The organism is Psychrobacter sp. ANT_WB68 (assembly GCF_008369115.1).
GTDB lineage: Bacteria > Pseudomonadota > Gammaproteobacteria > Pseudomonadales > Moraxellaceae > Psychrobacter.
Genome location: NZ_VOAZ01000003.1, coordinates 576,713 through 634,383, shown reverse-complemented (window position 1 = coordinate 634,383; position 57,671 = coordinate 576,713). Strand labels below are relative to the sequence as shown.

43 protein-coding genes and 1 pseudogene (1 of these 44 cut by a window edge) are annotated in these 57,671 nt (G+C 43.2%); 22 read left to right on the top strand and 22 right to left on the bottom strand.

Translation table 11 applies throughout. From position 1 onward, the window contains the following. Positions 1-160: 160 nt before the first annotated feature. The 4 genes from FQ084_RS11120 to FQ084_RS11105 form a co-directional block, all read right to left on the bottom strand. Positions 161-1,330, bottom strand: a complete 1,170-nt coding sequence (locus FQ084_RS11120; protein ID WP_149490686.1) for an FHA domain-containing protein — start codon at positions 1,328-1,330, stop codon at positions 161-163. A gap of 110 nt (positions 1,331-1,440) precedes the next feature. Continuing rightward, entirely contained in the window at positions 1,441-2,298 is an 858-nt protein-coding gene (locus FQ084_RS11115; protein ID WP_149490685.1) for an RsiV family protein, read from the bottom strand. A gap of 208 nt (positions 2,299-2,506) precedes the next feature. After that, positions 2,507-4,102: a peptide chain release factor 3 gene (locus FQ084_RS11110; RefSeq protein WP_149490684.1), complete on the bottom strand. Its 1,596-nt coding sequence runs from the start codon at positions 4,100-4,102 to the stop codon at positions 2,507-2,509. Between the two features lie 172 nt (positions 4,103-4,274). After that, positions 4,275-5,195, bottom strand: a complete 921-nt coding sequence (locus FQ084_RS11105; protein ID WP_149490683.1) for a hypothetical protein — start codon at positions 5,193-5,195, stop codon at positions 4,275-4,277. A 280-nt stretch (positions 5,196-5,475) separates the two neighbouring features. Here FQ084_RS11105 and FQ084_RS11100 point away from each other — a divergent pair, with 280 nt between their 5' ends. Further along, entirely contained in the window at positions 5,476-5,889 is a 414-nt protein-coding gene (locus FQ084_RS11100; protein ID WP_149490682.1) for an Ohr family peroxiredoxin, read from the top strand. Between the two features lie 257 nt (positions 5,890-6,146). Beyond that, the gene (gene polA, locus FQ084_RS11095) at positions 6,147-9,101 is read left to right on the top strand and encodes a DNA polymerase I (protein WP_149490681.1); all 2,955 of its coding nucleotides are present in this window, start codon (positions 6,147-6,149) and stop codon (positions 9,099-9,101) included. 276 nt (positions 9,102-9,377) lie between these two features. On the opposite strand, the gene FQ084_RS11090 is transcribed toward polA, so the two are convergent. After that, a complete protein-coding gene (locus FQ084_RS11090) occupies positions 9,378-10,667 on the bottom strand; it encodes a right-handed parallel beta-helix repeat-containing protein (RefSeq protein WP_188032949.1) in 1,290 nt (429 codons plus the stop codon). 136 nt (positions 10,668-10,803) lie between these two features. Between FQ084_RS11090 and FQ084_RS11085 the strand changes: the two genes are divergently transcribed. After that, positions 10,804-11,145, top strand: a complete 342-nt coding sequence (locus tag FQ084_RS11085) for a hypothetical protein (RefSeq protein ID WP_149490679.1) — start codon at positions 10,804-10,806, stop codon at positions 11,143-11,145. Positions 11,146-11,290: 145 nt separating this feature from the next. Here FQ084_RS11085 and hemH read toward each other — a convergent pair whose 3' ends face one another. After that, on the bottom strand, positions 11,291-12,310 hold the full coding sequence (hemH, locus tag FQ084_RS11080; RefSeq protein ID WP_149490678.1) for a ferrochelatase: 1,020 nt from the start codon (positions 12,308-12,310) through the stop codon (positions 11,291-11,293). A gap of 774 nt (positions 12,311-13,084) precedes the next feature. Between hemH and FQ084_RS11075 the strand changes: the two are divergent. The 3 genes and pseudogenes from FQ084_RS11075 to FQ084_RS11065 form a co-directional block, all read left to right on the top strand. Further along, positions 13,085-14,368, top strand: a pseudogene (locus tag FQ084_RS11075) (homoserine O-acetyltransferase); the annotation flags it as partial. A gap of 32 nt (positions 14,369-14,400) precedes the next feature. Beyond that, on the top strand, positions 14,401-15,021 hold the full coding sequence (metW, locus tag FQ084_RS11070) for a methionine biosynthesis protein MetW (RefSeq protein WP_149490676.1): 621 nt from the start codon (positions 14,401-14,403) through the stop codon (positions 15,019-15,021). A gap of 385 nt (positions 15,022-15,406) precedes the next feature. Beyond that, positions 15,407-15,988 (top strand): tetratricopeptide repeat protein, encoded by a 582-nt coding sequence (locus FQ084_RS11065; RefSeq protein ID WP_149490675.1) that lies wholly within the window; start codon positions 15,407-15,409, stop codon positions 15,986-15,988. A 96-nt stretch (positions 15,989-16,084) separates the two neighbouring features. On the opposite strand, the gene FQ084_RS11060 is transcribed toward FQ084_RS11065, so the two are convergent. Further along, positions 16,085-16,681 carry a peroxidase-related enzyme gene (locus tag FQ084_RS11060; RefSeq protein ID WP_149490674.1) on the bottom strand — a complete coding sequence of 199 codons (597 nt, stop codon included), beginning with the start codon at positions 16,679-16,681 and terminating at the stop codon, positions 16,085-16,087. Between the two features lie 414 nt (positions 16,682-17,095). Here FQ084_RS11060 and FQ084_RS11055 point away from each other — a divergent pair, with 414 nt between their 5' ends. Continuing rightward, positions 17,096-18,091 (top strand): rhodanese-related sulfurtransferase, encoded by a 996-nt coding sequence (locus tag FQ084_RS11055; RefSeq protein ID WP_316620729.1) that lies wholly within the window; start codon positions 17,096-17,098, stop codon positions 18,089-18,091. A gap of 109 nt (positions 18,092-18,200) precedes the next feature. Here the strand turns inward: FQ084_RS11055 and serA are convergent, their stop codons facing one another. After that, positions 18,201-19,427: a phosphoglycerate dehydrogenase gene (serA, locus tag FQ084_RS11050; protein ID WP_149490672.1), complete on the bottom strand. Its 1,227-nt coding sequence runs from the start codon at positions 19,425-19,427 to the stop codon at positions 18,201-18,203. 456 nt (positions 19,428-19,883) lie between these two features. Here serA and FQ084_RS11045 point away from each other — a divergent pair, with 456 nt between their 5' ends. Then, positions 19,884-21,344, top strand: a complete 1,461-nt coding sequence (locus FQ084_RS11045) for an FAD-binding oxidoreductase (protein WP_149490671.1) — start codon at positions 19,884-19,886, stop codon at positions 21,342-21,344. 141 nt (positions 21,345-21,485) lie between these two features. On the opposite strand, the gene FQ084_RS11040 is transcribed toward FQ084_RS11045, so the two are convergent. Beyond that, positions 21,486-22,118, bottom strand: coding sequence for a BLUF domain-containing protein (locus tag FQ084_RS11040; RefSeq protein WP_149490720.1), 633 nt, complete (start codon positions 22,116-22,118; stop codon positions 21,486-21,488). 665 nt (positions 22,119-22,783) lie between these two features. Here FQ084_RS11040 and FQ084_RS11035 point away from each other — a divergent pair. From FQ084_RS11035 to lspA, 4 genes are all read left to right on the top strand, one after another. Further along, entirely contained in the window at positions 22,784-24,421 is a 1,638-nt protein-coding gene (locus FQ084_RS11035) for a carbon-nitrogen hydrolase family protein (RefSeq protein ID WP_149490670.1), read from the top strand. Between the two features lie 139 nt (positions 24,422-24,560). Then, on the top strand, positions 24,561-25,124 hold the full coding sequence (locus FQ084_RS11030) for a protein disulfide oxidoreductase (protein ID WP_149490669.1): 564 nt from the start codon (positions 24,561-24,563) through the stop codon (positions 25,122-25,124). Between the two features lie 415 nt (positions 25,125-25,539). Next, positions 25,540-28,401: an isoleucine--tRNA ligase gene (ileS, locus tag FQ084_RS11025; RefSeq protein WP_149490668.1), complete on the top strand. Its 2,862-nt coding sequence runs from the start codon at positions 25,540-25,542 to the stop codon at positions 28,399-28,401. Next, complete coding sequence (gene lspA, locus FQ084_RS11020; RefSeq protein ID WP_149490667.1) at positions 28,394-29,032, top strand: signal peptidase II; 639 nt, start codon at positions 28,394-28,396, stop codon at positions 29,030-29,032. Before ileS ends, lspA begins: the two co-directional genes overlap by 8 nt. Before the next feature lie 143 nt (positions 29,033-29,175). Here the strand turns inward: lspA and FQ084_RS11015 are convergent, their stop codons facing one another. Continuing rightward, positions 29,176-29,667 (bottom strand): hemerythrin domain-containing protein, encoded by a 492-nt coding sequence (locus tag FQ084_RS11015; RefSeq protein WP_149490666.1) that lies wholly within the window; start codon positions 29,665-29,667, stop codon positions 29,176-29,178. Between the two features lie 214 nt (positions 29,668-29,881). Then, positions 29,882-30,541, bottom strand: a complete 660-nt coding sequence (locus tag FQ084_RS11010; protein WP_262880740.1) for a DUF1294 domain-containing protein — start codon at positions 30,539-30,541, stop codon at positions 29,882-29,884. 157 nt (positions 30,542-30,698) lie between these two features. Between FQ084_RS11010 and fkpB the strand changes: the two genes are divergently transcribed. Together fkpB and FQ084_RS11000 are read left to right on the top strand one after the other, a co-directional pair. Next, a complete protein-coding gene (fkpB, locus tag FQ084_RS11005; protein WP_149490664.1) occupies positions 30,699-31,196 on the top strand; it encodes an FKBP-type peptidyl-prolyl cis-trans isomerase in 498 nt (165 codons plus the stop codon). Positions 31,197-31,237: 41 nt separating this feature from the next. Beyond that, positions 31,238-32,278 carry an aldo/keto reductase gene (locus FQ084_RS11000; protein ID WP_149490663.1) on the top strand — a complete coding sequence of 347 codons (1,041 nt, stop codon included), beginning with the start codon at positions 31,238-31,240 and terminating at the stop codon, positions 32,276-32,278. A gap of 176 nt (positions 32,279-32,454) precedes the next feature. On the opposite strand, the gene FQ084_RS10995 is transcribed toward FQ084_RS11000, so the two are convergent. Further along, positions 32,455-33,255, bottom strand: a complete 801-nt coding sequence (locus FQ084_RS10995; protein WP_149490662.1) for a lysophospholipid acyltransferase family protein — start codon at positions 33,253-33,255, stop codon at positions 32,455-32,457. 479 nt (positions 33,256-33,734) lie between these two features. On the opposite strand from FQ084_RS10995, the gene hflX reads away from it, so the two are divergent. The 4 genes from hflX (at position 33,735) to FQ084_RS10975 (ending at position 38,057) form a co-directional block, all read left to right on the top strand. After that, positions 33,735-35,180 carry a ribosome rescue GTPase HflX gene (hflX, locus tag FQ084_RS10990; RefSeq protein ID WP_149490661.1) on the top strand — a complete coding sequence of 482 codons (1,446 nt, stop codon included), beginning with the start codon at positions 33,735-33,737 and terminating at the stop codon, positions 35,178-35,180. A gap of 366 nt (positions 35,181-35,546) precedes the next feature. After that, positions 35,547-35,999 carry a CidA/LrgA family protein gene (locus tag FQ084_RS10985; RefSeq protein ID WP_149490660.1) on the top strand — a complete coding sequence of 151 codons (453 nt, stop codon included), beginning with the start codon at positions 35,547-35,549 and terminating at the stop codon, positions 35,997-35,999. 23 nt (positions 36,000-36,022) lie between these two features. Beyond that, a complete protein-coding gene (locus FQ084_RS10980; protein ID WP_149490659.1) occupies positions 36,023-36,712 on the top strand; it encodes an LrgB family protein in 690 nt (229 codons plus the stop codon). A 526-nt stretch (positions 36,713-37,238) separates the two neighbouring features. Then, positions 37,239-38,057 (top strand): lytic transglycosylase domain-containing protein, encoded by an 819-nt coding sequence (locus FQ084_RS10975; protein WP_149490658.1) that lies wholly within the window; start codon positions 37,239-37,241, stop codon positions 38,055-38,057. A gap of 118 nt (positions 38,058-38,175) precedes the next feature. On the opposite strand, the gene tsf is transcribed toward FQ084_RS10975, so the two are convergent. The 10 genes from tsf to FQ084_RS10925 form a co-directional block, all read right to left on the bottom strand. Further along, a complete protein-coding gene (gene tsf / locus FQ084_RS10970) occupies positions 38,176-39,057 on the bottom strand; it encodes a translation elongation factor Ts (RefSeq protein WP_149490657.1) in 882 nt (293 codons plus the stop codon). Positions 39,058-39,304: 247 nt separating this feature from the next. Next, entirely contained in the window at positions 39,305-40,105 is an 801-nt protein-coding gene (gene rpsB / locus FQ084_RS10965; protein WP_149490656.1) for a 30S ribosomal protein S2, read from the bottom strand. Positions 40,106-40,504: 399 nt separating this feature from the next. Further along, complete coding sequence (locus FQ084_RS10960) at positions 40,505-40,954, bottom strand: chemotaxis protein CheX (RefSeq protein WP_149490655.1); 450 nt, start codon at positions 40,952-40,954, stop codon at positions 40,505-40,507. A 41-nt stretch (positions 40,955-40,995) separates the two neighbouring features. Further along, positions 40,996-41,445: a chemotaxis protein CheX gene (locus FQ084_RS10955; RefSeq protein ID WP_149490654.1), complete on the bottom strand. Its 450-nt coding sequence runs from the start codon at positions 41,443-41,445 to the stop codon at positions 40,996-40,998. 46 nt (positions 41,446-41,491) lie between these two features. After that, the gene (locus FQ084_RS10950; RefSeq protein ID WP_079690884.1) at positions 41,492-41,854 is read right to left on the bottom strand and encodes a response regulator; all 363 of its coding nucleotides are present in this window, start codon (positions 41,852-41,854) and stop codon (positions 41,492-41,494) included. A gap of 20 nt (positions 41,855-41,874) precedes the next feature. Continuing rightward, a complete protein-coding gene (locus FQ084_RS10945) occupies positions 41,875-44,079 on the bottom strand; it encodes an ATP-binding protein (protein ID WP_149490653.1) in 2,205 nt (734 codons plus the stop codon). A 14-nt stretch (positions 44,080-44,093) separates the two neighbouring features. Further along, positions 44,094-44,960, bottom strand: coding sequence for a substrate-binding periplasmic protein (locus tag FQ084_RS10940; RefSeq protein ID WP_149490652.1), 867 nt, complete (start codon positions 44,958-44,960; stop codon positions 44,094-44,096). A gap of 378 nt (positions 44,961-45,338) precedes the next feature. Next, positions 45,339-46,598, bottom strand: a complete 1,260-nt coding sequence (locus tag FQ084_RS10935; RefSeq protein ID WP_149490651.1) for a multidrug effflux MFS transporter — start codon at positions 46,596-46,598, stop codon at positions 45,339-45,341. 265 nt (positions 46,599-46,863) lie between these two features. Then, positions 46,864-47,676: a crotonase/enoyl-CoA hydratase family protein gene (locus tag FQ084_RS10930; RefSeq protein WP_149490650.1), complete on the bottom strand. Its 813-nt coding sequence runs from the start codon at positions 47,674-47,676 to the stop codon at positions 46,864-46,866. Positions 47,677-47,856: 180 nt separating this feature from the next. Next, positions 47,857-51,369 (bottom strand): ATP-binding protein, encoded by a 3,513-nt coding sequence (locus tag FQ084_RS10925; RefSeq protein WP_149490649.1) that lies wholly within the window; start codon positions 51,367-51,369, stop codon positions 47,857-47,859. 674 nt (positions 51,370-52,043) lie between these two features. On the opposite strand from FQ084_RS10925, the gene cysM reads away from it, so the two are divergent. From cysM to FQ084_RS10905, 4 genes are all read left to right on the top strand, one after another. Continuing rightward, on the top strand, positions 52,044-53,030 hold the full coding sequence (gene cysM, locus FQ084_RS10920; protein WP_149490648.1) for a cysteine synthase CysM: 987 nt from the start codon (positions 52,044-52,046) through the stop codon (positions 53,028-53,030). A gap of 79 nt (positions 53,031-53,109) precedes the next feature. Then, positions 53,110-53,934, top strand: a complete 825-nt coding sequence (locus tag FQ084_RS10915) for a 3'-5' exonuclease (protein WP_149490647.1) — start codon at positions 53,110-53,112, stop codon at positions 53,932-53,934. A gap of 77 nt (positions 53,935-54,011) precedes the next feature. Continuing rightward, positions 54,012-55,553 (top strand): 23S rRNA (uracil(1939)-C(5))-methyltransferase RlmD, encoded by a 1,542-nt coding sequence (gene rlmD / locus FQ084_RS10910; RefSeq protein WP_149490646.1) that lies wholly within the window; start codon positions 54,012-54,014, stop codon positions 55,551-55,553. A 395-nt stretch (positions 55,554-55,948) separates the two neighbouring features. Next, on the top strand, positions 55,949-57,671 hold the 5' portion of the coding sequence (locus tag FQ084_RS10905; protein ID WP_149490645.1) for a RelA/SpoT family protein. Its footprint extends 836 nt past the window's final position; the window shows 1,723 of its 2,559 coding nt (coding positions 1-1,723); it begins with the start codon at positions 55,949-55,951; its stop codon lies off the right edge, out of view.

The window sequence follows — 57,671 nt, the reverse complement described above, 5'->3', positions numbered from 1 at the left end:
GAAACGATTGTTAATGTTAATCCTTAAACAAAAAATCTATGCATTAAATTGGCAAACTGCCAGTGATCATTAGAACACTTTTGCAAGTTATATAAATACAATCAGCAGGCAGCTGCCTTTTTCAAGGAAATCCATAAGTGATTTATAATGATAAGTCGGCTTATACACCGCCCATATTAAACAACCATAACGCCAAACCTATGATTAAAACAGCCACAAAAACCCATATAAACCAACCGCCGCTGGGCTTTTTCTCGATCTGTCCAGCATTAGCAGGGTTATTGATGGCTTGATCCATGGCATTATTACCCGTCGTACCAAGGTCGCGAGGCTGTCCCAAATTAGCAGTACCTGAAAACTGCCCAGTAGCAGCTTGCTTGGCACGTAACACATCAGGATCCGCTTCTTCTTGTAGGGCCGTTTTGGTGGTTTTGTCATGCTTTGCAGCATCTGCTTCTTGTTGTGCTTGACGAGCTGCACTCTGTGTTGGCTCATCTACAACAGGGGGGCTAATTGGCACCTCTTTAGCCGTTATCACTACCTGTTCAGTTGGCTCAGTGACAACCGGTGTGGCTTCATTCGCTATAGACTCACTATTATCAGTCGCTGACAAGACTTTATCGACTCCTGTTTCTTTCACTACTGGCTCTGTAACTACTGGCTCTTTAACCACCGTTTTTTCAATAGCTGGTTCTTCAATAATGGTTTCTTCGATAACAGCTTCTTCAATCACTGGCTCATTTATTTTTGCAGCACTAACGTCTGGTTCGGCGTCTACAATTTCAACAGGTTGTGCTTGCACCGAAGGAGTTTGGAGATTATTTGCAACAAGTAAAATCTCTTCAATCTTCGTTTCTTCAACAACAGCTTCTTTAACCACAGGTTCAGCAGCGACAGCTGGTGCTACCTCGTCAGTATCAGCACTTGAGCTTAGCACTGGCTCTCCTGCTATCACCGGAACGGCTTGCTCACTATTCATGGCAGCAACAGACGCACTTACCTGAAAACTAAAGCTTGCAAAACCTAGCGTATCATCGGCATTAAGAGCTTTAGTTTGATTGGCCTCAATGCGCTGCTCATTGATAAAGGTACCATTTGACGACTCTAAGTCCTTAACGTACAACTCACCGTTTAGTACGCTCAGCACCGCATGATTGCGCGAAACCTGTTTGCTGCCAAGCACCACATCATTATCGCTGCCGCGTCCAACAGATAGGCTGTCACTAACCGTCAATGTCAGATCACCCAAGGCTTCGGTTAGGGCCTTAAGCTGCCATGTTGCGCCATCTGTGGCTAATGGTCTATTTTCATTTCCTGTATGATTAGTCATACTATCACTCCTTATTTTTATTAAATATTCAATGGCTATCTTTATCAAATAGCGGTCTCTATTAATTACCTTTAAATAATAGACTTAATACCCGCTGACATTTACTGGCATCATTTTTTAGGAATAAAGTGGGGTTTTATAATACCGTCAAGCTTTTCGTAGGAGATGCTAAGCACTGGCATACCGTACGCATACGGACCAATAGCGTAATGCTGATAACGAATATCAAGCCCTTTATCGGTCAAAGTCACGTTATCACTTAGGGTAAACGGCCAGTTTTTCTCATAGCTCGCAACGTCCTCATCGACCGTTTTGACCCAGTCTTTATAGGCATTATAGGCCAAGGCTTTAAAGCGAGGTTTTTTATTGGGCTGAAGCATATCTGCTAATTGGATTTGTTTCTTGGTCTGTTGGTCAAATATCAGATATTCACTATAAGGCATGCCATGAGCGCCACCCGTAAACACATATGAGCTTATCTCAAACAGCTCAAAATCATTCACATGGCCCAAATATTCGGGCGTAACCATTAAGCTATAAACAAACACACTATCTGTTGGCAAATCAGAAAACTGCGAACTAACAAAACCATCGATAGCGGCTTTGACATCTTTTGGGCTACTTTTCTTGGTAATGGGTACTGATTCAGTCGGCTTACTATTAACGACAAAATGATTGACGCGCGCGTTGGTAATCGTATTTATCCAAGCATGGTTGGTATTAAGATATTTTACTTTAATCTCTGGACAATTATCACGCGCCACACATTTTTCTGCTATTTTTTTAGGCAACTCATAATCTATATACTCAGTATGGCTAATCAAGCTCCCAGCGTGCGCTGATACGCTTAACAACCCAAGCAGCAGTCCACCACCTAACGAGGTCATTAAACGCAGCCAAGCGCTCTGTAGGACAAAATTTCGAGGCAATCTTGACTTATTAGCATGAGGTTGGAGTGCAGCTTTCATAGAGCCTCTTTAATATACAGATAAGGTTTATTGATATTCTACTGTAATCATTGCGTAGTATTGTAGTTACACTGTTTGTGTTTTTGGATACTTAGTATTTCTGATGACTGGTGCTTTTGAGCAAGCCAGCCCTGCAAAAATTGTCCATAATAAAAAAGACACGATATCGTGTCTTTTAAAAGTAAGCATAAAAAGGGATAAGCTCGTTTTAATGCTCGCGTGTATTACTAAAGGTCACTTCTGGATAGCGGTCTTGCATCAGCTGCAAATTGACACGTGATGGTGCTAAATACGTTAAATACCCGCCACCATCTATCGATAACTGATCATGTGCTTTACGTTTAAATTTCGCTAACGCCACTTCATCATCACAGTGAATCCAACGTACGGTCGCAATAGATACCGGCTCAAAGATACATTGCACTTTGTACTCTTCTTTTAGACGATGCGCGACTACTTCAAACTGTAGGACACCGACCGCGCCCAAGATTAAATCGTTATTAATCTGCGGCATAAATACCTGCGTGGCGCCCTCTTCACTTAACTGCTGTAGACCTTTTTGCAATGCTTTCGATTTGAGCGGGTCTTTTAGAATGACACGGCGGAATAATTCAGGGGCAAAATGCGGAATACCGGTGAAATTTAACTCTTCCCCTTCGGTAAAACTATCACCGATAGAAATTGTCCCGTGGTTATGTAGACCGATAATATCGCCCGGGTAGGCTTCTTCTAACGCTTCACGGTCACCCGCGAGGAAAGTCAGCGCATCAGCAATACGCACGTCTTTACCCAAACGCACATGCTTCATCTTCATGCCTTTCTCATATTTACCTGAGCAAACACGTAAGAAAGCAATACGGTCACGGTGACGCGGGTCCATATTGGCCTGAATCTTAAACACAAAACCGCTAAATTGGGTTTCGGTTGCTGCCACTTCACGCTCATTGGTCGGATGGGATTTTGGTGGTGGCGCATATTTAATGAGAGTATCAAGTACCATGTTGACGCCAAAGTTACCCAGCGCCGTACCGAATAATACTGGCGTCATCTCGCCCGCCAAGAACGCTTCAACACTAAATTCTTCAAGCGCCATTTGTACCAGCTCAAGCGATTCCTCAAAAGAATCAAACATCAGCTTCCCCAAACGCTCACGAATATCAGGATAATCGTAGCCTTCGCGCGTCTCAGCGACCGTCATATCACCGCCGTGACCTTTTTCATACAAGTAGGTTTTGTTTTCCGTCAAGTGATAGACACCAACGAAATCTTGCCCCATACCGATAGGCCAAGTGACCGGGATACATTTAATTTTTAATACTGCTTCGATTTCACTAAGCAGCTCAAGTGGCTCACGAATTTGGCGGTCAAGCTTGTTTACAAAGGAGATGATGGGCGTATCACGCATCCGGCACACTTCCATCAATTTGATGGTACGCTCTTCGACACCTTTGGCGCCATCAACCATCATCAGCGCACTGTCTACAGCAGTTAGAGTACGATAAGTATCTTCACTAAAGTCGGCGTGACCCGGAGTATCTAGCAGATTGACCATATGATCTTTGTAAGGGAACTGCATGACCGAAGTGGTGATAGAAATACCGCGCTCTTGCTCCATACTCATCCAATCAGACGTCGCATGACGGTCAGTCTTCCTGCCTTTAACTTCACCTACCACCTGAATCGCTTGACCCCATAACAGTAGCTTTTCAGTCATAGTAGTCTTACCCGCATCGGGATGCGAGATAATGGCGAAGGTGCGGCGTTTGGCGACTTCTTTGCTTAATTTCTTTGGATCTACGCTCATAATTTCGGCTTCAACGGTTGTGTCATTTAGAAATCAATCTAAATAAATAGAATAAACAATGGGCGTATTGTAGCGGATTTAGCGTCTGGATGCAGAATTAGCGCATAAAAAAACACTCTCTGAAAGCTAAGTAGAGAGTGTTGATATTTTTTATCTTTAGATATTTTTAACTTTAATAGTAGCGCTTGATTTCCCTTTCTAAAAAGTCGGCTGCCACCTCATTGACTATCGTGCAATCGACCACGCCGCGAAGGCTGTTGGTATTTGGATTGCTACTGCCTTTGGCAACATAATCGGCTTCATAAATATCTTTACTATATTCAACACCGTTGTACTGATAAGCTGGTTGGTTCTTATATTCAAAAAACATCACTTGCGCCGCTTTTTGTTTATTGTCCACGCCGACACCAAACTCAGCGGTTCTATAGTCTCTATTATCGTCAAAACGCGCTTCTGCCGCATTAATCCATTTATCAAGCGACGTATATCCTGTCTTGTCTTTTTCATTAAATGCTAAAAATGCGCGCTCGCTGGTGACAACTGGAATATAACAAACCGATCCTGTTGGAAATGCTAGGTTGGCTGGGATTTTAGGATAATTATTTAAAGCGGTAATGATGCCGCGACTGTTGCTTACCGTGCTACCTGCACTATAACTATCCGCTTTCAAACCTGATAAATCCAAGGTTTTATAAGTGGTTTCGTAATTAAGCTTGTTAGTAGTATTCTTTTCAAAAATAGGGCGTTTGACCATGCGACCATTGACTTCAATATTTTTATGTTCCAGTCGCCCTTCGAATTTATCCGCCAATATCGTTTTATCTAAGGTATTCAAACTCTGATTGCTGTAACTATTCACAAGATTTTTTGTCTTAATGTCATAGTTGCCAGTACGGTAGGTCTCATCGATGCGCGCAATGGCAGTAGCACTGACTTGGCTGTCATAGCTATCAGCAAATCGAGTCAGCGTTATGTTATTGCTACCATTTGAGCCAAAAATAGCGTCTTCATCCTCACCGCAACCGACGAGAGCAAGAGTCATTAAAGAGACAATACCCGATATCACAATCCGTTTCTTTAGCGAGCCATTCATTAAGTAATGTCCTTATGGTTAAGATTTTTCTTACCTATTCCGACGATTTTAGTATGGGTGTGTTTATTATTAGTTTACATTAATAGAGTCGTTATTTATATAACGAAATCTCGCTACTATCGCGCACTTACTTAAGCGATTTTGGTAAGTTACCATATCCAAACTTGCCGTATACGTTTACTGCTGTCTATTATGCTAACCTAATGGTTTGCTATGTAAAATTGCATAGTAAATCTTGTAAATTGATTATAAAAACCAACAACACAACAAAGGATATGTTATGAAAACATTGTATGCTACCAAAGCAACCGTCACTGGTGGTCGTACCGGTAATGCCAGCCTCCAAGACAGCGATTTAACGATTAATATGGTCGCCCCAGGTTCCGGCAAAGAAGGCAATAACCCAGAGCAGCTATTTGCCATGGGCTATGCGGCTTGCTTTGATGGTGCGCTTGCCGCAGTTAAAGGGGAAGAAAAAGCGAAGTTTGATTCTACCACTGAAGTATCGGTAGATTTACTTAAAGGTGACGGCTTAGACTTTCAATTGGCCGTTAAAATCCACGTGATTGCTGAAAATACAGAGCTATCAGCGGATGAGCTTCAAAAGCTAGTGGAAAAAGCCAATAAAGTCTGCCCTTATTCTAAAGCGACTCACGGTAATATCGATAGCGAAGTCACTTCAGAAGTAAAATAAATCCTCAATAGCTGAGGTATTAATATAAAAAGAACTCAGCAAGTCTGGGTTCTTTTTTTATGTTTGATTGACTCTTTTTTGCTTTAACTGCCTTTAGTCTAATCGTCCTTTGTTTAATAACTATTAAGTTCAAGAAAAAATCCATGCTTGTACACCTCATAACTTTTAAGACATTCGGCACGCGTCACTTTTATCGTTATAATGAGGATATATCTTGACCCACTACTTGCTGCCCAAAATTCGATAAGTGACTTATTATGACCGATAACGACCACAACTCCCACTCACCTATTAATCCCAATACGCTACCAAACTTTGCCTCCATGCCCAATGTGGCGACGATGGACACCAAGCATGTGGACAAAGACCAGCCGCCTTTTATTTTAGTCGATGGCTCTTACTATCTGTTTCGCACTTATCATGCCTTGCCAAAAACCATGCAGAACTCTCAAGGTTTGATTACCAACGCCATACGCGGCACACTTAATGCGCTCCTAAAGCTGATGCGTCGCTACCACCCAACCCATATGGCGGTTTGTTTTGATACCAAATCTCCGACCTTTCGTCATGCCATGTCAGAGGACTATAAAGCCAATCGTCCAAAAATGGATGTCGAGCTTGCCGAACAGATTCCGTATATCCACAGTTTGGTCGCCGCCCTCGGGCTTCCATTACTACGTATCGAAGGCGCCGAAGCCGATGATATTATCGGTACCCTTGCTTATCGTGCGGTCGCTGAAGGTCATCATGTGGTCATATCGACCGGTGATAAAGACATGATGCAGCTGATTAATGACTGTGTGATATTAGAAGACAGCTTCACCGGTAAAATTACCGATAGCGCAGGTGTGGTCGAAAAATTCGGTATCAATCCTGAGCAGATGATTGATTTCTTAACGCTGATGGGCGACTCCTCTGACGGTATCAAAGGCGTACCCGGTATTGGCAAAAAAACCGCCAAAGATTTGCTCAATGAATATGGCAATATCGACAATATGCTCAAAAACGTCGCCAATATCAAAGGACGTGCTGGCAAGAATTTGGTCGAATATGCCAATGACATTCCATTCAATGCGCAGCTAGCAACTATCGTCACCGATTTAGATATTGGTCAAGACTGGCAAGACTTAAAAATCAATACCGACCCTTGTGCCCATATTGATGAGCTACGGGCATTGTACACTGAGCTGGAATTTAGAAATGAGTTGGCATCGCTTGATCATCCCAATCATCCAGCCAATGGCGCGCAAAGTGTCGCAAATAGTCAGGCTGATGCTGAGTCACAAGCGCAAATCGCCAAATCGCTGCAATCAAACACCATTGCTCATGTTACCGACAGTAAAAGCCATGATAGAGCGTGGCACACTATTTTAGACGAGCCTGCTTTTGACAGCTTGTTTAAATTATTAGAAGCCGCACCGCATTTTGTCATTGATACCGAAACCACCAGTGTTCATTGGCGTCAGGCTGAATTGGTTGGTTTGTCTTTTGCGGTACGAGCACATGAGGCTTATTACGTGCCGCTCACACACGGTCTAGAAGGCGATGCGCTGATCGCAAAACAGCTCGATCGCGATACGGTATTGGCGCGCTTAAAACCCATCTTAGAAAATCCTAATATTGGCAAAATCGGTCAACATCTCAAGTATGACGCGCATATTCTCAGTCACTATGCTATCGATTTAGTAGGCGCTATTCATGCCAGTCCTAATAACTGGGCAATGGACACCATGCTTGCCAGCTATGTTATCAATGCAGCCATTACTCGTCATGGTATGGATGACTTGGCACGGCACTACCTACAAACACAAACTATCAGCTTTGAGGATGTCGCTGGTAAAGGCGCGAAACAAGTTAGCTTTGATCAAGTGGCCATTGATATTGCCAGTGACTATGCTTGTGAAGATGCCGATATTACCTATCAGCTATTCGATGTCTTCAGTAAGAAACTTGCCGAGGATGAAAATAATGCCAAACTACTGCATGAGCTAGAAATTCCAACTGCGGAAATACTGTGTCAAATGGAAGCGAACGGCATCTTAATTAAGCGTCCTTTTTTAAATGAGTTATCAAAACGTTTTGATGAAGAAATTATCGAGTTAGAGAAACGTGCGTATGAAGTCGCTGGCGAAGAATTTAATCTCGGCTCTCCAAAGCAACTTGGTGAGATGCTGTTTGATAAGCTTGGCGTCCCTGGCGGCAAAAAAACCAAGTCAGGGCAATACTCGACTGGTGAAGCGGTGTTATCAAAAATTGACCACCCGTTAGTGGAAATTGTCCTTGAATATCGCGGCCTATCTAAGCTTAAAAGCACTTATACCGACGCGCTTGATAATGTAGCAGATGCGGAGACCGACCGCGTGCATACTAGCTATCATCAGGCGCTGACCAGCACAGGGCGCTTATCTTCAACGGATCCCAACTTACAAAATATTCCCATTCGTACTGCGACCGGTCGTCTGATTCGCCAAGCCTTTATCGCCCCAGAAGGTCGCGTTATTTTAGCCGCCGATTACTCACAAATTGAATTGCGTTTGATGGCACATTTCTCAGGCGATAAAAACCTGACTCATGCTTTTAATGAAGGGCTAGATATTCACGCTGCCACCGCCGCTGAAGTATTAGGGAAAGATGTCGCGGATGTCACCCCGACCGAGCGGCGTAATGCCAAAGCCATTAACTTTGGTCTGCTCTATGGCATGAGCGCCTTTGGTCTTGCCAAGCAATTACAGATGAGCCGCAATGAGGCGCAAGACTATATCGACATGTACTTTAAGCGTTACCCAGGGGTCAAAGACTATATGATTAACACTCGTGCCAGCGCCCATGATAAGGGCTATGTCGAGACTATATTGGGTCGTAAACTTTATACACCTGACATCAGTCATAGCAATCGCATGGTCAAACAAGGCGCTGAACGGGCGGCGATTAACGCGCCACTACAAGGCTCAGCTGCTGACCTAATCAAACTTGCCATGATTGCCGTCGATAAAGTATTGCCTAAAGCGCAAGCGAAAATGCTGCTACAAGTCCATGATGAATTGGTGTTTGAAGTCGATGCCGATAAGGTTGATGATATTAGCCAACTGATTACTGATGCCATGCAAGATGTGCTAACGGCTACCGCTGTTGAAAAAGGTTGGCATGTCGACTTTGCTGTACCGTTATTGGTTGAAACCGATAGTGGGCAAAACTGGGATGAAGCACATTAATCGTGCCAGCTTTTTAATAGCTGTTTTTGCTGCAATGTCTACTGATGCTCACTTGAATTTAATGCTATTTACCACCGACAAACTAATCAAGCAAGGATAATCGGCTCTCGTTATATTTATATACATTAATTTATTAGCTATTAATTTACGGTTTAAAGTGAGCCTTCCCGCTCACTTTTTTCATTTTTAAAAACTAGGACAACTGACGCCATTTTTCCCCTTTTATCTGTATTAATGAGCAGACGTTAAGGCAGTATAAAGTCTCCATATTGACGACTAGCGAATTTCGGTGGCCGTTTTGCTTGCCTCTCGAACCTTAACAGCTTGTTCAATGGTTTTATCGGTAAAATAATTATCGGTGATCAGGGTATTTTTTATCGCTCCCGCCGCGCTTTCTTCACGAATCTCAGAACCAATACTGATAGGCTGATTCACGTCAGCGGCAAATTGATTGCCACTAATAAGCGTTCCATCATCTTCGACGATAATACCTTGCTCTACTTGTTTAAAACGATTGCCAATAATCTGATTGTCTTTAGCGCTGTCTAAATGATAGCTGGCCAGTAGCGTTTGCTTGACCAAATAGGCACCGCATTCAAAACCTTTTAAATTACGCGATTGTCTTGACGCGACCCAAATACCGACTGGCTCATCTTGAAAGATATTATTGCGAATAATATTATTACGGCTGGACTCGGTACGCTTAAAATGGTTGCCCAGCGTCGCATCATCGGCATGCTCAAAGCAATTGCGATACAGCAATACACCACCTGCGCCATTATGGATAAACTGATTATTTTCAATAAGATTATTGCTTGATGAGTCAACTGCTATTGCCTCACGATTGGGCTTAAAAGTGCGGAATCCATTACCAACAAACACAGAGTTTTTAATCACATTATCGCGACTACCAAATTCTAGATAGAGCCCAACGGTGCCAGCATTTTGGATAGATACCTTATCAAAAGTCACCCCATGTACATGATCGCCGACAAACATGCCACTATTAATACTGTTGCGACTACTCACATTAATCACCCGAATATTCCTTGGAGCAAGCGCACGATTGGCAGCAGGCTCTATAAAGCCGCGCACATAGCGCTGATTCGGGTTGCTATATTGGCGAATATGTAGCGCATGACCATAGCCATCCACATGACAATTAGCAACCGCAATATCTTCAATAGCACTATCAGTTTTAGGCTTAATGGTAATCGCACTGGCTTTCGATTGGTCTTGCACCATCATACTAAGCGCTGCTCCCTGACAATCAAGTGAGCTATGTGAATCGTTCAGCTCAAAGCGTATCGACTGACCTGTCAAGTCGCAGCCTTTACTGAGTGCGCTATAGCCTTTTACCTTAAAGGTCTGCTGGGGAGCTAATTGTGCGCAATCTATTATCGTCGTTGCTGTCGGTAACTCAGCATCATCGGTAAGCGGCTGTTTTGAAGCTACCTTATCAAGGTTTGCATGACTACTAGCATTAGGCAAACGTTCGCAAGCCGTCAAACCTGCCAAAACACTGACCAAAGATGCTGTGAAGAGTAACTTAGTGATAGATAGCATATCAATCCTTCTTATTTTGCTGATTGTCTTACATTTTTTGAACATCCTGTGACACCTTACTACTATTCGTACTCATCATAAGCCGTCAAACTAATCTTGATAAACAATAACTGCCAATAATAACAAGGATTCAATGATGGACAATTCAAAAACCCCACTACCAGAAGAGATGGACCATATTGAAGATGATAACAATATGAATGACAACAGCGCAGGCAGCCAAGAGCTTGATTTAGATAACCCTATGCTGCATACCTTTGATAATGATGATGTCCTTGACAATAGCGCAGGATTCGACAACTCGCAAGCAGGCAGTGGCGCAACCCAGGGTCTCACACCAATGCATCGCCAAAATATCGATGAAGCTCGCATCGATGAAGTATTGGTCGAAGGCAATCTAGATGACAATGGCTATCCTGATATCGTCGATATCGCAGACAGAGATGCGGCAAAGATTTCTAATGACGATAACTTTTGAGTAGTGAACAACTTTTAAATAAGTTTTAAGAAAACAACATATTTAAAAAGAACCTATCATGATAAGAAAGTAGCAAAGTTATAAAGACAAAAAAAATACCGGACATGATGTTCGGTATTTTTTATGCTCTAAGAATTTTAACCGATTAAGCCCAACCGTCCAATGTGCCTGCCCAGCCTTTTACTAGCGGTGCGCTTAGTGCTTCAAGCAAATCAATGTGCGCCTCATCCAAGTTAAGTGCTGGAATATAATGATATTCTTGCCCGCCCGCCTTAAGGAAGTTATCACGGTTTTCAATCGCCAACTCTTCTAGCGTTTCCAGACAATCAGCGGAGAACGCAGGACTGATGACTTGTACCGAGCGTACACCAGATTTGCCCCAATCTTCTAATACCACATCGGTATAAGGCTTAACCCATTCTTGCTTACCAAAGCGCGACTGGAAGCTGATAATCCATTCATCCTCTTGCAAACCAAGTTCGTGCGCCACTTGGGCAGCGGTACATTTACAACGCTTCGGATACGGGTCACCTTTATCCGCATAAGGCTGTGGAATCCCATGAAAGCTAAACATAAGCTTCTCAGGTTTGCCATGTTTAGCTTGAAAGCGGCGAATCGAATTGGCCAACGCTTGGATATAAAGCGGATGCGCAAAGTAGTCTTTGACAATGCTATAGCTTGGCAAATTGCGTTGCTTCAACGTCCATTTGGTTAATGCATCATATACGGCACCGCCAGAAGACGCTGAATACTGCGGGAATAGTGGCAAGATGACGAAATGATCAACGCCCTCATTGCGCAGCGTATCCATCACATCAGGCAAACCAGGATTGCCGTAACTCATCGCAGGATGTACAGAAACCCGAAACGGCGCAACGCTATCAGCCAAGCGCGGCTCTAATAGCTCAACTTGGTCTTTTAATATCTTCCGAATCGGTGAGTCGCCTTCCCAAATACTGGCATAGGCCTTTGCTACGCGTTTTGGTCGGCTTGGCAGTACAAACAAATTTAGAATGATTGCCCATAAAAACTTCGGGATCTCAATCACTCGTGGATCTGATAAGAACTGTTTAAGATAGCGACGGACGGCAGGGGCAGTCGGCTCATCAGGTGTACCAAGGTTGACTAGTAGGACAGCTATGCGTGGGGGCAGTTTAGGTTTCATAATGGCACTATCGATTATTGGGTTATGTTATTGTGGGGTAATAATATTTAGTAAGCTAAAGAGCCTTTTAAACAAAATAAAAGAGCAGGCTATCTCAAAGAAGCAAAGTTTAAACTATTAAGCACCTTATTCGGCAATAGCACTATTAAGCCTTAATTAACCACGCTTGGCAATTATCAAAATATACTAAGCAATATTAGTCGTTTAAATACAAGGCTACGGTTAAATAACAGACTATCTATTTATCCTCAGTGTAGCATTTTATCCATCAGAAACGCAGGGTAAAACGCTACACTGATGGTATTTGATATATAGCCAATACAATGGCGCTTGAGACTTTGCTTGAAAGACTGTGCGTGAAGGTTGTACTCATGCGCGCATCGCCATACAATAGGCAGCCATAGCATTGTAGAATTCGCTCCGTCATATGGTCGATATCAAATAAAATAGATAGGTTGTTATATGACTCGAGACTGGGATGAGGATTTTTTCTGGCTTGCTGTGCCTACGCCGACAGAGGCTGCAAAAAATTCATCCCAGTCCTGCTGTATGGTTTTTACATTGAACTGACTATATTAGCTTTCTAGAGTTAATATTGAAAATATGAGTATCGGCAAAGTCATCTGTCGTCTTAGTGCCATTCCGCTTTTGTTTTATTCATAACTGTTGTTTTGTGAGGTAGCTTTGAGCGCACGTTCTGATAGTAGCAGTGATCATTCCACCAGTCATTTCCTTAATTCAGCCGACGCCGTTGGTTCGGTAGGCTCAGTTGGCATCGTCACACCCCAGACTTTTCATTTCGCTGAGCCGTTGACTTTGGAGTGCAATCGCACCCTGCCCTCATTCGATTTGATTTTCGAAACTTATGGCACGCTAAATAGCGACAAATCAAACGCCATACTTATCTGTCATGCTTTATCAGGTAGCCATCACGCGGCAGGTTTTCATAGTGACGACGATAAAAAAGCTGGCTGGTGGGATAATATGATTGGCCCTAATAAAGCCATCGATACCAACCAATTTTTTGTAGTTTGTGTGAATAACATCGGCAGCTGCTTCGGCTCTACTGGCCCAACGACCATTAATCCTGACAGCATCAACTCGAGTGAGAACAGCGAGCCACAAGTTTATGGCCCTGACTTTCCTTTGGTCACTGTAAAAGACTGGGTAAAAACTCAAGCCATGCTCTCAGACCGTCTCGGTATTGACGTTTGGCATGCCATCGTGGGTGGCTCAATGGGCGGCATGCAAGCCATGCAATGGTCGGTCGATTACCCAAAGCGGTTAAAACGCTGCGTGGTTATTGCCAGTACGCCCAAGCTTTCTGCGCAAAATATCGCCTTTAATGAAGTCGCCCGTCAGTCCATTCTCTCTGACCCTGATTTTAAAGAGGGACGCTACTTGCAGGCAGGCACTTACCCTCGTCGCGGACTTATCCTTGCGCGCATGGTTGGTCATATCACATATTTAACCGATGATGCGATGAAGGCCAAATTCGGCCGTGATTTAAAATCTGGCAAATTTATGTATGGCTACGATGTTGAATTTCAGGTTGAAAGCTATCTGCGCTATCAAGGCGAACGCTTTAGCGAGAACTTCGATGCCAATACCTATCTACTGATGACCAAGGCATTGGATTATTTTGACCCGACGCGTGATTATCCTTCCACATCGTCATCAGGTTTATCGACAGAGTCAACAGACCCATTAGAATCATCCATGGCGGAATCGGTAAAAGTTGATTCTACCGAGAGCGAACTGGATAAAACCTTAAGCAACAGCGCAGACATTCATAACGTTAATGTCGCCAATGAACAAGAGCTGAGCGCGCTTAAAGCCGCCTTTGCCCATACGCAGTGTCAGTATTTAGTGGTGTCATTTACCTCTGACTGGCGTTTTGCCCCCGAGCGCTCACAGGAGATTGTCGATGCGCTAATGGCGACGGGTAAGCCGGTTAGTTATATCAATGTTGATGCACCGCATGGTCATGATTCGTTTTTATTCGATATTCCGCGTTATATGGGCGCCGTTAAAGGTTTTTTAACCGCGCCATTTATTGCTAATAGCTTAACCGCCACAGGAGAACGCTCATGAGAATGGATCATCAATTGGCTGAGCGTTGGATTGCGCCACAATCGCATGTGCTGGATTTAGGCTGTGGCAATGGCGAGCTGCTGGCACATTTGCAGCAGAATCTAGGCGTCACGGGTTATGGACTTGAGATTGATGAAGATAAAATCAATGAGGCCATCGCTAAAGGCTTATCCATCGTCGAGCAAGACCTCAATGACGGTTTGAGTCGTTTCGCAGATAACAGCTTCGACACCGTCGTTATGGCGAGAGCGCTGCAAGCGGTAAAAGCGCCTGACGTGTTATTGCTCGATATGCTACGGGTTGCCCGCGAAGCCGTTATTACCTTCCCTAACTTTGCGCACTGGCAAAATCGCATGCATTTGGGCTTAAAGGGTTTGATGCCCGTCTCAGAAGCCCTGCCTTACGAGTGGTATAACACCCCAAACATCCATCTATGTACCTTTAAAGACTTTGAGCAGCTGTGCGCGCAGCATGATATTCATATTATTAACCGCTTCGCCGTCAGTGATTCGGAAAAAGGTCATAATCCGCTGATGACCGCATTAATACGCCAAGCACCCAACCTTTTAGCAGACGTCGCCATCTATCGTGTCAGCAAACAAAAACCGGATTCATAAGCGTGTTTTTTGTTGGTCATTAAAGGCGATTTAGCTCAATTGGTACCAATTTCAACCTTAACAAATTGTTAATTCCTCCTTACGCTCAAGTAACTCTATGATTTTATTAAGGACAATGAGGTATAGCTAGGAATTAAATCTTGTAATTAGTATTTGAGTTTCGTAAGTTTGGGTGTTAAGCTAGCAAAATAGTGTCAATGGCATACTAATTACGACCGTTTGTCGGGTTAATTAGCAATAACTGTGACACTACCAATACGAATTAATTTGCTAATGATTAGGTAAGTTGGTATTGCAAGATTTCACCTAATTGTTATCGCCGTCTAGACGCTTTTAGCGGTGCGACTTTTCTTTTGCTTATTAACTGCCTAATTTTGGAGCTGCTATGAAATTATTAAAAGCTGCGTTGTTTACTGCCCTGTTTTCTTGTGCGGGCTTTGCCAACGCTGAGTTAATATCAAACGTGCCACTCGATACCTCACGTTTTGAGCTAATGCCTATCAGTGCGCTGTCTGCCAGTGCTGCCCAAGGTAACAACCACGCTCAGTTTTACTTAGCCAAGCGTTTGCAAAAAGGTGAAGGCGTTGCCCAAAACACTCAGCAAGCGGTCGAATGGTATACCAAAGCGGCTCAGCAAGGCGTTGCCCCTGCTCAGCTTAACTTGGCCATCATGTACTTGCGCGGTGAAGGAGTGCAACCAAACCTACAACAAGCCCGTCTTTGGTTAGAAAAAGCGGCGATGCGTGGTGATAACCGTGCCAGCTATACGCTTGCTTTGTTAGATGAAAAGCAAAAGAACCTAGTCGATGCTTATAAATGGTATGATTTGGCTGCCCGTGACGGTATGCTCGATGAAAAAGTCCGTAACAAAGCCCGTGGTAAAATCGGTCAATTGGCATTGAACTTATCAAGCTCAGATATTGCTAGCGCTCGTAGCAAAGCAGATACTTGGTTTCAAAGTAAATAAGTCTGACACTGTTAATTTAGCTAATAAAAAAATCCAGCCTTTGTGCTGGATTTTTCATGCTTAGAGACGTCGTTATTTAACTGGCCTAGATAATTCCTACTTCCTTGGCTCACGTGCCATCGTGTAAAACTCTGCATTTGACTGCATGTCCATCACAATCGCCATTCTATTAGACAACCCAAAGAACGCTGTGATACCCGTGATGTCTAAAATATCCTCGTCATCATAACCCTGTTCTCTGAGTGCAGCATAATCTGAATCTTGAATAAGCTCTGGTGTTCGACAGAGTTTTAAAGAAAAAGACAGCATCTCTTTCTGTCGAGGGCTAATGGGCGCATGTAAGTAATTGACTGCTATTTGGTCTGCTAGCAGCGGCGCTTTTGCAAACACCCGAAGCAGTGCACCATGGGCGACGACGCAATACTGACACCCATTGGCGGCACTGGTAGCGACAATGATCATCTCTTTTTCAGCTGGGCTTAGCGTGCTACCTTCTCGCTCCATAACTGCATCGTAATAAGCAAAAAAAGCTCTGAACTCTGCTGGACGATAGGCAAGCGCTAAAAACACATTCGGAATAAATTTGGCTTTTTCTTGCACTGCGAGAATACGTTCAAGAATATCATCAGGTAGACTGTCTAAAGAAGGTACAGGATAGCGGCTGATAGCTGTATGAATGGCTGGGTTACTCATGTGTCATCTCCATTGACTTTGTTGTATTGCTATATGTAATTAGTCTACCTTTATAGCTGAGCAATAAACAGTCAAACAACTGATTAATCATGCAATGAATCATAGAACATAAGAACGTATATAAAAATAGCGTCTATTAGCTATAGATAAGTATTATTCATAATATCTTCATGAGTAATATCACTTGGCAGACTTTTTATATCGCTCACCTTTATAAAATCTCCAAAACCTCCTCGAAAGTTGTTAAAATACGCTAGCATTATGCAATTCCACAATTGCGCTAGTGTTATAAGCTTTATCAATTACCTTAAACCCAATGCACTAGGTTTGCGACCTAGCCAGCAGGAGAAAAACATGAGTACCTCACCAGTTACTAACGTTCAAACACCAACCCATGCCACCGAATACGACAGCGTGACCAATAACATCGTGGTTGCCGCTTTATATAAGTTCACGCGCTTTGCTGACTTTGAGCAATATCGCGAGCCGATTTTAAATACCATGCTCGATAATGATGTCAAAGGCACGTTACTGATTGCCAGCGAAGGCATTAACGGTACTATTTCCGGCAGCCGCCAAGGTATCGATAACGTCCTAGACTATCTGCGCAGTATTGAGGCCATCGGCAGCTTTACTTTTAAAGAATCTTATACCGATGCCCAGCCTTTTTACCGCACCAAGGTCAAGCTCAAAAAAGAAATTGTCACCATGGGCGTAGAAAATATCGACCCATTACAGTCGGTTGGTCGTTATGTGAAACCAAGTGAATGGAATGCGCTAATCTCAGACCCTGACGTCATCCTGATTGATACCCGCAATGATTACGAAGTCAAAATCGGTACGTTTCAGAATGCAGTGAATCCAAATACCGAAACCTTTCGAGAGTTTCCAGAATACGTGGCAAAAGAGCTAGATCCTGCTAAGCATAAAAAAGTTGCCATGTTCTGTACCGGTGGCATTCGCTGTGAAAAATCTACCGCCTATATGCGTGAGCAAGGGTTTGAAGAGGTTTATCATTTAGAGGGCGGCATTTTAAAATATTTAGAGGAAATTCCAGCCAGCGATTCTATGTGGGAAGGCGACTGCTTTGTCTTTGACAACCGCGTATCAGTCAATCACAACCTAGAAAAGGGCAACTATGAGCAATGCTTTGCTTGCCGTATGCCGATTACTCATGAAGAAATGCAAAGCGCTGCCTACATCAAAGGCGAGTCGTGCCCGCACTGTATCGATAAAGCGACTGAGGAACAAAAAGCACGTTTCCGTGAGCGCGAGCATCAAATGCAGCTGGCAAAAAAAAGAGGCGAGGCGCATATCGGTAGCGATGTGATTGACGTGATTGAAAAGCGCAAAGCCGCTAAGATTGAAGCGCGTCGTCAAGCAGAAGCAGCCAATAAAGCTAAAGCTTAATAGATTTGGTGTGAAACGGTTAAATTATTAGCCATAAAAAAGAGATGCCCTATTAATAGAGCATCTCTTTTTTTATACCACTCGTAAAAATAAACGATAACGCTTAATTTTAGAACAAGATACGCACGCGAATGGTTTCTTCAACATCTTTAAGCTGATCTAAAGCGGCGCTTGAGTCGTTATAATCCACGTCCATCACCAGATAACCGACATCACCTTGCGTCATTAGGCTTTGCGCTAAAATATTGATATGCGCTTCAGCAAACAAACGGTTAATCTGCGACAAGACACCAGGGACGTTTTTGTGAATATGTAGCAGACGATGTGTGCCTTCTTTGAACGGCACAGAAACTTCTGGGAAGTTTACGGCTGTTGCGGTATCACCTTGGTCAGAGTATCTGACGAACTTATCTGCAACCTCAAGCCCAATATTAGCTTGTGCTTCTTGCGTTGAGCCACCGATATGTGGGGTCAAGATAACGTTATCAAATTTGCGCAGTGGTGACTCAAACTCTTCGTCAGCTGATTTCGGTTCTTTCGGGAATACGTCAATCGCCGCGCCCAATACTTTACCAGACTCAATTACTGCCGCCAAATCATCAATATCAACGCAAGTACCACGCGCCGCATTAATAAAGTAGCTGCCGTCTTTCATATGAGCGAATTGCTCAGCTTTCATCATATAGCGGGTGCTTGGCACATCAGGTACATGCAAGGTCACGATATCAGCCGTTGATAGCAACTCTTCTAAGCTACCTACTTGCACTGCGTTACCGAGTGGCAATTTGGTCAATACGTCATGATAAATGACCTTCATACCAAAGCTTTCAGCCAATACAGACAACTGCGAGCCGATAGAGCCGTAACCCACGATACCGATTGTCTTGCCACGTACTTCATGTGAGTTGGTCGCAGACTTGCCCCAACCGCCACGGTGTACAGTAGCATTCTTTTCAGGGATGCCGCGATATAGCATGATGGCTTCTGCCAGTACTAGCTCAGCGACCGAACGGGTGTTCGAATATGGCGCGTTAAAGACAGGAATACCCAAATCACGAGCGGCGTCCAAGTCTACTTGGTTGGTACCGATACAAAAGCAGCCAATACCGATAAGCTTGTGTGCGTGCTCAAGTACTTCACGCGTCAGTTGGGTGCGCGAGCGAATACCGATGAAGTGAGCGTCTTTAATCTTTTCGATGAGCTCATCTTGATCTAAAGCGTGACTGATATTCTCGATATTATGATAACCAGCCCCTTCCAATACTTTTAACGCATTGTCATGTAGACCTTCAAGCAATAAAAACCGGATTTTGTCTTTTTGTAGTGATAACGCCATGTGAGAACTGTCCTATAATTGTCTTATAAAAATCATCAGTGGGATAAGTATGATGGATGAAACGAAAACAGTCTGGATATCTTACACAAAATTTGGCGGCGATGTTAGCAGATTAGATGAATTATTGCTTATCAAGCCTGAAAACTTTTTATGCTATAGTGAATCACTGTATATAAACCTTATAGCTAAACTTTATACACAAATACTATATCCAAAAATTAATTAAACTGTTTTTTTTAATTATTAATATTACTTACACTACTTAAGCGCATGACAGCATATCTATCTATCATTGCAACACGTGCTCACTTATACTTATATCAATTATATAAACCCAGTGACTTATATAAACTTAATTAGTTATATAAACACAGTTATAACCGCTGAGTTATATCCATTTAGCGATATAATAATCCCTTTTACGCATAGCGCTTACGTTTCTACCGAGATTTGACCATGACTTCTTTAGCTAGCCAAAGCAACACTATCGCCCAAAACAACTCTACAACCCATACTGCTGCTGTCCAAACCATCTTGAGCAACTTGCTTGATATTCATCAGTTTGACGCCAGCCAAATCAAAACTGATAGCGAAAGTCTAGAGCATTGGGGCAAAGACTGGACCAAGCATTTTGCCCCAGCTGCTTCTGCTATCGTCTTTCCAAAGACGACTGAGCAAGTACAAGCGATTGTGCTTCTCGCTAATGAACACAATGTGGTATTGACCCCAAGTGGCGGTCGTACTGGTTTGTCTGCGGGTGCAGTTGCCGCCAATGGTGAGATTGTCGTTAGTATGGATAAGATGAATCATATCGGACAATTCTATCCTGCCGACCGTATGGTTGAAGTTGAAGCGGGCGTCATCACTCAGCAGCTGCAAGAGTTTGCTGAATCAAAAGATCTTTACTACCCTGTCGATTTCGCTTCAGCAGGCTCAAGCCAAATCGGTGGCAATATCGGCACCAATGCTGGCGGTATTAAAGTGATTCGATATGGCATGACCCGTCAATGGATTATGGGATTGACTGTGGTTACGGGTAAAGGCGATATCTTGCAGCTCAATCGCGGTATGGTGAAAAATGCCACCGGTTATGATTTACGCCAATTGTTTATCGGTAGTGAAGGCACGCTTGGCTTTGTGACTCATGCACAAATCAAGCTTGAGCGTCAGCCGCAAGACCTAAACGTCATGGTGCTGGGCATGGATAGCTTTAATGATGTCATGAATGTCCTATCAGCCTTTCAAGCACAGATTGATTTGACCGCTTTTGAATTTTTTGATGATGTGGCAATTGATAAGCTCATGGCTCATGGTCAAGTACAAGAGCCATTTGAATCACGCACCAAGTTTTATACCCTGCTAGAGTTTGAAGCGCCTTATGAGCCTATCATGGATAAAGCGATGGCGATATTTGAGGAGTGTATGGAGCAAGGTTGGGTGGTCGATGGTGTGATGAGTCAGAGTCTGGCACAAGCGGAAGAGCTGTGGAAGCTGCGCGAATATATCTCTGAGACCATCTCAGTGTTTACTCCTTATAAAAACGATGTCTCGGTATTAATCAGCTATGTGCCTGAGTTTATCACTGAGATTGACTACATTGTCAGTAGCAACTATCCTGACTTTGAAGTGTGCTGGTTTGGTCATATCGGCGATGGTAATTTGCATCTGAATATCTTAAAGCCTGAAAATATGAGCAAAGATGATTTCTTTGCCGAGTGTCAAATCGTCAATAAATACGTGTTTGAGACGGTACAAAAATATGGCGGTTCAGTCTCTGCTGAACATGGTGTCGGTATGACCAAAAAACCTTATCTACATTATAGTCGCAGCGAAACTGAGATTGATTATTTACGCGCAGTTAAAAAAGTTTTTGACCCAAATAACATTATGAACCGTGGTAAGATTTTTGATATGTAATTGGTTCAATTTATTATTATCGTAATAATTTTAATTGCATAAAAAAAGACGCTAAACATTAAGTCTAGCGTCTTTTTTATAAGAGTTTTTATCATCAGTCATAAAATGAAGCAGTATGCTTTACCATCGTAACAGCATGGCTTATAAATATAGCAGCACCAAACCAACAACTAACAGCACACTCAAAAAACCTTGCACGACTAAAAAAGCTTGATGCGGTGCAGCGATATGGCGCACCATATTGCCGAGGGCATTATAAGTAATACCTGCGGCCTTTATGTGTGGCGCAGTTTCAAAGGTTTTAATAATTTGCAAGAACTGCTCAGTACGCTCAGCTGACCAATCGTGCGGCGCAAAGGGCAAATAGGGTGATAATTGAGTAGCTTGCTTCTTAGTGGCAGGTGACCATAGCCAGCGCTCCAGAAATAATAAACGCATCCGCCAGTCAGAAAAGCTACGCTGCTTGATGACTTTTAGCAGGAGCACTTGCACATTTTTATGGCGACTATCAGCAAAGATACGCTGACTAAGCACCGCGACTTTGGCTTTTTCGCCTTCTATACATTGTAAAAAATGACCATTGCCATAACATAAAGTACCCGTGATGCCATACTGCTCATTATAATCGCGCGCATGACCTTCTACTTCATCAAATATCGTCGTATTTAAACGTGAAGTAAGCGTCAGGCTGCTGACATACACCAACTGTACCAATGCAGTGTTTTCTATTTCATCTAATTTGCTGAATGCATTAGTATGAGTTAGGGGCATAATAAACATCCTAAAAGGTCACTGATAAAGGCAACCAAAAAATACGCCAAGAAAACTGACGCTTAAGCTAACGAAACTCTCGTTCATAAAAGATAGCGAGTCACAAAAACCTAGCAAATATTTACGCCGCTTGACTGTCACTGAGTAATAGGCTTGGTATCATACCCACCGCCGTATGAGTCTTAATGACGCTAATAGGATAGTTGATAAAGTCGATTTTTATGATGGCAATCTTTAAGACGGAAGTTTTTATGGCATTATGGTTCGTTAAGAGAAATTAACAGTGCGGCTAGGATTGTCTTCAATGCGAACACAGTAAATATTGAGATAAATACTTGTAAACAAGATGAGTTACCTCATTAAAGTGAAGAACAACAAAATAGATAACAATAGCGGCCGGTTATAACTCATTGTAAACACAAAGATAATTGATTGTAACGATTATATAAGCCTATTGGTATATTTTTCTTGGCATTGTTACATGAAAAACTGAGCGCTGGCGTCTGCCTTTAACGCTTGCGTCAATATACAAACTTCTATTACACGTTTTACTGACTATTTTGATAGCCGCTTTTTTATGACTGACTTTATCAATACCTATTAATACTGATTTATAATTAACATCGATTTATTACCCCTGATTTACAGCAACGACAGACAGGAACATTATGAGCAAGATAGAAAAACCAGATGATTTTCACCTCACGATTGCTGAGATTAAGAAAAAAGATTATCCACAACTCAAAGCCTTGATGGATCGCGTTTATGTCAACTTGGGTGGCGCTTGGTCAAAAAATACCATCCATACTTTAATTGACGCCTTTCCTGAAGGGCAGATTGCGCTATTTGACCATGATCAGCTGATTGGTATTGTGCTATCGATGCGCGTTGATTACACCAAGTTTTCAAACCCCCATACCTATGATGATTTGATTGGTCATAAAGAAATCATCAGAGACAATCCTGATGGCGATGCTATTTATGGTTTAGATGCTTTAATCGACCCCGAATATCGTGGTTATCGTTTGGGTCGCAGGCTCTATGATGCGCGTAAAGAGCTGTGCCGCCAGTTAAACTTCCGCGCTATCTTAGCCGGTGGTCGTATCCCAAACTATCATAACCATCAAGATTTGACGCCTGGCGAATACATTGAAGCCGTTGAAGCTCGTGAAATTCACGACCCCGCCCTGTCTTTCCAGTTATCAAACGGCTTTATCGTCAAGCGTATTTTGACGGCTTATTTGCCAGATGACAAACAGTCTAAAGGCTTTGCGACCTTACTTGAGTGGGCCAACATTTATTATGAGCCGCAAGACTATAAACCTAATACGCGCAAATCAGAGGTCAGAATCGGCGGTATCCAGTGGCAGATGCGTGAAGTCGAGTCGCCTGAAGAGCTATTGCAACAAGTTGAATTCTTCGTCGATATCATGGCAGATTACAATTCAGACTTTGCCTGCTTGCCAGAGTTCTTTAATGCGCCATTAATGGGTCTGTGTGAATCGACCGATCAAAACGTCGCAATTCGCTTTTTGGCGGGCTATACCGAGTGGTTCAAAAACGAGATTTCGCACTTAGCGGTCAGCTATAACGTCAACGTCATCACTGGTTCCATGCCGTTCTTGGACGAAGACGATACCTTATACAACGTTAGCTATTTATGCCGCCGTGACGGGACGGTAGAAGAACAGCGCAAAATTCATATTACCCCGCATGAGCGTAGCGCTTGGGTCATTGAAGGCGGCGATGAAGTCAAGGTATTCGATACCGACGCTGGTCGCATTGGTATTTTAATTTGCTATGATGTTGAGTTCCCAGAGCTTGCCCGCTTGATGGCACTTGATGATATGGATATCTTATTCGTACCATTTTGGACAGATACACAAAACGGTTATTTGCGTGTGCGCCACTGTGCCCAAGCACGTGCAATTGAAAACGAATGCTACGTGATGATTTGCGGCTCAGTCGGTAACTTACCGCAAGTTGAAAGCTTGGATATCCAGTACGCGCAGTCGTCTATTTTCTCACCATCAGATTTTGCTTTCCCGCATGATGCGATTATGGCGGAAACGACGCCTAATACAGAGATGGTATTCTTCTCGGATTTGAACTTAGATAAGCTTATTCATGTGCGTAATGAAGGCTCGGTGCATAATCTACTTGACCGCCGTGATGATTTGTTTAGCTTAAAATGGAAGAGAAAAGTAAAAATTCCAGCAAGCAAATTAACTGATGAAGAGCGTCGTGAAAATTCAGGCAGCGTCCTTATCGGCGATCCACTGCAAAACCGGGCGCAAAAATCTTAATCGGTTATTTTAAAAAGAGTGGTTATCTTAAAAAAATAACCACTAATAACAGTTCTATATATTTTACGAGTAATACGGCTGACCATTCAGCCGTTTATTTTTATCTATTCAAAATACTGAGAGCAAAAAAGCAGCCACTATGACGACTGATAAACGTACTAATATCGAAAAAACCATTGAGAAACCCAAAAAAGCACCCAAGCAAAAGGTATTCTCTGTCGCTAAAAACCTACTCATATATGGTTTGGTGTTTGCTGTCATTTATATCGCTATTAATTGGTGGCGACAACCCGTCATGCCGACCAATCCGCAACTGCAGTTGACCGACTATCAAGGGCAGAGTGTTGACTTAGCCGCGCTGAGTCAGGATAAGCCAACGCTGGTATATTTTTGGGGAACTTGGTGTCCGGTTTGTCGGGTGACCTCGCCAACGATAGACAAACTTGCGGCGGCAAATGACTATCCTGTCGTGACCATTGCAATTAAATCAGGCTCGAACCAAGAGCTGCAGAGCTACCTCACGGAACACAATTATCGCTTTACCACCATCAATGACCAAGAAGGTGAGATATTCGCTGATTGGCAAGGGCAAGTGACCCCCTCGTATGTCGTTCTAAAAGATGGTGAAATGACGCAAGGCTTGACCGGTATTCAGCCACTTTGGTCGCTGAAATTACGCTTGTGGTTGTCAGAAATTTTTTAGCGCCTAGCCATTTAGGTATAATCCACTAAATAATCCATTAAAATTGTTAGACGTATGATTTAATAGGCAAGGTATTGCTGATATAAATGATGGGTTTTGGCTAAAAGCAGGACGATACTGGTCAGCTCTTTTTACCCTACCCGTTTTGTCATATAATAGCTGCCATTATCATTATCACTTTTCTAATTATTCTGATAAATGCCTATTGTATTGCAATCGTCTCGTTAGCATTTATTATGAATTGAACCATCTTTATAAACAGCTGATAAACTAGAAAATCGCCACCAATATTTAAGTATTAAACTCAGAATCACATTGAAATGAGCATTACCTTAAAAATTGTATTCTATTTTAGACAAAACTTTAGATTGACCCTTTACCCCACTTCCAACCACCATTTTATAAGACGCCTTCTATGACTGATAAAAGTACTGATACACCAAGCCATGACTATAAAGACACACTAAACCTTGCCGATACGCCCTTTGCAATGCGTGCAAACCTTGCCAAACGTGAGCCAGATTGGCTTGCCGCTTGGGAAGCGGATGACGTGTACGGAAAAATTCGTCAGGCACGTGCGGGTGCGACCAAATACATTTTGCACGATGGCCCTCCATACGCCAACGGTCAGATTCACTTAGGTCATGCGGTCAACAAAGTATTGAAAGACATTATCGTGAAGTCAAAAACCTTATCAGGTTTTGATGCTCCTTACGTACCCGGTTGGGATTGTCACGGTCTGCCTATCGAGCAAAAGGTCGAAGCCAAAGTTGGTAAGGTCGGCCAAAAAGTCTCTGCTACCGAGTTTCGGGGTCTGTGCCGAGAGTATGCGAGCACGCAGATTGAACTGCAAAAGGCAGATTTTAAACGTCTAGGCGTGTTCGGTGATTGGGACAACCCTTATCTAACGATGAACTTCCATCAAGAAGCCAACATCGTGCGCGCCCTTGCCAAAATTTATGATAATGGTCATGTGACCCGCGGTATGAAGCCTGTCAACTGGTGTTTAGACTGTAGCTCTGCACTGGCTGAAGCCGAAGTTGAATATCAAGATAAAGTCTCCGATGCTATCTATGTCAGCTTTGATGTACTAGATACCGAAAAAGTAGCAGCTTTGAGCGAGATTGATGGCAACATCGCGGCAGTCATTTGGACCACAACACCTTGGACCTTACCTGCTAACCAAGCAATCGCTGTACATCCTGAGCATGACTATAGTGTGGTGGCGACTGAAAAAGGCAACTTCTTATTAGCCACTGATTTGGTTGAAACGGCATTAACCGAGCTTAAACTCAGCAATCAGGGTATATTGGCAACGGTGTCAGGACGTGAGCTTGAAGGTCTACGCGCCCAGCATCCACTGATTGAAGACCGTCAAGTGCCGCTTATCCTAGGCGATCACGTGACCACCGATAGCGGTACTGGCTTAGTACATACTGCACCCGGTCACGGTCTCGACGATTATATCGTTGGTCTGAAATACAACTTGCCTGTTGAAAACCCTGTGAGTGGTACAGGCGTTTATTTGGAAAGTGCAGCGATATTTGCTGGTGAGCATATCTATAAAGCCAATTCGAAAATCATTGCCGCCCTCCATGATAACGGGCACTTAATCAGCCATACCAAAATTGAGCACAGCTATCCACATTGCTGGCGCCATAAGTCGCCAATTATTTTCCGTGCAACGCCGCAGTGGTTTATCAGTATGGAAGCCAAAGGTCTGCGTGAGCGTGCGCTTGCTGACATCCCATCGGTTAATTGGACGCCCGCATGGGGACAAAACCGCATTGAAGCGATGATGAACGGTCGCCCAGATTGGTGTATCTCACGCCAACGTACATGGGGCGTGCCAATTGCCTTTTTTACTCATAAAGAAACGGGTGAGCTGCATCCAAATACGCTTGAGCTGATGGAAGTGGCTGCACAAAAAATTGATGCAGGCGGCGTAGAAGCTTGGTTTGATGCCAGTTGTGAAGACTTCTTAGGCGCGCAAGCTGCTGACTATGATAAAGCGACTGATACTTTGGACGTTTGGTTTGACTCAGGCACGACGCATTTTGCGGTACTTGAGCAACGTGATGAGCTGACAAATCCCGCTGATATATACCTAGAAGGCTCTGACCAACATCGCGGTTGGTTCCAGACGTCATTATTAACGTCAGAGGCTATGTATGAGCGCCCACCATTTAAGCAAGTATTAACCCATGGTTTTGTCGTTGATGAAAATGGTCGCAAGATGAGTAAATCACTTGGCAACATCATCACGCCGCAAGACGAAATTAACAAAACAGGCGCGGATATGCTACGTTTGTGGATTGCCTCAAGTGACTATCGTTATGAGATGAGCGCGGGTAAAACGGTCTTTAAAGGTGCAATCGATATGTATCGCCGTATCCGTAATACCTTACGCTTCTTACTGGCTAATACTGATGACTTTGACCCAGCGACCAACAGCGTTGATATTAATGAGCTGGTGAGCCTCGATAAGTTTATCATTGAGCGTGCGCAAACGGTGCAAGCGCAAATCATCAGCGCTTATGATGCGATGGACTTTCACCAAGTCACCCAGCATGTCACTGCGTTTTGCTCGCAGGATTTGGGTAGCTTCTATTTAGATATTATCAAAGACCGTCAGTACACTACCCAAACTGATGGGCAGCCGCGTCGCTCTGCGCAAACGGCGATTTACCATATCACCCATGCGTTGATTCGCTGGATTACGCCGATTTTATCATTCACGGCACAAGAAGCATGGGAAGTATTAGAAGGTAAAAACGGCAACGAAGCAGGATATGTATTTACGGAAGAATGGTACACCTTCCCAGAGTTTGAGTTAAGTGCCATCAGTACCGATGATTGGCAACGTATCATGCAAGCAAAAGATATGGTCAATAAGCATATCGAAACCGCACGCGGTGAAAAAATTATCAATGCCAACTTGTCTGCTGGCGTTGATTTATATGCTAACGGTGCGATGTATGACAGCTTGGCTAAGCTTGGTGAGGAGCTGCGCTTTGTCCTAATCACCAGTAGTGCAACCTTGAAGCCAATGAGCGATGCCCCTGCTGCGATTAAAGATAACGGCACAGAGCAAGCCGAGAGCAATGTCGATGAATCACTAAACTTAGTGGTCAAAGTCAGCGCTGCGTCGGGTACCAAATGTGTACGCTGCTGGCATATCCGTGATGACATCGGTACCGATAGCGCGCATCCAGAATTATGTGCACGCTGTGTGACCAACGTCAGCGGCGACGGCGAGGTACGCCATTATGCCTAACCCCACGCCCAACCCAATGGACCCATCTGAAAATAAGCCGCCGCAGGTTGAGGTCGATCATTCGCCTAAACCTGCGCATGCGACTACAGGCAGCTCATCGACGCCCAGAAGTCGTCTGAATAAGACACCCAAAATGGTCGCTAATGGCAGTCGCGCCTTTATGTGGTATCTGCTATCGTTGGTCGTAATTATTATCGACCAATGGACGAAGTGGTTGGCTGAAACCAACCTTAACTTCCTCGAGCCAATACCCGTGATTCAGCCCTTTTTGAATTGGACGCTCGCCTATAATTACGGCGCGGCGTTTAGCTTCTTGGCAGATCAAGCTGGTTGGCAAAAGTGGTTTTTTGCGGGACTTGCGCTTATCATGTCGCTGTTTTTAATCGGTTATCTGGTAAAAGCGCCACGTAAAGCTAAGCTGTTATCATTGGGTCTAGCCTTGGTGCTTGGCGGTGCCATTGGTAATTTAATCGATCGCTTACTGCATGGTCACGTCATTGATTTTATTCATGTGCACTATGCCGATGTTTGGCATTACCCAATTTTTAACATTGCCGATGTTGGTATTTGTATTGGTGTGGCTCTGATTGTCATTGATATGCTGTTTTTAGAAAAGAAGCGTGAGGTCTAGCGTTATAACATCTTAGACTGTCGTCGAAAATACGAGATTCATACCTTTAAGAACAATCCCTAAAAAAATAGCCACTATCCATAGTGGCTATTTTTTTTGCGCTAACTTTCTCATTTATTAAAAAATACAAAATATTTTAGCAATCAATCATCCGCATGTGTTTGCTCGAACTCAGCATGCTCAACCTGATATAAGGGCCCTAGACGTTGCTGCAGATCGGTATCCAAAATATTTTTGGCTTGTTTGAAAAACTCGTTTTCTTCTTCTTTTAAATGATGATGTACTTTATGAATCAGGTCCGCACAAGTTCTATCCCACTTCTCTTGTCCAATACGCCCGTCATCCAAAGTCTCCATCATCTCATCCATTTCATGATGCTCAGTAATGGCGTGACGAGATAAATCGAGACCTTCGTCATGCTGCATAACCGGTATATATAAATGGCGCTCTTCTGCGGCTGCATGCGCTTGTAGCTCTAGCTTAAGCGCTTCATAAACGGCTTTACGCTGTGCTTCACCCTCTGTTTTTTCGAGCTTGGCGCATAACGCCCGTTGAACCTCATGCTTTTCGAGCAGAGCCTCAAAAATATCTTTTTTTAAATCAACTTCATCGGCATTCTTATTGTCATTACTCATTATCTTCCTCTTTAAAATTGTTTATGGGTTAGGTAGTCAAATGGTTTTATTCACTCTTCAAGCATCATAACAATAATAAAAACGCCTATTGTCATTTATCAGTGACTAGTAGACTATTATTTAGTCAATCTTATCTATTTTAACTTGAGGAGGCAATTCAAATCCTATTATGCCAACTATCCACAATCTTATTAAGCCATCTCCGAAAATCGATCTAAAAAAATTCTTTCAAAACTTCTAATCCACCACCCGCCAATATAAACAACAGCCCTGCCAAGTTAATAATAACGGTTAAATAATACACAATGCGAAACTCAGGCTTTTGTGACTTATGCCGCAAGTAGGTTTGCGCCACCATTGCACCGACCCAGCCGCCAAGCGCACTTAACAGATGCAAAGTTGATTCAGGTGTACGCCAAGCGCCACTTTGGGCAGCGGCTTTGTCTTTGGCATATATCGCATAGGTTATAATTCCTAATACGGCGTACCAAGTAAGTACCAGCCAGCTTAACTTATTCATGACCACCAATAAAATTAGAACCCCATAAAAGCCAACACCAAGAAACAAGCGTTTCTTTTGTCCTGCTTCAAACTCTGCTTGGGCGCTGCGTTTGTGATTTCGCTGACGAATTTGGCTATTTTTTTGCGCCATTTTTTGTTGCACAAAGCTGAGTTCTTGCACATCTCTTGCCTGCAAGCGACCCTGATTGTCTTGTCCAACGCTAAAGACCACTTGCTCGCCAACTTCGGGGCGACGCTGAGCTTTAAACGCGCTGACATGAAAAAACACCGACTCACCCGCTTCCGTTTCAATAAAACCAAAACCTTTATCGTCCTGCCATTTTTTAACATGACCTTGTTGTTTATTTGTCATCGGTTTTGCCATAAATACTTCGCTCTCTCTTAGATTCGCCAAATATATTACACTATTTGCGTTACACTATTTAGGCTTACAACCTTTCTCAGATAACTTATCATTTGCGACATTATTTTTAATTATTCTCTGACTCCAGCAATAGGTAGCTTTTACGATGACCGACTCCCAATTTATTACGCCTAATGAAAATATACGTATCACCCATGGCAGCCTCGTTAAGCTGCATTTTGAAGTATCGCTAGAAAACGGTACGATGATTGATTCAACCTTTAACCGTGATGCGCCCGTGACGCTGACGATTGGCGATGAGAGCTTATTGCCAGGCTTTGAGCAAGTGCTGATGAACCTGCGCGCTGGTGATACGCGTAGCGCTCACCTTGAGCCTGAGCAAGCATTTGGTGAGTGGAATCCTGATAACATCCAGCATTTTAGTCGCGCCCAATTTGCCTTAGTCGCTGACAATCCTGAAATCGGCATGCTGGTCGAGTTTGAAGACAAAGGTAAAAACACCCTGCCCGGTACCATCAGCGCTATTAATGACGATGAAGTAGAAGTCGATTTTAACCATCCGCTTGCCGGTCAATCTGTGCTCTTTAAAGTGAAAATATTCCAAGTCACCCCACCGGGCGTCACCGGTATCAAACTGATGTAGTATAAAAATAGCTGTTTATAGAAATTGAAAAGGACCGAAAAATGCAATACCAAACACTGCCACAACTCAATGAAAAAGTCTCCAAAATTTGTTTAGGGACAATGACGTGGGGACAGCAAAATAGCGAAAGCGATGCGCATGCACAGATGGATATGGCGCTTAGCGCAGGCGTAAACTTTTGGGATACCGCCGAGATGTATCCCTCTCCGCCCGATAAAGACAAGCAAGGCGACACCGAACGCTTTATGGGCACTTGGTTTAACAAGACCAAACAGCGCGACAAGGTCATTCTTGCCAGCAAAATGTCACCGATGGATTTTTTACGTGATGGTCAGACGCGTTTTAATGCTGAACACATTAGTAACGCCATCGATGGCAATCTTGAGCGTTTGCAGACCGATTATATCGATATTTACCAACTACACTGGCCTGAGCGCCAGACGAACTATTTCAGCCAGCTCGGTTATACTGAAGAGATGGCAGCACAACCGCTAGATGATTTGACGCCTTTTTTGGAAACCATCCAAGCATTAAATGACGAGATTAAAAAAGGTCGCATCCGTGCTTATGGCTTATCAAACGATACTGCTTGGGGTTTAATGCGCTATCTATGGGAAGCAGATAAAAATGGCTTAATCGCGCCTATCACGGTGCAAAATCCTTATAATTTACTAAACCGCTTATATGAAGTGGGCATGGCAGAAATTGCCCATCGTGAAAAGGTCGGTTTGCTCGCCTACTCGCCGCTCGGCTTTGGCGTACTGTCTGGCAAATATCTTGACGGTAAGCGTCCTACTGGCGCGCGCCTAACGATGTATGACCGTTTTGCCCGTTATACCAATGAAGAAGCAAAAGCAGCCACCGCTCTATACGCCAAAATTGCCGCAGATGCCGGTTTGGATATGGCACAAATGGCATTAGCCTTTGTCAATTCACGCTCGTTTGTCACCAGTAATATCATTGGAGCGACCACCACTGAGCAGCTTCAATCTAACATCGACAGTATCAATTTAACCTTAAGCTTAGACGTCCTAGCGGCTATAGAGGCGGTACATACGCAGCACCCTAATCCGTCGCCGTAATTTTCCGTGATCATAGTCTGATGTTTTTTAGGTTTCCATAAACTGAGAAGCCAGTATTGATATAGCAAAGAAAAAGGCGCAAACCTTAGTATGATTACTAAGATTTGCGCCTTTTTTATGATTACGTTTGCTATTGAGCTTTTTCTATCTCAAACAGTTTTATACTTTATACTGACTTATGGTTTAGCGGCTTTCGTTAATACGCGCGAATGTAATTCAGCCAAGCCTTTCTGCATCTGTGCTTGTAATAAATTGGTCAGCTCGCTTTTGTTCAAGCCTTTGGGATCTATCGGCTCAAGCGGTAATACAAAGGCAGTAACATCTTTGCTGTCAAGCACCTTTTTTAGACTTTGTTTCATCGTGAGCTTGCCATAATAAGGTAACGCTTCGCTCAAGGTGCCGTCTTTATTCACGTAAGCAATCACAAGCGGGCGCACTGGCACGTCAGCATCTATCGCTGCTTGTAATAAAGTGCCGTGGATACGCTTAATTTTTTTACCATCAGTGGTGGTCGCTTCTGGAAAAAAGATAACCGAAAAGCCCTTGGTTAAAAAATTGGCAATTTGGGCAGCGACCGTGCCTGCATCGCCGGAACCACGCTCGATAAATACCGTCCCTGCGGCATGAGCCAACTTACCAAATATTGGCCAATCGCCGATTTCAGCTTTTGATAAGAAAAAAGCAGGGCTCACCGTACCCACTACTGGGATATCCATCCATGACACATGGTTGGAAACCCATAAACCGTGGTGTTGCTCTACACGCTCAACTGCCACGACCTTGACACCAAAAGAGCCTGCCATTTTACGGCAGAAAGCTTGGATGTAGCGCGGCAGTTTTTCACGTGGTGGCTGTTTAAATGCCCCGATACGTTGGGCGGCGCGTAGTCCGCCAGCGATAGTGGTAGTCATACCAGCGATTTGTTTGCCGCGACCTAATTGCTGTTTGAGTGAAAAGCCTGACTTAGATTGGCTCATCTGTGTCCCTCGTGGTTAAAAACTTATGGGTTAAAAAATTACTGATTAAAAAGCTTTTGCTTAAAAAACGTATGATTATATCTCGTAAACAAGCGTCATGAGTATAACAAAATTTATTTACTCAGTGACGACTTGTTCACTGAGTTATGAGTGGCTTTTGTTAATAGCGTGCGCTCAAAATAAGATCAATACGTTAGTAGGGTGGTATCGGTTTTAAAGTGCAGAGCAGCATAGCTAAAATCACTGGCATTAACGATAATAACTTTTAACCGAAAACCTCACACGCATTCAACCTCGAAATGCTTACCAACAAATAATATTGACCAATAGACGCTGTAACATAAAAGCATGGTTAATTGCGTTAATACGCTTTAATATCAAGTGAGAAGACCACATGTAGAGGGTCATACGAAGGCTATATCGACAGTTAATAAATCGATAACCGCCATCTATTTACTTAATGACATAGGTGATACTCTTTGGAATATTTTGAAAGACATGAAGGTGGCGAGCGCGCCATTATAGTACATTTAGACATTCGCCAAATTCAAGATCCCGACGATCTGAACGAATTTGAGCTACTTGCAGATTCGGCAGGTGCCGATCGCTTGGCACTCGTCACAGGCTCACGTGCACGTCCTGATGCCAAATACTTTGTTGGCAGCGGTAAAGCACAAGAAATAGCAGAATTGGTGCGCGAACACGACGCTGATATCGTCCTTTTCAATCACAATTTATCGCCATCACAAGAGCGTAATATTGAAGCACTGGTACAATGCCGCGTCCTTGACCGCACAGGCTTAATTTTAGATATTTTTGCTCAGCGTGCCCGTACTTATGAGGGTAAACTGCAAGTTGAGCTTGCGCAATTGAATCACTTATCGACGCGTTTGGTGCGTGGTTGGACGCATTTGGAACGCCAAAAGGGTGGTATTGGTCTACGTGGACCCGGCGAAACCCAACTTGAAACCGATCGCCGTTTGCTGCAAGTGCGGGTAGCTCAGCTCAAAAGTAGAATCGAGAAGGTCAGACAGACACGCGCCCAAGGACGAGCACGTCGCCAAAAATCAGATGTCCCAACTATTTCGCTCGTTGGTTATACCAATGCCGGTAAATCAACACTGTTCAATCGCTTGGTTGATGAAAATATCTACGCTGCGGATAAATTATTTGCCACGCTCGACCCGACGTTACGTCGTTTAGACTGGCAAGGGGTTGGACGCGTGGTACTGGTTGATACCGTAGGTTTTGTCCGTCATCTACCACATGAGTTGGTTGAATCTTTTCATGCGACCTTAGAAGAAACACTAGAGGCGGATTTATTGCTACACGTTATCGACTCCTCCAGTGAAGATATGCATGAGCAAATCGAGGCGGTCAAAGCTGTCTTAGCTGAAATTGATAATGATGTGCCTGTGCTCAACGTCTATAATAAAATCGATTTGACCGATGAGCCTGTGCATATTGGTTATGCCAGCGAAGGTCAGCCGAATCGCGTTTATGTCTCTTCTCGTGAAAATCTGGGCATGGAAGAGTTATCACTTGCTGTGCAGCAGCTATTAACGGGCACTTTGACCACCTTTGATTTGACCCTACCCTATCATGCAGGGCAATTAAAAAACGCCTTGTACGAGCTCGGGGTGATTTTAGAAGAAAGCTACGATGATAACGGTCATGAATGCTTAACCATTCGTCTGCCAAGTGATAGGCTCAAGCAGCTATTGGGTCAGGCCAATTTAAAACCATTAGATGTCTTGCCGTTGGCACAGGCAACACTGCTGATGCCGATACTTGAAGAGTTTGAGCAGATTGATGAAGATGATAGTCATCATGAGGAAGAATCTTTAACGGCAGAGGAAGAAAATGCGTTTACTGAATTTGAAGCGTTAAATTCCGCCGTACAAGAATCTGATTCGAAGAGTTAGACGGCATCGCTGTCAGCCATGTAATCTAAATAATATTAAAAAAGGACGTTATTGTTTGATAGCGTCCTTTTTACATGTGCAGTGCCTTGAATTTCTTACAGGAGACATTTCGAAACCGCTTAATCCTTGCAATCCGCGTCTGGGCTTTATTAGTTTGCCTACTCTCTATATAATCAGCCTCTATGTCTCCGTTTAAATGTATCAGATGAATATTGACCTATAAGGCTCGTTTATCAACGTGCCCAGTTAGGAATGCGGTGAACCATAGTAAATAATGCTATTTTTATAGCATCAGCATTAAACGCTATATGCTTTTATCAGCGCCTATACCCCTTCTTGCTATAGCTGACTTGACTAGGATTGCTTATGAAGTCTACTTCTACCTCCAACATACCTTTATGGATGGCGTTAATATTAACGTTGATAATGGTCGTGGTGGTTCGTGAGTCCGCAGTCATTGTTTGCCAATGGGCGGGTATTGAAAAAGCGGCCAATATTGTCGGTTTGCTAACGATGTTTGTTATTCTGATTATCTGGCGACTCGTAAAAGGATTGCCTCATTGGCTCACCCAAGCAAGCAACACCTTGTTGGTGGATAGCGGCTTTGCTTTTTTGCCGGTTTCTGCGGGTGCAGGCTTGCTGCTATTCGCATTGGGCGATGAGTTTTGGGGTGTGATGCTCACGATGATTATCAGTACGCTTATTCCGCTTTGGGGACTGGCTATCCTTGCCAATCGCTCTCTGAGTAATAGCGGCGATATAGACAATATTAATAATAACAATACGAATATGACCAGCAAGCAGAAGGGACAGCATTGAGCTGTAGGGACAAGGCAACGATTATGAGTTTTGATAGTGTGTTTACAGCAACCCTTGCTGCAATAGTATTAACCTTGACAGCCCACGTGATTGCACGCGTCCTCGCACGCAAGCTGTCGTGGTTGCCGATGGTCATTACGGCATTGGCATTGGTGCTGTTATTTTTGTTTATTTTACAGTGGGATTACAACCATTATTACAGCGTGGCAAAACCCGTATTTGACCACTTATTAGGCTATGTGACGGTATTATTGGCCGTACCTTTGGCAGCGATGAATTTTAAAGGTTTGCCGGTCAAAAAGCTTACCATGATTGTGGCGTTGGCTAGTGTGGTTGGCGCCTTACTACCCATGTCATTGGCGTATCTGTTTTCACTCAGTAACGAGAGCATCTTGGCATTTGCCACTCGTTCAGTGACCACGCCGATTGGTCTAAGCGTGGCAGATTTGATTAAAGCCCCGCTGGCAATGGCAAACTTAATTATTATTGTCTCAGGAATCATTGGCGGTACTTTAGCGCGTTTCTTATTTCGCGGTATTGAGGATGACCGCGCCAAAGGCTTAGCGCTTGGATTGGCAGCGCATGCGTTTGGCACCGTAGAAGCGTGGCAAATCAGTCATACGGCTGGACGTTATGCCGCCTTTGGCTTAGCAGTCAATGGTTTGGTTACCGCCGTCTGGGTGCCTATCTTTATCACTGCATTATCGGCATAAACTGGCATCAATAGATCAATGCCTGCTTTACATAGACAGAAGCTTGGGTCTCTTTAGATAACGTTAAATACAAGCGCTGTAGTCAATCATAGACAAATATATTAAAGCCCGTCATCCTTGATGGGTTTTAACTTTTAACTAAGTTATTACCCTTTTATAGACTCCTTTAGCGCCAGTTCTTAATTGTCTTTATAGAAAATATAAAAGCAAAAACGTTAGCATTATTGTTCAGTTGATAACCTCTACCTTATTACTATCTTGATTTCATTCAGATTTTTTTACAAATTAAAAAACATTTTGACTGTGCGTGCACGCATTCAGATGTGGGAAAAACTTATTTTGTGTTATAGTAAGCAACTATTATTTTTTGTATCTATTGCAAGTGGTTTTGTTAGACGTGAATTCGTAGATAGCGCCATATTCGGGCGATATAAAATCCTACAAACACGATAACCGCTTTGACGCGCGATATGACGCGCTTATAGGCAAAGCAATTTGCTATTACTCGATAAAAAGTGATAACCCTATGATAAATATTGCACCCTTAATGACACGCTGCTTGTCTCCCGTTTTACTTACTGCTATTGCCCTCTCTAGCCTCCCTATCGCCGCTCAAGCGGGTAATATGTATATCTACAAAGACAAAGGCGGACAAGTACTGCTCACCAACGTCAATCCTACTGGTAATTTTGATAAATTCACTAAAAAAGTGAAGGTCAGTTACTATAAAGATTCTAAAATATATGATGGTAGTAACGGCAGTAACAGCAATTATGACTACGGTAGCAGCACTGCAAGCAGTAGCGGCAGCCGTAACTCTTACGACAGCTATATCCGTGCCTCTGCCGAGCGTCATGGCGTAGATCCTGCGCTGATGAAAGCCATGATGCATACTGAATCTGCGTTTAATCCCAATGCACGCTCCCCTGTTGGCGCCCAAGGTTTGATGCAGCTGATGCCTGCAACTGCCCGTCGCTTCAATGTCAGTAATCCGTGGAATCCCGCCGATAATATCGAAGGTTCAGCGAAATATATCGCTTGGCTGATGCGCCGCTTTAACAACAATGTTGAGCACGCTGTTGCTGGTTATAATGCGGGTGAAGGTAACGTCGATAAATACGGCGGCATTCCGCCATTTAAAGAAACCCGTAACTATGTCAAAAGCGTGATGAGCCGTTATCATAGCTTATATAAAAATGACTCAGCGTTATCAGGTAAAACGATGAATGCCAGTAATGCGACTAGCACCACTAACGGTAGCGGTATGCAAAATGTCAGTTATGGCACCAGTAGCAATACCAATAGCGCCAGTTATGCCAATTCTGCTTATTTGGCACTGCGCTAAGATTAAAATTTAACCTCAAAATGAATCGCTAAGCCTCTGAAAGTAAATAAAAAAAAGCCCGTTAAATCAATAACGGGCTTTTTTTATTCATACTACTTGTTTTATACAGCTGATAAGCTTATTTACTAGCCGCTTGAGCAGCAGCAACTTCAGCAGCAAAGTCTTCTTGCTTCTTCTCGATGCCTTCGCCGACTTCTAGACGTTTGAAACCAAGTACTTTTACGCCTTCAGCTTTTAATACGTCACCAACTTTTTTCTCATTATCCATAACATAAGGCTGACGTAGTAAAGTGACTTCGTCTAGATATTTACGTAAGCCACCTTCGATCATTTTTTCAACGATGTTGTCAGGCTTGCCAGACTCACGAGCTTTTGCTTCAATGATGTCTTTTTCGCGTGCTAGTACGTCAGCCGCTACGTCTTCATCATCTACCGCTACAGGGTTGAATGCTGCAATGTGCATAGCAAGGTTTTTACCCGTGTCTGCACTGCCGCCTTCATAAGACACGACAACACCAATACGTAGACCATGACGGTATGCAGCAATGTTAGCGCCTTCAAGTACTTCAACACGGCGAATTTGGATATTCTCACCGATTTTCTGTACGAGAGATACACGTGCTTCTTCAACCGTTTGACCACCGCCATAAGGTAATGCAGAGATAGCTGCAACGTCAGTCTCGTTGTTTTCTAGCGCGATATTTGCTACTTTTTCTGCAAATGCCGTGAAGTTTTCATCTTTTGCAACGAAGTCAGTTTGGCAGTTAACTTCTAACAAAAATGCTTTGCTGTCGCCTTGAGCGATGATGATAGCGCCGTCAGCTGCGATGTTACCCGCTTTTTTGGCTGCTTTCGCTTGACCAGATTTGCGTAGGTTATCAATGGCAGTTTCAACATCGCCGTTTGATTCTTCTAACGCTTTTTTACATTCCATCATGCCAAGACCAGTACGGTCACGCAATTCTTTTACCATTTTGGCAGATACTTTTACTTCTGACATAAGAGTTACCTTTTATTATGTGTGTGAGCATTATTATATATGGGAGTGCACGATATCTAAACGCACTTAAATTCTGTATAGCGGCTTAACAACGCCACTTTAATAAAACCGCTTTAATAATAAGGCATGACGAGTAACACTACATCATGCCTATTGTTTATCTCTATGCTGCTTGTCACTTTATATGGCTGCTGATCGATAAACTATCAAGACATCCTTATAAAATTAAACCTTAGCGGTCAGCAATTTATTCTGCTGGAGTAGCAGCTTCTTCAGTTGTAGCTTCAACTGGTGCTTCTTCAGTAGCAACAGGCGCTTCTTGCTCAGCTTTACCACCAGCTTGAGTTTGTGCGTATTCTTTACCAGCGATGATTGCATCAGCAATAGAAGTTACATACAAAGTCACGGCACGGATAGCATCATCGTTTGCTGGGATGATGTAATCAACGTTATCTGGGTTAGAGTTAGTATCAACGATACCGATAACTGGGATACCTAGGTTTTTAGCTTCTTTGATAGCGATTGCTTCATGATCCACGTCTACAACGAAGATTGCGTCAGGTAGACCGCCCATGTCTTTGATACCGCCCAATGAACGCTCAAGTTTTTCCATATCGCGAGTACGCTCTAACGCTTCACGCTTAGTAAGCTTAGCGAAAGTACCGTCTTCAGCTTGTTTTTCTAGCTCTTTTAGACGATTGATTGACTGGCGTAGAGTTTTCCAGTTAGTCAACATACCACCTAACCAGCGATGGTCAACGTATGGCATGCCAGCACGTGCTGCTTGCTCAGCGATAACGCCGCTAGCTGCGCGTTTAGTACCAACAAATAATACTTTGTTTTTCTTAGCTGCCAAGCCGTTTACGTAAGTCAATGCTTCGTTAAACGCTTTTACAGTGTGCTCAAGGTTAATGATGTGAATCTTGTTACGGGCACCAAAAATATATGGACCCATTTTTGGATTCCAAAAACGTGTTTGGTGACCAAAGTGAGCGCCGGCTTGTAGTAGGTCGCGCATTTCGATTTTGGTTGGATTCTTTGTAGCCATGTTAAATGTCCTGTTGGTTGGGTTATGCCTCCACATCACAAAAACTGCCTATCTAGCGACACGCATCTGCCATTATTAATGCTCATCAATAGCGCATTAACCTTATCGTAACTTTGGGCAAATTAATCAAGTCGCCAAACACCCAGCAATTTTTTGCCATGATGTGTGTGTCATTGGTTGATGGATTGGTTTAAAAAATCGAGCTATGATTTGAACGTACAGAATAATATATGATAAAAAAATAGCTGGGCTGTATTTTATCATATAACGCTTAGCGACTGCTAGCGCTATTATGAGCTTTAAGTGGATGATAATGCATAAAAAAAACGACGTATAAACGTCGTCTTTACTTGTCGATTTTACTTATAGCATCTTTCACTATCAATGCTGAGCGTTAAACTAAGCGATAGAAATACCGATGACTGCCTTGTATCCGCGCCACGTAAAGGGTGTGACGTAGCTTTGGCGGTCTTTTGGTAAATAAGGAATGCTGGGTACGCCTTCGATAATTTTGGGTGGTGAGATAATAAAATCTGCACCAAACTCCGTACGAGCATTGCCAGAAATGGTATTGGCCATCTCACCCAGCAAGTCTTTCATCATCGTAATAGATGAGTCAGGCTCGCCCATTACTTTGATAGCTTCACGCAAAAGAGTGCTCGGGGCGCTGACATAAACGCAGCCTTCAAGTGGTCCTGATATTTTAATCATGCCGCTATAATCATAACCGACAGCATTTTTATTGCTATTCAAATACGGCGTGTCTATCACCACTGGCTCACCATCAATCTGCGCGAAAAATGCACTGATAGAGCTTAAAAAAACGCCTAACTTGTCTACATTAACCATAATCGTTTATCGTCCATATTGATCATCATGAGGGATTGGATTCAATCTTGCAAACAAACCACAATCTCCCCAATTTGACCGCGCCAGCTGACTGGAATGATAAAAGAACGCCCGTTTTTAGGCAGGATAATACTTTGCGGTGAACCTTTGAATACAAGCGGCACAGAGATATGAAACTCAGCGCCAAACTCGTTGCGGGCATTACCGGATATGGTGTTAGCAACCTCACCTGCTAGATCAACCAAATTATCTTCGCTTTTATCCGTTTCACCCATACTGTCTAGGATACTATCCAATAACGCGGTGGTCGCAGAAAAATACACCACGCCTTTTTGTACCCCTGAGATACCAATGACACCTGTATAATCATGTACTTTTGGCTGTTGGTTTTCTAGCAAATAAGGCGTATCTACTACCAACTCATCATTACCAAACTGGTTAAAATAGTTAGTAATGATACTTACAAAAATCTGTAACTTTTGCTCTTTCATAAGGTGTGTTCTTTAATAAAGTATTTACTGAAATTATTGGACAGTATTAGTCTTGCACCAGCTCATACAAGGACTCTACCAGCTCTTCTTCTGAAAAAGGCTTGCATAAAAATCCGCTAGCACCCAATGATAACGCTTCAATGCCAGTGGATTTATCAGACAAGGCTGATACCACTAAAATACGAACGTTAGGGTCAATCGCAATGATTTTTTCAATGCACTCAAGCCCGTCCATTTGTGGCATGGTTAAATCCATAGTGACCACATCAGGACGATGAATATTGAATTTCTCAATTGCTTGAACGCCGCTGGTTGCTGTAGCAACCAACATAAACTGACCTGAATCATAAGCGCGCTGAATACGGTTGCGAATAATATTAGAATCATCAACAATCATTAATTTATACATAGCTTATCTATCTTCCTTAATTAAGCAGCAGGTAGCGTAATGACAAAACGTGTCATCTGACCAAGCTCACTGTTGACATTGAGCTTACCGTTATATTCTTTGACTAACGCCTTGATGACATCTAAGCCTACACCACGCCCGCCATCTTCATCAGCATGCTCTTTGGTCGAGAATCCAGAAGCGAATAGGGTTTTGAGTAGCTCACCATGAGTGAGCTGACTGGCAGCCTCTTGCTCAAAACTTCCAGCTTCAACCAGCTTATGACGAATGCCTTCGTAGTCGATACCTTGACCATCATCTTGCAGTGCAATGATTAAGTTCTGATCGTCACGCTGCATTTCTAAATCAATACTACCAATCGCAGATTTACCTGCTGATTGGCGCGCTTCAGGTGACTCGATACCATGTACCACCGCATTACGTAATAACTGAATACTAATCTCTTTAATCGGTTGTTTAAGGTGGGCAGGTATATTTACATGCGCCAAATTGTGACCATTAAGCTGTACTTGCTTACCTTGTCTGACCGCGATGTCTTGGGCAAAATCTTGATAATAAGCCAAATGTTCATTATCTGACTCATCACTTAAATCAATGTCATTACCGTCGGTAACAGGCATATTGTTCACGGATTGACTTGCAAATTGCGTACGGGTGGCATTTGATGAACTCACAGCCATAGGCGCTTTTGCCATCGGTTTGGCGCTACTGCCATTTTTTGGTGCTGCTTGGTTGATACGTTCACCTAGCGTCTCAATAGTGTTCGAGAGGCTGAGTAAGTCATCCAAATGTACAGCAAGCGGTAAGAAGTTGTTGCCCGATAGCTTACCCTGATTTTGTAATGCATCCAGTTTATCTTCAGCGTCTGACGCAATTTTAGTAAAGCTATGCAGTTTTAGTGCCGAGGCTTCACCCTTTAAGCTGTGCATTTCACGATAAATCGCATTGAGTTTACCTTCAAGCTCAAATTGCGAACTACCAGGATTTTTCAAAATATTGTTCATCTTATCGATATGAGCTTTGGTGTTGTGAATAAACTCATTAATAATTTTTGGATTCACGTTTAAGATGGTGGTTAACATCTCAATTTGCATGTCATTTTGCGAACGCTCTTTTTCTAAGCGCTGCTCTAAATAAACAGCATCTGAGACGTCATTAACGTTGACCAAAATACGGGCAATGTCTTTATCTTCATAAACGCGTGAAAACTTAAAGTCCAGGAAGCGACTCGTTGTGCTCTCTTCTCCAGACGTATTGTGGAGCATGACTTTATGCAATGGGTTTAAAGAATCAACCAATTTCTCTTTGACACGTGGGTTGTACAGTTGCTCGATAAACTGACGCGTGGTTTTCAAATCTTTGTCTGAGATACGACCGCGCAGTACATCGGCAAAGTTTTCTCCTGCCAATCTATCTTCACCAATAATGCCATTTAGTGCACGAGAATGCTGCTGGCCAATATTCAAATCTTTATCTAACAGGAATAGACCGGTATTGACGGTTTCCATAATCTCTTGTGTTTCGCGGCGAGCAGCCAATGCTTCAGCATCGGTATCGCGCAAACGGCGCACAAAGAAGAATACAAAGATTAGGAAGTAAGCAAAAATAGCCGCAACACCCAATATCTGAATCAGACGAATGGTGTTCGCTTGGCGTTCAGCGTTGATAAACACTTCATCGGTGAGCCGATCTAATGAATCGTTAATCAGCAAACTTGAGGTCTTGGCTTGTTCTACCGCTTGAGTCAATTCATCAGATGAATCGACCATGATATTATCAGCGTCTTTTAGATAGGTTTGAATTTTAGGTTCTAAAAGCTGCCATTGCTCATTAGCTGCAGTAATTTGCGTTTGAGACTGACTATTGATCTTTGGTAAATTATAATTTTTACCATCAATGTCAGTGATTTTGCCACCTTTTTCAATCGCATTAATAGAGCTGGTAATGAGGGTTGCATTTTGTTCCAAACGCTCTAAAACTCGTTGGATATGTGGTGAACTGGTGTCTTCGCCATAACTACTATCTAAGTCAAACAGATCTTTAATTACCGCTTGTGCGCTGTTGGCGACTTGGTTAGTTTGGTCAATTAAAACGGTATTTCTTTCAAGTAAGCTTGACGTATAAAAGGTAAACGCCAGCAAAGCGCCAATCAAAGATAAAAACAGTGCAATTGAAATAATTAAACTGTGATAGCGTTTATTGTCAATATTATGAGTGGTTGCCATCTTTTCTTAGCTCCTTAGTTCGCTTGCTGAGTGGTAGTATTGCTATTAGTAGCAGGAGCTGTCACACCCAACCATTTTTGTTCAATCTCTTTGAATTTACCTTTCTCTTTGAGCTTAGTAACCCCTTCATTGACGCTGTTAATAAGCTTAGCGTTACCCTTTGCCATCAATATCACTTGCTGGGCTGAAGGGTTGTTTTCATCCTCATAAGGTACGATGACAACTTTATGATCTGAATGGTTAGCTGCCGTATATTGTAATAAAGGTAAATCTTGAACAATCGCATCTACCTTATCTTGCATCAAGTCTTCAAATAGTAAAAAGGTAGTGGTTGTTGTAGACAATTCACTATATCCGCCCATTTCTCTTACTTGATCAACTTGTTTAGTTCCTTCCATACCAGCAACATGCAAACCTTTTAAATCACTTAAGCCATTGATAGTTAGATTGTTTTTAGCATACATAATTGCCGAAGGATTAAAGAAATAAGGTTTTGAAAGACCATACCTTTCATCACGATCAGTTTTATAAGAAATACCAGAAATAGCTAAATCACGATTGCCAGATTCAACACTATCAAACATATTTTGCCAAGTTTCTTTATAGAACTCGACCTTAAACCCTTGCTCTTCACCAATAGCACGGATTGAATCAATATCAATACCCTGCATATTACCGTAGTCATCTTGGAACGAAAACGGAGGCATCGTGCCCGTTGTAGCAACTTTTATCACTGGTGCTGTATTAGGTAGCTGACTGACGAAATTGTCTTCATTATCGGTAGCACTGTTAGCATTGGCAATTTCTTGAGTGGCAGAGTTACTACAACCAAATAAACCCACGCTCAGTACAATTGGCAATACTCTATATAACTGCTTCATATCCTATCCTTAAGCCTTGATGTTGTACCACAAATCGAAAAAAAATAATTCCATAATATTTTGTAATATATTTGCAATAATTAATTACATAAAATTACGCTAGATGATAATTGAGCAATCTCTTCATTGCAATAATTTTGTTTAGTCATAGCGTACATATTTTTATATATAACGATAACTGTATATAAAAATGTTATGTATTAATGAGTCTATTGCCTCGATATTTAATAAATAGACCTTTACTGAAAGTGATGGTTTTAATGTATACGATAGGAAAAATCACAAAAACAACAGACATAAAAAAAGCATTCAGACGCTTGATACGTGCTGAATGCTTTTTTTTATAATAAATGTCAGTAAATAAAACCTAAGAATCAATCAATCCGCATTATCCAGGTCTAAGTTGCCGTCTATTTGCCAAATTAAATAAGTACCAAGACTCATTAGCGCAAACATCGCAATACCGATTTTCAATACCGGATTGACGGGGAATAGGTTTAACAATAACCCGCCGAAAATACCGACCGAAAACATCAATGAACCTTGTAAGGCACTGGCCATACCAGCACGGCGTTTTTGAAAAGCGAGCGCAATCGCCGAAGCATTCGGCTGTGTCAGCCCTAAACCAGCAATACAAAAGAAAATACAGACTAGTACCAATGGCAACCACGCATCAGTACCAAAAACAATCCCTATCCCAAACAGCGCCCCCGCAGAGATGACCTGCATCATCGCCCCAAAACGTAAAAGGCTCAAAATACGAAAACGATTGGTCAGCCACTGATTAAGCTGTGTTAAAGCCACAAACCCTGCCGCATTCATCCCAAACAACCAACCGAAATGCGTGGCGGAAACGCCATAGGTATCCATGATTAATTCAGAAGCAGAGCTAATGTAGACAAACATCGCTCCCATCAATAACCCGCCGCCAATCGCCGGATAATTAAAGGTAGGGTCCTTTAATAAATCCCAATACTGGCTCAATACTTCTTTGGCAGGACGGACGTTACGGTTTTCTTCGGTGAGCGTTTCAAAAAAGAAAAACTTGGTCAGCAACAAGTTTAGTGTCCCAAAGGCCGCCAAAAACCAGAAAATAGAGTGCCAGCTAAAGAATTGTAAAAATACAGCACCGAGTGACGGCGCTAATATCGGCGCTAAACCCATCACCAATATCATGATAGAAAAGGCTTTGGCAGTTTGTTTGGCAGTCAGACGGTCGCGAATGGCGGCACGGGTAACGACCGCACCGACACAAGCACCAAGCGCTTGCAAGGTTCGACCGACAAACAATACGTATTCGTTATCGGTAGTCGCACAAACAATGGAGGCAATTACGTATAAAGTCATGCCGATATATAAAGGTTTGACGCGACCGACGCGATCACTAAACGGACCATAAAACAGCTGACCAAATACCAAACCGACAAAATAAGCGGGAACAGAGTTGGCCATAAATGCAGTTGACACACCAAAATCATCTGCCATCGACGGTAATGCGGGCAAATACATATCAATTGATAATGGCCCGACCGCCACGATAAGCCCAAGCATCATAATCCATGCAACAGGCAAATCAGCAGAGCGCACTCGGTCAGCAGCATTCGGTTTATTAGGCAGAGAGGACTTTGGAGCAGACATAGTTAGACCATAGGATAGAGGGATTATTATTTTATTATTGATGTCTGGTTTGTTTTGTAATTTTAATAAGCTTTTATTTTAAACCAAGCTTTTTTTTAAAATAACTTCTACAATCAATCATCATACTTACAGGCTGCGACGCAAGCAGTCTAGAAAAACAGATAATGCTATATTGCACTATCTGCTTGTAATTCAATAGACGCTTGATGTGAATAAAACAAACCTGCACCACTAAAATAATCTATCAAGATAGGCCTAACGGCTTCTAACGGAATTGACGTTTGCCAAAGGCAGTACTGGCTTGCTTGGCTTTTCTAAGCGCCAGCTTACGGTTACGACCGAACATCATTTTTAATTGCCAGAATTTTTCTTTATATAGCGTCGTGGCTGGCTGCTGGAACATGGCATTAATAACTCGTTTACTTGCCAGCACGGCATCGGGTGAACGCTCAGCAAACTCAGCGGCAAGCTTTTGTGCTTGCTCAAGTGGCGTGTCACTACAATGGCTGACCAGTCCGAGCGCTTTACCTTCTTCTGCATTCACGGTACGAGCCGTCATTGCCAGCTCTTTTAAGATATCAGCACGTACCACGCCAAACCCTGATTGGGTCAAGCCCATGTCAGGTACCAGCCCCCACTTAGCCTCCATAATCGACAGTTTACAATCAGGATGGCTGATACGCACATCACAGGCCAGCGCCAGTTGTAAGCCTGCACCAATGCAGTAGCCTTCTAGTACGGCAATCACTGGCACGGGGACATCACGCCAAACCAAACAGACGCGTTGAAATAAACTTTGCCAAGGTTTGATCAGTTCCCATAAGGCAAACGCTTGATTTTTAGGATGGTTTAAATCGCCTAAATCGATACCGGCACAAAACGTTCCTTCAGCACCATTAAGAATCACCGCGCGTATCGTTTTATCTTTACTGATGCGACCGGCGACCGCAATCAACTCTTCGACCACTTTAAAGCTCATGGCATTCTTTTTTTCAGGTCGATTGATGGTCACGGTTACTATATTATCGGTCGCGCTGACTTGTAATGTCTCATACTGGTAAGTGGCAATAGCGTGCATAATCATCCTTAATAATAAAATAAATATAATAGTTGGTGCTCAAATTAATATTAACAGCCTTGCACGAACCCTTCCTTATCTATAACTGACTGCCAGGGTATCGTTTACCGTTGGCACCCTCTAATTTCTGTCTAAGCGCTGTATCCGTTTTAAAGTAAATTAACTATAAAACCAACTGTCCTAAATCATTTTCCACGTCATATCATTTTCACTTAGACGATGATAATTGAGCTGCGGATAAGCAGATAAATCCAATGTTTGTAAGTTATTTAACGCGGTCAACAGCGCGTCATAATAAGGTTCAAGCATCGCAAATTGAGCGGGCGTGGTATGTTGAATATTCAATAAGCATTTATCCTCTAGGTCTTGGCTGGCCTGACGTAATTGCGGCACGCCCGTATAGCGACTGCCACCTAATATACGATGGGCGATTTGAGCAAGCGCACTACGGTTGCGACTCTCCCACGCCTGCGTCAATGCCTGCTTTTCATCATTGATGGTATCGAGCATCATAATGATCAGTTTGGCAGCCAAATCAGGCTTATTGGCTGAGCGCGTCAACGCATCTTGCCAATTTAAAATCTCCGAAGTATCAAGAGAATTTATGCCCAAGTCCGCATTGTTTTGCCCTTGTGCTGTATTTACAGTTTTCTCATCTTTGCCACTATGTGTCCTTTGATAGGGTGGATAAACCAATGATGCTTTGCCCTGCCCTTGATAACGCAGATTTTCATAGCGGGGCTGGGTCTCGCGCGGAGTCTCACGCGGAGTCTCACGCCTGTAGTCTTCACGCGGCTGACTGTCACGTAAATAGTCATCGCGGATTTTCTTTAGCGATAAAGGTCGGGTAATCTTTGCCGGACCCATCACTTCAGCATCCATATTAGAATAGGCGGCATTCGCATTAGAGTGAGCATGGCGGTTACTGTCATCGCCTCTCACCATAGGATAAGTCTTGGCTGTTAGGTCTGAATACGCTGTTGAAGAATTTTGCGTCAATGGATGGTTGAAATTGGGGCTTTGGAAATCAGAACTGGGCGAATTCACAGCATGTAAATCATCGTTCGTGAGGGCGGTTAATGACGGCACTGAAGTGGTACGGCCAAGCCATTTTTGTAGCACTTGTAGCAACTGTGGTTGGCTAATCGGCTTACCGACATAATCATTAATGCCGCTAGCAATCAGCTTCTCTCGTTCATCCGCTAAGCCATGAGCCGTTAAGGCAATAATAGGAATATGATGATCAGGTGTTTCGATATTACGAATTTGACGCGCCGCCTCATGCCCAGACATGCGTGGCATTTGAATATCCATAAAGATCAGATCAATGCTATTTTTGTGCGTCGTACCGCCTTTATCTTCTGCCGTAGTATCGTCAAGAGGTAACGATCCAACCGTCGACTTACTGACATCGTCACGGGTTTCGGCTTTAGATATTTGGGTTTTCTTCGACAGACTTTGTTTTTCAGTCTTAGCAGTTTTAATATATTTAGCTTGCTGCTTACTGATGATTTCTATCGCATCAAAACCACTACTTGCAGTAATGACATGAATACCAAGCTCGCTTAGCAGCGCATCAAGCACCAGTAAGTTTGGCAGATGATCGTCAACTGCTAGAACGGTGACACCCTTCCAACGCGGCTCTTGAACACCACTAGGAACGCTGCGCTTTTGCGTATCAAGCATGGCATAGAGCTGCCTTTTATCTAAGGGTTCATACAAAATATTGGCATGATATCGATTGAGCAGCGCTTGGTCAGCGGCTACTTGATAGCCAAATACCGCCAACTTACCCTGATAATGCAGACGAATCTGTTTGAGCAGCGCCATCATATCGTCTTGGGTATCATCATCAACGATAACCCAATCCCAATAATTGCCGCGCTCTTTGAGCGACTCAAGTACACCAGGCAAAGAGTTGGCTTGGGTGAGCGTAATCGGTAGATGTTGCAAGCTGGCTTTAAGCACTTGTATCGAAGCCATATGATTGATCCAAACCAACACATTAAACTCGTCAGTGTCACTGGCAAGCGGTGCTAACACCGGCAACTCAATGGTTTGTCCGGTCGCCGCCTCCAAGACATCGACATGTGCTGGCATTCGGAACCAAAACGTCGCCCCTTGGTTAGAGATATTCTCTTGTATATTATCGTAAAAACCGATATCACCGCCCATCAGACGCGTTAATTGTTTGGAGATAACCAGACCCAAGCCGGTACCACCATATTGACGCGTAATTGATGGATCGCCTTGGCTAAAGCTTTGAAAGAGCATTTTTTGGTCAGACAGCGAGATACCTTTACCGCTATCTTGCACGCTAATCATCAAATAATTGTCGCGATGATCGTCTAAGCTGACGCGCACGACCACATCGCCGCTATCAGTGAATTTGATCGCATTACCGACGATATTGGTCAGTACTTGTTTGAGGCGCAGGGCATCACCGTTGATGCGCATCGGTACATCATTATAAAACAGCACCGCCATGCGCAAACCTTTCTCTGCAGAGACCGGCGATAGCATATCAACCACATCATAAATGGTGTCATAAAGGTCAAATTCGTGCCGGTCAAGTACCAGTTTACCCGCTTCAATCTTAGAAAAATCCAACACATCATTGACCAATGCCAATAAATGCGCCGACGACTTACGAATCGTTTGCACGTACAAATCTTGTTCAGGGTTGAGCTCGCCATGCCGTGCCAGCAGATTAATAAAACCATCAATACTATTTAATGGTGTACGTAGCTCATGGCTAATATTGGCCAAAAATGCAGATTTTGCTTGGCTGGTTGAGATGGCAGCATCACGCGCATTACGAATAGAGATGTTTTGCATCTCCATCTCATCGAATGCCAAACGCAAATCATCCTCAGTTTGCTCAGCATGATCTTTCAAATCTTGGAAGCTGGCATGTAGACGGCGTAAGGTTTTGACTAAATCTTGCTGTAATAAATTCAGCTCACCATTTGATTCAACGGGAATGGGCTGATATAGATTTTCAGCATGGGTACGTTGTAATTGCAGGCGCAACTCGTAGATCGGCGCAATCCAACGTTTTGAATAGATGTTTAAACTTAACAATAAGATTAAAATAGTGAATAAACCAGTAATCGCCAGTGCCATCGCAATACGATAACGGGCGATATAAAGCGGCTCGTTATCCATATCAACCATGAGCCACAATTGCTGCCCGTCAAAATCGCCCAAGTTACTGCCGTAAGCCGTGCCAATAGGCGTTGGTTTTTGCGATAAAAAACGCTCTGATGACTCTATCAGCGGCCATGCCTCATCGATACCGTAGCCGACACTGGCCAGCACTTCATTGTTTTGATTAATAATCGCAATACGCTGGACATGCTGCTCAGACTGCATGCGCCCAAGCCTATCTTGAATACCTTCTAGCGTCGCTATCGCCACTTGCGATGTATTGTCTGTCTTACTTTTACTGTTGGCCGTTTTTTCCTGCTCTAGCTCTTGCTCTAACAGCTCAGGAATCAGATCCACAATTGCAGGCGTATAACGAATAAGCACTGCTTCTGCTAATACTTCTTGTTCAGAATTACTGGCGCGCATGGTTTCGTAAAATACCAAAATGCCGCCCACCGCTGCCAATAAACAAATCGGCAAAAACACCAATATAATCAGCTGACCATAAGCACTACTGGTATCAAAACGTTTTTTGTAAGCCATGCTGGGATTACTCTCCACTGATATTTGCAGAATAGATTTTTGCGATGCTTTTATTGATGCACCAGTATTAATGAGAGAATGAATACACTCATTAATAGAGCTATTAATTATCCATTGATAAATAAAGCCATCAAATAAAATTTGAGATTATCTTAACAGGATTCTATTAGAGGCCGTTAGCCATTCATTAGCTAAACGGTTCTAGTTAGCTTTATTGATTAACAGTCATCATGTAAAAGTGATGGCTGAGCAGTGCCTGCTAAACCAGCCGTTCTTAGCAGTTGATTTATCAATGAATATAAACAAACGAGCCATCAGCAATAAAATTTTATGCATTAAGCGCAGCTGAAAACAAAATGATATAATGACGCAACTTTTTATTGGTCATCATAAACACCTAACAGTCATGAGTGGTTGACCGATTATGGATGCCATCTTAAAGCATTATTATAAACGCTTGCTAAAAATGACGATGCAAATTACTGTCAAATAATAAAAACAATGCCTTAATGCTAAAGCCTTTATCGAATAAGCCAGTGTAGAACATATCGCTTAAGAAATAAGCATTTCAAACTTAAGCCATGACATATGAAAAATTAGCATCATTTAAAAACCATATTTAAGAAGCTTATTTTAACAACCATTTTTAAGACACTAATAATTAAGGATACCTTATGTCCGCTACGGCCCAGTCAAAAGCCAATTTTATCACGCAAATCACTGACCTTGCTGATTGCGTGGGTAAGACGCCATTGGTTCAATTGCAACGCCTGCCTGAGCAAGAGCAGATTACTAATGGGGCTGTATTACTCGCTAAGCTTGAAGGCAATAATCCTGCCGGTTCGGTCAAAGACCGTCCAGCGTTTAATATGATTTATCAAGCTGAGTTGCGCGGTGATATCAAACCGGGTGATATGTTGATTGAGGCCACCAGTGGTAATACGGGCATAGCTTTGGCAATGGTTGCTGCGATGCGCGGGTATCCTATAACCCTACTGATGCCAACCAATTCGACCCAAGAGCGTAAAGACGCCATGATAGCTTACGGTGCAACGTTAATCGAAGTCGACGAAGGCATGGAGGCAGCACGCGATATGGCGCTGCAGATGCAAGCGGATGGTAAAGGTATCGTTTTAGACCAATTTAATAATCCTGATAATAAACAAGCGCATTATCTGACCACCGGTCCTGAACTATGGCAACAAACGGATGGTAAAATCACTCACTTTATCAGCTCTATGGGTACCACCGGCACCATCACTGGCGTGGCGCAATACCTGAAAGAGCAAAACCCTGATGTTAAAATCATCGGCCTGCAGCCTGATGAAGAAGCGTCTATCGCGGGTATTCGCCGCTGGCCTGCCGCCTACATGCCCGGCATTTTTGAAGCCGACTTGATTGATGACATCATGGATGTCGATCAACATGTCGCCGAAGTCTATATGCGTAAACTCGCCAAAACTGAAGGTATTTTTGCTGGCGTCTCTTCAGGCGCGGCCGCATGGGCAGCCGTGGAAGTAGCAAAAGAAAATCCAAATGCGGTCATCGCCTTTATCGTTTGTGATCGCGGCGATCGTTATTTGTCGACCGGCTTGTATAATGTTACTGACAACGTTGTTGATAACAGCAAAATTAATGACAGCCTCGATAGTGCAAAATAAAAAGCATGAAAGAGAAAGTACGCACAATGCAAAAGTATGGGCTCTCCCATCATAAGCCAACAGTTAGGTAGGATTATTTATGTCAAACGCCCTTTCGTCCAAACCTATATTGGTCTTTGATATTGAGACGGTTGCCGATACCGATGCTGCCCGCCGTATTTATCCGCAATTGGCTGATCTAAACGATACCGATGCCTTAAGCGCGTTGACGGCAATTCGCATCCAAGAAGCAGGTCACGATTTTATGCGTTTGCCGTTGCAGCGTATTGTTTGTATTTCGGCGTTATATATTAAAGACGGTCAATTTTCTTTATTTTCTTTAACTGCCGATAAGTTTAGCGAAAAAGACATTCTTAGCAAATTCTTTCGCGCATTCAGTGATCTTGAAAAGCTGCCACAGCTGATTAGCTGGAACGGCTCGGGCTTTGATATCCCCGTGCTTATTTATCGCGCGATGCAGTATGACTTATCAGCGCCGTGGTTATTTGAAGAAGGCGAACGCATCAAAAACATGCGCTTTGATAATTATGTCAATCGTTTCCACAGTCGCCATCTTGATTTGATGGACAGGTTTAGCCAATACGGTGCCAGCCGCCGCGAAGCCATGGATGTCGTTGCCAGCTTATATGGATTACCCGGTAAGACAGATGTTGATGGCAGCATGGTTGGCGATCTGGTCAGCAAGGGTGATTGGCAAACGCTGTCAATATATTGCGAATCCGATGTGATGAATACGTGGCTGATATATCTGCGCTGGTTACGTTTAACTGGTCAATTATCCTCACCAGATTTTGATGCGTGGCAGCAGCAAAGCCGAGATTATTTAGCAAAATATACCCAAGCAGATGGCAGTCCACGCCATCAAGAATTTATTGCTGATTGGTCCTCTGCGCCAAGACCATAGCAGACGTCGTCATCAAAATGATGTCTTAAGAAACAGCGTCTCACTCATTTTTAGTTATTTATTATTAAGGCAGGTTTATGCAACCCACCGATTCAAGCACGTCTACCCTATTAGATACCCCTCAACAGCCTAACGAGACTCAGACCATTACCATTCCACCGAGCAAGAAAAAATCTAAACCGTCATCAAAAACGCGTCGCCGTTTAAAAGACGCTGAGCCACTACCCTTTACAATCGATGGCCTGTCACATGATGGTCGCGGTGTTGCAGTATATGGCAATGGTTTTGGTGAAGCGGATGGTCATATCGAAGATAAACATGGCAAAAAGATTTTTGTCAGCTTCGCGCTACCAGGTGAAAGCTCTTTAGTCAAAATTACCAACAGTCGCACCAGTTTTGAAGAAGGTGATGCCGTAAGTATTACTGCAAATCCAAACCCTGAGCGCGCGGTACCGCCCTGCCCGCATTTTGGCGTTTGCGGTGGCTGTAATCTGCAACATTGGCAGCCAGACGGTCAAATCACTTTTAAGCAATCTGTGCTTGCTGAAATGCTTATCCATCAAGCCAATGTCGAACCAGATCATTGGCTCGCACCGGTAGTTGGTGATCGCTTAGGTTACCGTACCAAAGCAAGATTGGGTGTCCGTTATGTCGCCAAAAAAGAAACTGCTTTGGTTGGTTTCCGTGAGCGCTCGAGTAACTTTTTAGCGGAATTAAATGAGTGTCATATCTTAGACCCGCGGATTGGTTTTGAGATTGAAAATTTAAAAGCACTTATTAGCACCTTAGAGAGCCGTGACAAAATTGCCCAGCTCGAACTAGCTATGGGTGAAGAGATGCCAGCACTACCTGATGGCAATCAGCCCGTTGCCCTTATCGTGCGTAATCTGGCACCATTATCAGATGCTGATATCGAGAAGCTAAAAACGTTTTTTGCAGCGCGCAACTGGCAGTTATATTTACAGTCAAAAGGTGCCGATAGCATTCAGCGCATTGCCTTGACTGAGAATGATGATATGAGTGAGCAGTTTGGGCGCTTGTATTATCAATTACCCGAGTATGATTTGACCTTTGAGTTTATCCCAACGGATTTTACTCAAGTCAATTTATCAGTAAACCGTCAGATGACCAAACTTGCTTGTGACTTATTAGACTTAAAAGCGGGCGAACGCGTATTAGATTTATTCAGTGGTTTGGGTAACTTCAGCTTACCACTTGCGCGTTTAGTCGGCGAAACTGGCTCGGTGGTTGGCGTTGAAGGCAGTGAAGCTATGACCGCGCGCGCTGCCGATAACGCACGTCGTAATGGAATTAATAATACTGAGTTTTATAGCCAAGATTTAACGCAAGATTGCACCGATAAACCTTGGGCCAATCAAGGCTTTGATGCGCTATTGATTGACCCACCACGTTCGGGCGCATGGGAGATCATGCAGTATCTGCCTAAGTTTAACGCCGAACGTATTGTCTATGTGTCTTGTAATCCTGCTACCCTCGCGCGCGATACCAAAGCCTTATTGGAGCAAGGTTACCGTTTAACACATGCGGGTGTGATGGATATGTTTTGTCATACCGGTCACGTCGAGTCAATCGCCCGCTTTGAGAAAGTTTCAGCTTAGTCGCAATTTTAAACGACTGATGTTGTTGAGCATGATGTTTTCAAAATCATAACGTTTATTTTTAACCGCATTGCTTTATTCAAAAATGGACTGAGCAATAAGGTGGACAATGCGTTATGTTATTGAGACTGACAGGATCATTACAGAGCCTTGCTTGATTTGTCATTGCAAAATGCGATAATGATAACTCATATACTTAGACTTTCTTAATCGAAATATCATGAGTGTGCGTACTCATGATTTTATATATTTTGTATACCTGTAATTTTATGGCTGCTAGAAATGGATTTTTAGCGGCTGAATTGATTTTTAGCGGTCATTTACCTATCGCAAAGTTTAATTTTGCATGACAAATGAGGCTATGATCAATTTTGAATAGCTAAGAGGAGCGGGCTATGGTAAAAATTCGTGAAGGATTACCGCTGGTAGATGGACAAACTACTCAAGCCGATAGCGCAACATTGGCAGCACAGCTGGTCGCGAGCCAACGCTCTCATCAGTCTGCCAATAGCTATGCCCAAATTCCACTCGATATTAAGTATCAGCTGTCCACTCACAAGCTGCATACCACCTTTGATCGCTCTGCTCAGTATGATTATCATAGCCATGACCCGAACCTCAACAATGAGTATTTAGACAGTCAGCTTCTTGATAATACCTCAACACTTTCAACCAAAGAGCTTGAAGCGATTGATTTAGATCAGATAAATATCGACGTCCCTACTTGGCTTGATAATGTCGCAAAGCGTATCGGCCAAGAGTCTGTGCCTAACCTTAGCGTTGCTTGCGAATTTATCCGCAGTCATATGAATACCAGTGAATCTGAGCGCTCAGGTGCTTACATCACAGGTATTGCGATGACCGATATCCTGACCTATCTTTATCAAGATGAAAATGCACTCGTCGCGGCGATGCTGTATCGCAGCGCTCGTAAATCGATCATCAGCTTAGCTGAGATTGAAAAAAAATTCGGTGCTGATATCTCAACCTTGGTCAAAGATACCTTGGCAATGGGGAAGCTGTCCGAAATCATCGAAAGCAATAAGCGCTTAGAAGATCATTTCGTCAATAACCAGCGTGATCAGCTCTCCAATATTTATAGCATGCTCATCTCTGTCACCAATGATGTGCGCGTCGTGCTGATTAAATTGGCCGAGCGTACCTTTGCCATGCGCGAATTGACCTTCTCAAATGAAGATCGGCAATATCGTGTCGCGCGCGAAGTCATGACTATTTATGCGCCATTGGCACACCGACTCGGTATTGCTCAATTAAAGTGGGAGCTTGAAGACCTAGCGTTTCGCTATCTTGCGCCTGAGCGCTATAAAGAGATTGCCAAGCTATTGTCAGAGAAACGTAGCGAACGTGAGTCCTATATTCAGCGTGTACAAGACAAGCTCAATGCAGCCTTAGCAGAAGCCAGTATCGAGGGCGAGGTTTCTGGACGCGTTAAACACATCTACTCTATTTACCGAAAAATGAAGCTAAAAGGTTTATCCTTTGATCAGCTTTATGACATTCGCGCGCTGCGAGTATTGGTCAACAACCCTTCAGATTGTTATCACGTTTTAGGACTGGTACACGGTTTATGGCGCTATATTCCTGAGCAATTCGACGACTATATTACCAACCCCAAGTCTAACGGCTATCGGTCGCTCCATACCGCAGTCATTGCCGAAAACAAATCACTTGAAGTACAAATTCGCACGCACGAGATGCACTTTGAAGCCGAGCTTGGCATGTGTGCGCACGTCAACTATAAAGAAGGTTTGAAAAATAAAAAAGATAACTATCTCAACCAAAGAATCAGCTCATTACGCCAGTTACTTTCTATTAATAATGAGACGCGCAATCAGACGCGCTCGACATCATTAACAGGCGAAGAATTAGAAGAAATCGAATTTGACGAAGATGAGCAATTGGTTGATTTTGACGAGCTTGAGCGTATTTATATTTTTAGTCGTGATGGCGATATTACTGAGCTGCCAAAAGGCGCAACCGTACTGGATTTTGCTTACTATGTGCACACGCAAGTCGGTAACCGTGCCCAAGCGGCGCGCGTCAATCAGCGTTATGTACCGCTGACTTATCAATTAAAGACTGGGGAACAAGTTGAAA

What these genes read in the sequence shown, in the direction of transcription:
- FQ084_RS11120 (WP_149490686.1), bottom strand. Translation starts at nt 1,330, where the DNA reads ATGACTAATCATACAGGAAATGAAAATAGACCATTAGCCACAGATGGC.
- FQ084_RS11115 (WP_149490685.1), bottom strand. Translation starts at nt 2,298, where the DNA reads ATGAAAGCTGCACTCCAACCTCATGCTAATAAGTCAAGATTGCCTCGA.
- FQ084_RS11110 (WP_149490684.1), bottom strand. Translation starts at nt 4,102, where the DNA reads ATGAGCGTAGATCCAAAGAAATTAAGCAAAGAAGTCGCCAAACGCCGC.
- FQ084_RS11105 (WP_149490683.1), bottom strand. Translation starts at nt 5,195, where the DNA reads ATGAATGGCTCGCTAAAGAAACGGATTGTGATATCGGGTATTGTCTCT.
- FQ084_RS11100 (WP_149490682.1), top strand. Translation starts at nt 5,476, where the DNA reads ATGAAAACATTGTATGCTACCAAAGCAACCGTCACTGGTGGTCGTACC.
- polA (WP_149490681.1), top strand. Translation starts at nt 6,147, where the DNA reads ATGACCGATAACGACCACAACTCCCACTCACCTATTAATCCCAATACG.
- FQ084_RS11090 (WP_188032949.1), bottom strand. Translation starts at nt 10,667, where the DNA reads ATGCTATCTATCACTAAGTTACTCTTCACAGCATCTTTGGTCAGTGTT.
- FQ084_RS11085 (WP_149490679.1), top strand. Translation starts at nt 10,804, where the DNA reads ATGGACAATTCAAAAACCCCACTACCAGAAGAGATGGACCATATTGAA.
- hemH (WP_149490678.1), bottom strand. Translation starts at nt 12,310, where the DNA reads ATGAAACCTAAACTGCCCCCACGCATAGCTGTCCTACTAGTCAACCTT.
- metW (WP_149490676.1), top strand. Translation starts at nt 14,401, where the DNA reads ATGAGAATGGATCATCAATTGGCTGAGCGTTGGATTGCGCCACAATCG.
- FQ084_RS11065 (WP_149490675.1), top strand. Translation starts at nt 15,407, where the DNA reads ATGAAATTATTAAAAGCTGCGTTGTTTACTGCCCTGTTTTCTTGTGCG.
- FQ084_RS11060 (WP_149490674.1), bottom strand. Translation starts at nt 16,681, where the DNA reads ATGAGTAACCCAGCCATTCATACAGCTATCAGCCGCTATCCTGTACCT.
- serA (WP_149490672.1), bottom strand. Translation starts at nt 19,427, where the DNA reads ATGGCGTTATCACTACAAAAAGACAAAATCCGGTTTTTATTGCTTGAA.
- FQ084_RS11045 (WP_149490671.1), top strand. Translation starts at nt 19,884, where the DNA reads ATGACTTCTTTAGCTAGCCAAAGCAACACTATCGCCCAAAACAACTCT.
- FQ084_RS11035 (WP_149490670.1), top strand. Translation starts at nt 22,784, where the DNA reads ATGAGCAAGATAGAAAAACCAGATGATTTTCACCTCACGATTGCTGAG.
- FQ084_RS11030 (WP_149490669.1), top strand. Translation starts at nt 24,561, where the DNA reads ATGACGACTGATAAACGTACTAATATCGAAAAAACCATTGAGAAACCC.
- ileS (WP_149490668.1), top strand. Translation starts at nt 25,540, where the DNA reads ATGACTGATAAAAGTACTGATACACCAAGCCATGACTATAAAGACACA.
- lspA (WP_149490667.1), top strand. Translation starts at nt 28,394, where the DNA reads ATGCCTAACCCCACGCCCAACCCAATGGACCCATCTGAAAATAAGCCG.
- FQ084_RS11015 (WP_149490666.1), bottom strand. Translation starts at nt 29,667, where the DNA reads ATGAGTAATGACAATAAGAATGCCGATGAAGTTGATTTAAAAAAAGAT.
- FQ084_RS11010 (WP_262880740.1), bottom strand. Translation starts at nt 30,541, where the DNA reads ATGACAAATAAACAACAAGGTCATGTTAAAAAATGGCAGGACGATAAA.
- fkpB (WP_149490664.1), top strand. Translation starts at nt 30,699, where the DNA reads ATGACCGACTCCCAATTTATTACGCCTAATGAAAATATACGTATCACC.
- FQ084_RS11000 (WP_149490663.1), top strand. Translation starts at nt 31,238, where the DNA reads ATGCAATACCAAACACTGCCACAACTCAATGAAAAAGTCTCCAAAATT.
- FQ084_RS10995 (WP_149490662.1), bottom strand. Translation starts at nt 33,255, where the DNA reads ATGAGCCAATCTAAGTCAGGCTTTTCACTCAAACAGCAATTAGGTCGC.
- FQ084_RS10985 (WP_149490660.1), top strand. Translation starts at nt 35,547, where the DNA reads ATGAAGTCTACTTCTACCTCCAACATACCTTTATGGATGGCGTTAATA.
- FQ084_RS10980 (WP_149490659.1), top strand. Translation starts at nt 36,023, where the DNA reads ATGAGTTTTGATAGTGTGTTTACAGCAACCCTTGCTGCAATAGTATTA.
- FQ084_RS10975 (WP_149490658.1), top strand. Translation starts at nt 37,239, where the DNA reads ATGATAAATATTGCACCCTTAATGACACGCTGCTTGTCTCCCGTTTTA.
- tsf (WP_149490657.1), bottom strand. Translation starts at nt 39,057, where the DNA reads ATGTCAGAAGTAAAAGTATCTGCCAAAATGGTAAAAGAATTGCGTGAC.
- rpsB (WP_149490656.1), bottom strand. Translation starts at nt 40,105, where the DNA reads ATGGCTACAAAGAATCCAACCAAAATCGAAATGCGCGACCTACTACAA.
- FQ084_RS10960 (WP_149490655.1), bottom strand. Translation starts at nt 40,954, where the DNA reads ATGGTTAATGTAGACAAGTTAGGCGTTTTTTTAAGCTCTATCAGTGCA.
- FQ084_RS10955 (WP_149490654.1), bottom strand. Translation starts at nt 41,445, where the DNA reads ATGAAAGAGCAAAAGTTACAGATTTTTGTAAGTATCATTACTAACTAT.
- FQ084_RS10950 (WP_079690884.1), bottom strand. Translation starts at nt 41,854, where the DNA reads ATGTATAAATTAATGATTGTTGATGATTCTAATATTATTCGCAACCGT.
- FQ084_RS10945 (WP_149490653.1), bottom strand. Translation starts at nt 44,079, where the DNA reads ATGGCAACCACTCATAATATTGACAATAAACGCTATCACAGTTTAATT.
- FQ084_RS10940 (WP_149490652.1), bottom strand. Translation starts at nt 44,960, where the DNA reads ATGAAGCAGTTATATAGAGTATTGCCAATTGTACTGAGCGTGGGTTTA.
- FQ084_RS10935 (WP_149490651.1), bottom strand. Translation starts at nt 46,598, where the DNA reads ATGTCTGCTCCAAAGTCCTCTCTGCCTAATAAACCGAATGCTGCTGAC.
- FQ084_RS10930 (WP_149490650.1), bottom strand. Translation starts at nt 47,676, where the DNA reads ATGCACGCTATTGCCACTTACCAGTATGAGACATTACAAGTCAGCGCG.
- FQ084_RS10925 (WP_149490649.1), bottom strand. Translation starts at nt 51,369, where the DNA reads ATGGCTTACAAAAAACGTTTTGATACCAGTAGTGCTTATGGTCAGCTG.
- cysM (WP_149490648.1), top strand. Translation starts at nt 52,044, where the DNA reads ATGTCCGCTACGGCCCAGTCAAAAGCCAATTTTATCACGCAAATCACT.
- FQ084_RS10915 (WP_149490647.1), top strand. Translation starts at nt 53,110, where the DNA reads ATGTCAAACGCCCTTTCGTCCAAACCTATATTGGTCTTTGATATTGAG.
- rlmD (WP_149490646.1), top strand. Translation starts at nt 54,012, where the DNA reads ATGCAACCCACCGATTCAAGCACGTCTACCCTATTAGATACCCCTCAA.